This is a genomic window from Kitasatospora sp. NPDC087314 (assembly GCF_044744365.1).
Taxonomy (GTDB): Bacteria; Actinomycetota; Actinomycetes; order Streptomycetales; family Streptomycetaceae; genus Kitasatospora.
In genome coordinates this window covers 394,856-449,479 of sequence record NZ_JBIUYE010000004.1, presented here as the reverse complement: position 1 = coordinate 449,479, position 54,624 = coordinate 394,856, and the positions used below count along the sequence as shown (strand labels likewise).

Annotated in this window: 53 protein-coding genes and 2 pseudogenes (2 of these 55 only partly in view); 25 read left to right on the top strand and 30 right to left on the bottom strand. The window is 74.6% G+C overall.

Features of this window, described 5'->3' with window-relative positions:
* The 3 genes from ACIO5E_RS11255 to ACIO5E_RS11245 all read left to right on the top strand — a co-directional run.
* A protein-coding gene (locus tag ACIO5E_RS11255; RefSeq protein WP_400666029.1) for a hypothetical protein crosses the window boundary here: on the top strand, positions 1 to 277 show its 3' portion. It extends 89 nt beyond the left edge of the window; the window shows 277 of its 366 coding nt (coding positions 90-366); its start codon lies off the left edge, out of view; its stop codon occupies positions 275 to 277.
* A gap of 39 nt (positions 278 to 316) precedes the next feature.
* On the top strand, positions 317 to 571 hold the full coding sequence (locus ACIO5E_RS11250; RefSeq protein WP_400666027.1) for a hypothetical protein: 255 nt from the start codon (positions 317 to 319) through the stop codon (positions 569 to 571).
* 209 nt (positions 572 to 780) lie between these two features.
* Complete coding sequence (locus ACIO5E_RS11245) at positions 781 to 2,250, top strand: lytic transglycosylase domain-containing protein (RefSeq protein ID WP_400666026.1); 1,470 nt, start codon at positions 781 to 783, stop codon at positions 2,248 to 2,250.
* A 64-nt stretch (positions 2,251 to 2,314) separates the two neighbouring features.
* Here the strand turns inward: ACIO5E_RS11245 and ACIO5E_RS11240 are convergent, their stop codons facing one another.
* Entirely contained in the window at positions 2,315 to 2,875 is a 561-nt protein-coding gene (locus ACIO5E_RS11240) for a GbsR/MarR family transcriptional regulator (RefSeq protein WP_400666024.1), read from the bottom strand.
* Between the two features lie 99 nt (positions 2,876 to 2,974).
* Between ACIO5E_RS11240 and ACIO5E_RS11235 the strand changes: the two genes are divergently transcribed.
* The gene (locus ACIO5E_RS11235) at positions 2,975 to 3,901 is read left to right on the top strand and encodes an ABC transporter ATP-binding protein (protein ID WP_400666022.1); all 927 of its coding nucleotides are present in this window, start codon (positions 2,975 to 2,977) and stop codon (positions 3,899 to 3,901) included.
* Positions 3,898 to 5,562, top strand: coding sequence for an ABC transporter permease (locus ACIO5E_RS11230; RefSeq protein WP_400666020.1), 1,665 nt, complete (start codon positions 3,898 to 3,900; stop codon positions 5,560 to 5,562). Before ACIO5E_RS11235 ends, ACIO5E_RS11230 begins: the two co-directional genes overlap by 4 nt.
* 89 nt (positions 5,563 to 5,651) lie before the next feature.
* On the opposite strand, the gene ACIO5E_RS11225 is transcribed toward ACIO5E_RS11230, so the two are convergent.
* Positions 5,652 to 6,239, bottom strand: coding sequence for a TerD family protein (locus ACIO5E_RS11225; RefSeq protein WP_400666018.1), 588 nt, complete (start codon positions 6,237 to 6,239; stop codon positions 5,652 to 5,654).
* A 372-nt stretch (positions 6,240 to 6,611) separates the two neighbouring features.
* Between ACIO5E_RS11225 and ACIO5E_RS11220 the strand changes: the two genes are divergently transcribed.
* Positions 6,612 to 8,819, top strand: a complete 2,208-nt coding sequence (locus ACIO5E_RS11220) for a hypothetical protein (protein ID WP_400666016.1) — start codon at positions 6,612 to 6,614, stop codon at positions 8,817 to 8,819.
* 25 nt (positions 8,820 to 8,844) lie between these two features.
* Here the strand turns inward: ACIO5E_RS11220 and ACIO5E_RS11215 are convergent, their stop codons facing one another.
* From ACIO5E_RS11215 to ACIO5E_RS11175, 9 genes are all read right to left on the bottom strand, one after another.
* Positions 8,845 to 9,906 carry a hypothetical protein gene (locus ACIO5E_RS11215; protein ID WP_400666015.1) on the bottom strand — a complete coding sequence of 354 codons (1,062 nt, stop codon included), beginning with the start codon at positions 9,904 to 9,906 and terminating at the stop codon, positions 8,845 to 8,847.
* A gap of 51 nt (positions 9,907 to 9,957) precedes the next feature.
* Positions 9,958 to 10,620, bottom strand: coding sequence for a hypothetical protein (locus ACIO5E_RS11210; protein WP_400666013.1), 663 nt, complete (start codon positions 10,618 to 10,620; stop codon positions 9,958 to 9,960).
* Entirely contained in the window at positions 10,617 to 11,252 is a 636-nt protein-coding gene (locus ACIO5E_RS11205) for a class I SAM-dependent methyltransferase (RefSeq protein ID WP_400666011.1), read from the bottom strand. The genes ACIO5E_RS11210 and ACIO5E_RS11205 overlap by 4 nt, the downstream gene beginning before the upstream one ends.
* A gap of 512 nt (positions 11,253 to 11,764) precedes the next feature.
* Entirely contained in the window at positions 11,765 to 12,535 is a 771-nt protein-coding gene (locus tag ACIO5E_RS11200; RefSeq protein WP_400666009.1) for a hypothetical protein, read from the bottom strand.
* Positions 12,536 to 12,719: 184 nt separating this feature from the next.
* The gene (locus ACIO5E_RS11195) at positions 12,720 to 12,917 is read right to left on the bottom strand and encodes a hypothetical protein (RefSeq protein ID WP_400666007.1); all 198 of its coding nucleotides are present in this window, start codon (positions 12,915 to 12,917) and stop codon (positions 12,720 to 12,722) included.
* Between the two features lie 1,058 nt (positions 12,918 to 13,975).
* Positions 13,976 to 15,385, bottom strand: a complete 1,410-nt coding sequence (locus tag ACIO5E_RS11190) for a family 2B encapsulin nanocompartment shell protein (protein ID WP_400666005.1) — start codon at positions 15,383 to 15,385, stop codon at positions 13,976 to 13,978.
* 447 nt (positions 15,386 to 15,832) lie between these two features.
* On the bottom strand, positions 15,833 to 16,345 hold the full coding sequence (locus ACIO5E_RS11185) for a hypothetical protein (RefSeq protein WP_400666003.1): 513 nt from the start codon (positions 16,343 to 16,345) through the stop codon (positions 15,833 to 15,835).
* Positions 16,346 to 16,565: 220 nt separating this feature from the next.
* Positions 16,566 to 18,020: a PLP-dependent aminotransferase family protein gene (locus tag ACIO5E_RS11180; protein WP_400666001.1), complete on the bottom strand. Its 1,455-nt coding sequence runs from the start codon at positions 18,018 to 18,020 to the stop codon at positions 16,566 to 16,568.
* A gap of 90 nt (positions 18,021 to 18,110) precedes the next feature.
* Positions 18,111 to 18,632, bottom strand: coding sequence for a universal stress protein (locus ACIO5E_RS11175; protein ID WP_400665999.1), 522 nt, complete (start codon positions 18,630 to 18,632; stop codon positions 18,111 to 18,113).
* A gap of 474 nt (positions 18,633 to 19,106) precedes the next feature.
* On the opposite strand from ACIO5E_RS11175, the gene ACIO5E_RS11170 reads away from it, so the two are divergent.
* Positions 19,107 to 19,502 carry a transglycosylase family protein gene (locus ACIO5E_RS11170; RefSeq protein WP_400665997.1) on the top strand — a complete coding sequence of 132 codons (396 nt, stop codon included), beginning with the start codon at positions 19,107 to 19,109 and terminating at the stop codon, positions 19,500 to 19,502.
* A gap of 188 nt (positions 19,503 to 19,690) precedes the next feature.
* Positions 19,691 to 20,314, top strand: a complete 624-nt coding sequence (locus tag ACIO5E_RS11165; RefSeq protein WP_400665995.1) for a DinB family protein — start codon at positions 19,691 to 19,693, stop codon at positions 20,312 to 20,314.
* Positions 20,315 to 20,321: 7 nt separating this feature from the next.
* Here the strand turns inward: ACIO5E_RS11165 and ACIO5E_RS11160 are convergent, their stop codons facing one another.
* Positions 20,322 to 20,918, bottom strand: coding sequence for a pyridoxamine 5'-phosphate oxidase family protein (locus ACIO5E_RS11160; protein ID WP_400665993.1), 597 nt, complete (start codon positions 20,916 to 20,918; stop codon positions 20,322 to 20,324).
* A 213-nt stretch (positions 20,919 to 21,131) separates the two neighbouring features.
* On the opposite strand from ACIO5E_RS11160, the pseudogene ACIO5E_RS11155 reads away from it, so the two are divergent.
* From ACIO5E_RS11155 to ACIO5E_RS11145, 3 genes and pseudogenes are all read left to right on the top strand, one after another.
* Positions 21,132 to 21,773, top strand: a pseudogene (locus ACIO5E_RS11155) (helix-turn-helix domain-containing protein); the annotation flags it as partial.
* A 222-nt stretch (positions 21,774 to 21,995) separates the two neighbouring features.
* Positions 21,996 to 22,874: pseudogene (gene ligD / locus ACIO5E_RS11150) on the top strand (non-homologous end-joining DNA ligase); the annotation flags it as partial.
* A 69-nt stretch (positions 22,875 to 22,943) separates the two neighbouring features.
* Positions 22,944 to 23,798, top strand: coding sequence for a DNA ligase (locus ACIO5E_RS11145; protein WP_400666264.1), 855 nt, complete (start codon positions 22,944 to 22,946; stop codon positions 23,796 to 23,798).
* A gap of 165 nt (positions 23,799 to 23,963) precedes the next feature.
* Here ACIO5E_RS11145 and ACIO5E_RS11140 read toward each other — a convergent pair whose 3' ends face one another.
* The 4 genes from ACIO5E_RS11140 to ACIO5E_RS11125 all read right to left on the bottom strand — a co-directional run bounded on the left by ACIO5E_RS11140 (position 23,964) and on the right by ACIO5E_RS11125 (position 25,802).
* Positions 23,964 to 24,545 (bottom strand): type 1 glutamine amidotransferase domain-containing protein, encoded by a 582-nt coding sequence (locus ACIO5E_RS11140; protein WP_400665991.1) that lies wholly within the window; start codon positions 24,543 to 24,545, stop codon positions 23,964 to 23,966.
* 3 nt (positions 24,546 to 24,548) lie between these two features.
* A complete protein-coding gene (locus tag ACIO5E_RS11135; protein ID WP_400665989.1) occupies positions 24,549 to 24,851 on the bottom strand; it encodes a PRC-barrel domain containing protein in 303 nt (100 codons plus the stop codon).
* A complete protein-coding gene (locus ACIO5E_RS11130) occupies positions 24,851 to 25,294 on the bottom strand; it encodes a hypothetical protein (RefSeq protein WP_400665988.1) in 444 nt (147 codons plus the stop codon). The genes ACIO5E_RS11135 and ACIO5E_RS11130 overlap by 1 nt, the downstream gene beginning before the upstream one ends.
* Before the next feature lie 73 nt (positions 25,295 to 25,367).
* Complete coding sequence (locus ACIO5E_RS11125) at positions 25,368 to 25,802, bottom strand: hypothetical protein (RefSeq protein ID WP_400665986.1); 435 nt, start codon at positions 25,800 to 25,802, stop codon at positions 25,368 to 25,370.
* 173 nt (positions 25,803 to 25,975) lie between these two features.
* Here ACIO5E_RS11125 and ACIO5E_RS11120 point away from each other — a divergent pair, with 173 nt between their 5' ends.
* Positions 25,976 to 26,236, top strand: a complete 261-nt coding sequence (locus ACIO5E_RS11120; protein WP_400665984.1) for a hypothetical protein — start codon at positions 25,976 to 25,978, stop codon at positions 26,234 to 26,236.
* 2 nt (positions 26,237 to 26,238) lie between these two features.
* On the opposite strand, the gene ACIO5E_RS11115 is transcribed toward ACIO5E_RS11120, so the two are convergent.
* Positions 26,239 to 27,456: a glycosyltransferase gene (locus ACIO5E_RS11115; protein ID WP_400665983.1), complete on the bottom strand. Its 1,218-nt coding sequence runs from the start codon at positions 27,454 to 27,456 to the stop codon at positions 26,239 to 26,241.
* Between the two features lie 102 nt (positions 27,457 to 27,558).
* Here ACIO5E_RS11115 and ACIO5E_RS11110 point away from each other — a divergent pair, with 102 nt between their 5' ends.
* Positions 27,559 to 28,533 (top strand): MerR family transcriptional regulator, encoded by a 975-nt coding sequence (locus ACIO5E_RS11110; RefSeq protein WP_400665981.1) that lies wholly within the window; start codon positions 27,559 to 27,561, stop codon positions 28,531 to 28,533.
* Between the two features lie 193 nt (positions 28,534 to 28,726).
* Complete coding sequence (locus ACIO5E_RS11105) at positions 28,727 to 29,587, top strand: class I SAM-dependent methyltransferase (protein ID WP_400665979.1); 861 nt, start codon at positions 28,727 to 28,729, stop codon at positions 29,585 to 29,587.
* Positions 29,588 to 29,783: 196 nt separating this feature from the next.
* Here ACIO5E_RS11105 and ACIO5E_RS11100 read toward each other — a convergent pair whose 3' ends face one another.
* From ACIO5E_RS11100 to ACIO5E_RS11075, 6 genes are all read right to left on the bottom strand, one after another.
* Positions 29,784 to 30,383, bottom strand: coding sequence for a GNAT family N-acetyltransferase (locus ACIO5E_RS11100; RefSeq protein ID WP_400665977.1), 600 nt, complete (start codon positions 30,381 to 30,383; stop codon positions 29,784 to 29,786).
* Positions 30,384 to 30,473: 90 nt separating this feature from the next.
* Positions 30,474 to 31,796, bottom strand: coding sequence for a geranylgeranyl reductase family protein (locus ACIO5E_RS11095; RefSeq protein WP_400665975.1), 1,323 nt, complete (start codon positions 31,794 to 31,796; stop codon positions 30,474 to 30,476).
* Between the two features lie 229 nt (positions 31,797 to 32,025).
* Entirely contained in the window at positions 32,026 to 32,970 is a 945-nt protein-coding gene (locus tag ACIO5E_RS11090) for an ABC transporter substrate-binding protein (protein WP_400665973.1), read from the bottom strand.
* 328 nt (positions 32,971 to 33,298) lie between these two features.
* Positions 33,299 to 34,399, bottom strand: a complete 1,101-nt coding sequence (locus ACIO5E_RS11085; RefSeq protein ID WP_400665971.1) for a calcium:proton antiporter — start codon at positions 34,397 to 34,399, stop codon at positions 33,299 to 33,301.
* Between the two features lie 91 nt (positions 34,400 to 34,490).
* Positions 34,491 to 36,062, bottom strand: coding sequence for a serine/threonine-protein kinase (locus ACIO5E_RS11080; RefSeq protein WP_400665969.1), 1,572 nt, complete (start codon positions 36,060 to 36,062; stop codon positions 34,491 to 34,493).
* Positions 36,059 to 36,820, bottom strand: coding sequence for a serine/threonine protein kinase (locus tag ACIO5E_RS11075; protein WP_400665967.1), 762 nt, complete (start codon positions 36,818 to 36,820; stop codon positions 36,059 to 36,061). Before ACIO5E_RS11075 ends, ACIO5E_RS11080 begins: the two co-directional genes overlap by 4 nt.
* A gap of 324 nt (positions 36,821 to 37,144) precedes the next feature.
* Here ACIO5E_RS11075 and ACIO5E_RS11070 point away from each other — a divergent pair, with 324 nt between their 5' ends.
* Both ACIO5E_RS11070 and ACIO5E_RS11065 read left to right on the top strand, forming a co-directional pair.
* On the top strand, positions 37,145 to 37,552 hold the full coding sequence (locus ACIO5E_RS11070) for a hypothetical protein (protein WP_400665965.1): 408 nt from the start codon (positions 37,145 to 37,147) through the stop codon (positions 37,550 to 37,552).
* Between the two features lie 344 nt (positions 37,553 to 37,896).
* The gene (locus tag ACIO5E_RS11065) at positions 37,897 to 38,679 is read left to right on the top strand and encodes a glucosamine-6-phosphate deaminase (RefSeq protein WP_400665963.1); all 783 of its coding nucleotides are present in this window, start codon (positions 37,897 to 37,899) and stop codon (positions 38,677 to 38,679) included.
* A gap of 74 nt (positions 38,680 to 38,753) precedes the next feature.
* On the opposite strand, the gene ACIO5E_RS11060 is transcribed toward ACIO5E_RS11065, so the two are convergent.
* From ACIO5E_RS11060 to ACIO5E_RS11050, 3 genes are all read right to left on the bottom strand, one after another.
* Positions 38,754 to 39,884, bottom strand: a complete 1,131-nt coding sequence (locus ACIO5E_RS11060; protein WP_400665961.1) for an aminotransferase class I/II-fold pyridoxal phosphate-dependent enzyme — start codon at positions 39,882 to 39,884, stop codon at positions 38,754 to 38,756.
* Positions 39,881 to 40,546 (bottom strand): transcriptional regulator, encoded by a 666-nt coding sequence (locus ACIO5E_RS11055; RefSeq protein WP_400665960.1) that lies wholly within the window; start codon positions 40,544 to 40,546, stop codon positions 39,881 to 39,883. Before ACIO5E_RS11055 ends, ACIO5E_RS11060 begins: the two co-directional genes overlap by 4 nt.
* 120 nt (positions 40,547 to 40,666) lie before the next feature.
* Entirely contained in the window at positions 40,667 to 42,316 is a 1,650-nt protein-coding gene (locus ACIO5E_RS11050) for a beta-propeller fold lactonase family protein (RefSeq protein WP_400665959.1), read from the bottom strand.
* Between the two features lie 299 nt (positions 42,317 to 42,615).
* On the opposite strand from ACIO5E_RS11050, the gene ACIO5E_RS11045 reads away from it, so the two are divergent.
* From ACIO5E_RS11045 to ACIO5E_RS11025, 5 genes are all read left to right on the top strand, one after another.
* Complete coding sequence (locus ACIO5E_RS11045; RefSeq protein WP_400665957.1) at positions 42,616 to 43,071, top strand: RrF2 family transcriptional regulator; 456 nt, start codon at positions 42,616 to 42,618, stop codon at positions 43,069 to 43,071.
* A gap of 91 nt (positions 43,072 to 43,162) precedes the next feature.
* Positions 43,163 to 44,341 (top strand): globin domain-containing protein, encoded by a 1,179-nt coding sequence (locus tag ACIO5E_RS11040; protein ID WP_400665955.1) that lies wholly within the window; start codon positions 43,163 to 43,165, stop codon positions 44,339 to 44,341.
* Positions 44,342 to 44,438: 97 nt separating this feature from the next.
* Positions 44,439 to 45,200 carry a (Fe-S)-binding protein gene (locus tag ACIO5E_RS11035; protein ID WP_400665953.1) on the top strand — a complete coding sequence of 254 codons (762 nt, stop codon included), beginning with the start codon at positions 44,439 to 44,441 and terminating at the stop codon, positions 45,198 to 45,200.
* Entirely contained in the window at positions 45,197 to 46,627 is a 1,431-nt protein-coding gene (locus ACIO5E_RS11030; protein WP_400665951.1) for a lactate utilization protein B, read from the top strand. The genes ACIO5E_RS11035 and ACIO5E_RS11030 overlap by 4 nt, the downstream gene beginning before the upstream one ends.
* Positions 46,624 to 47,259, top strand: coding sequence for a lactate utilization protein C (locus ACIO5E_RS11025; protein ID WP_400665949.1), 636 nt, complete (start codon positions 46,624 to 46,626; stop codon positions 47,257 to 47,259). Before ACIO5E_RS11030 ends, ACIO5E_RS11025 begins: the two co-directional genes overlap by 4 nt.
* 45 nt (positions 47,260 to 47,304) lie before the next feature.
* On the opposite strand, the gene ddaH is transcribed toward ACIO5E_RS11025, so the two are convergent.
* Entirely contained in the window at positions 47,305 to 48,132 is an 828-nt protein-coding gene (gene ddaH, locus ACIO5E_RS11020; RefSeq protein ID WP_400665948.1) for a dimethylargininase, read from the bottom strand.
* Between the two features lie 151 nt (positions 48,133 to 48,283).
* On the bottom strand, positions 48,284 to 49,177 hold the full coding sequence (locus ACIO5E_RS11015) for an MBL fold metallo-hydrolase (protein WP_400665946.1): 894 nt from the start codon (positions 49,175 to 49,177) through the stop codon (positions 48,284 to 48,286).
* Between the two features lie 209 nt (positions 49,178 to 49,386).
* Here ACIO5E_RS11015 and ACIO5E_RS11010 point away from each other — a divergent pair, with 209 nt between their 5' ends.
* Positions 49,387 to 50,169, top strand: coding sequence for an SGNH/GDSL hydrolase family protein (locus ACIO5E_RS11010; protein WP_400665944.1), 783 nt, complete (start codon positions 49,387 to 49,389; stop codon positions 50,167 to 50,169).
* 7 nt (positions 50,170 to 50,176) lie between these two features.
* Here the strand turns inward: ACIO5E_RS11010 and ACIO5E_RS11005 are convergent, their stop codons facing one another.
* Positions 50,177 to 50,644 (bottom strand): DUF2809 domain-containing protein, encoded by a 468-nt coding sequence (locus ACIO5E_RS11005; RefSeq protein ID WP_400666262.1) that lies wholly within the window; start codon positions 50,642 to 50,644, stop codon positions 50,177 to 50,179.
* Positions 50,645 to 50,777: 133 nt separating this feature from the next.
* Between ACIO5E_RS11005 and ACIO5E_RS11000 the strand changes: the two genes are divergently transcribed.
* The 3 genes from ACIO5E_RS11000 to ACIO5E_RS10990 all read left to right on the top strand — a co-directional run bounded on the left by ACIO5E_RS11000 (position 50,778) and on the right by ACIO5E_RS10990 (position 54,417).
* Complete coding sequence (locus ACIO5E_RS11000) at positions 50,778 to 51,791, top strand: LysR family transcriptional regulator (RefSeq protein ID WP_400665942.1); 1,014 nt, start codon at positions 50,778 to 50,780, stop codon at positions 51,789 to 51,791.
* A gap of 69 nt (positions 51,792 to 51,860) precedes the next feature.
* Positions 51,861 to 52,619, top strand: a complete 759-nt coding sequence (locus ACIO5E_RS10995) for a DUF3592 domain-containing protein (protein WP_400665940.1) — start codon at positions 51,861 to 51,863, stop codon at positions 52,617 to 52,619.
* A gap of 319 nt (positions 52,620 to 52,938) precedes the next feature.
* The gene (locus ACIO5E_RS10990) at positions 52,939 to 54,417 is read left to right on the top strand and encodes a DUF2252 domain-containing protein (protein WP_400665938.1); all 1,479 of its coding nucleotides are present in this window, start codon (positions 52,939 to 52,941) and stop codon (positions 54,415 to 54,417) included.
* Between the two features lie 60 nt (positions 54,418 to 54,477).
* On the opposite strand, the gene ACIO5E_RS10985 is transcribed toward ACIO5E_RS10990, so the two are convergent.
* Positions 54,478 to 54,624, bottom strand: the end of a protein-coding gene (locus ACIO5E_RS10985) for an alpha/beta fold hydrolase (protein WP_400665936.1). Its footprint extends 540 nt past the window's final position; 147 of the gene's 687 nt are visible here — the last part of the coding sequence; its start codon lies off the right edge, out of view — the gene reads right to left on this strand; its stop codon occupies positions 54,478 to 54,480.

The following is a 54,624-nucleotide window of genomic DNA, read 5'->3' as shown; positions in this document are numbered from 1 at the left end:
GTCCTCCTCCCCGAAGAGCGACACCGCCGCAGCGCCCGCCACGGCCACCACCGCCGCCGCCACCACGACCGCGACCACCGGCACCCCGACGGCCTCGACGAGCGCCCCGACGGCCGCGTCGACGAGCGCCGCCGGCTCCGCCGGGAAGCGCCCCGACGACGCCTGCACCCTGCTGACCTCCCCGCAGGTCGTCCAGACCGTCGGCACCTCCGGCCCGTTCACCGGCACCCACCCCGACCCGGGCTCCGACGGCACCCGGCCGTGGGGCTGCACCTGAGGCTCCCGCGAGTCCTACGCCTCCATCCGGGAGATGCCGATGGCCAACCTCGCCAGGGTCAAGGCGGACCCGGAGCTGTCCGTCACCCCGCTCCCGGTGGTCGGCCAGGAGGCCGTGCTGACGACCCGGAAGGGCACCGGCGCCCGGCCGTTCGTCTACTTCGTGGCGGACGGGCGCCTCTACCTGGTCGAGGTGGCCAAGAGCCGCGCACCGGGCGATGAGGTGAACGCCCCGCTGGAAGGCGTCGCGGAGACCGCCCTGGCCGGGGTGTTCGCGAAGCGGCTGGGGGCCTGACGCCCAACGATCTGAGGCGGTCTCACCCCCGCTGAACTGCGGTGTCAACCGACCGGTGGGGCCCGGGCCCCCCGCCGGACACCCCGGCCCGGTCAGAGGGTCGTGATACTAATCGTCCCGGCGGTGGGAGCCGTCAAGCAACGGCAGGCACGATGACGAGGGCTCATCCGTTCCGGGAAGGTCCGGACGGCGACGGGGAGGGGCACGGCATGACGGAGCGGTTCGGCAAGGCCCGGGGCGGGCGCGGGTTGCGACTCGGCAAGCGGGTCACGGGGACGGCGGCGGCCTTCACGGCACTCGCCGCGCTGACCGGCTCTCAGATGACGGGCCTCGGGCTCGCACCGGTCGCGGCCGCCGACGTCGCGACGGCGCCGGACGCCACCTCTGCCCAGGCCGGCTCACCCGTCGGCGGCGGCCCGACCGCCGGTGTCGGCAGCACCTTCGGCACCGGCATCCCGGCCGACGGCGGCGGCACCGTCCAACTGCCGCAGCCCCCGGGCGCCGTACCCGGCGTGCCCGGCCTGCCCGGTTCGCCCGACGCCGGCCCGTTCGCCGCCACCGGGGCGGCCCTGCCCGCGACCGTGTTCGCCGCCTACCGCCAGGCCGAGGCCTCGACCGCGCAGCGCTCGCCCGGCTGCCACCTGCCGTGGCAGCTGCTGGCCGCGATCGGCCAGGTCGAGTCCGGCCAGGCCAACGGCGGCCAGGTGGACGCGGCGGGCACGACCTTCACCCCGATCCTCGGCCCGGCGCTGGACGGCAACGGCTTCGCCGCGATACCCGACACCGACGGCGGGCGCTACGACGGCGACGCGCGCTGGGACCGCGCCGTCGGGCCGATGCAGTTCATCCCCTCCACCTGGGCGGTCTGGGGCGCGGACGCCAACGGCGACGGCAAGGCCGACCCGAACAACGTCTTCGACGCCGCCGAGACCGCCGCCCGCTACCTGTGCGCGGGCGGGCGCGACCTCACCGACCCGGCGCAGCTCGACCGGGCGGTCCTCAGCTACAACAACTCGGGCGAGTACCTGCGGACGGTCCGCAACTGGATGGCCCACTACGGCAGCGGCGCCGTCACCGCCGTGCCGAACCGGCCGGCGTCCTCGATCCCGCCGGGGTCCTCGCCCTCCCCGCTCCTCCCGTCGACCGGGACGACGCCGGGCGCCACGGCCGGTACGCCGAGCACGCCCGCGACCACCCCGACGCCGTCCTCGCCGAGCACGCAGCCGAGCACCCAGCCGACGGCGCCGACCCCGGGCCAGTCCCCGTCCGCATCCGAGCAGCCGACGCCCGGTCCGAGCACCACGCCCACGGACACGCCGAGCACCGCGCCGCCCGTGACCCCGACGACCACGCCGTCGGGCACCCCCTCCGGCAACCCGTCCCCGACGGCCACCCCGACCGGAACTCCGACGGCCACCCCGACCGCGACGCCCACCGGGACGCCCACCGGGACGCCCACCACCTGCCCGAGCCCGACGGCCACCACGACCGCCACCCCGACGGGCACCCCGTCGCCGACGGCCACGCCGACCGCGTCCCCGACCGGCACCCCCACCGCTCCCGAGTGCGCCACGGCGACGCCCACCGCCACGCCCACCCCGGGCGGCACCCCCTCCAGCGCCGCGAGCCCGACCCCCAGCGCGTCGCTCTCCCCCTCCGCCGCGCCGCCGGCCCGCTGAGACTCCTTCACCGCTGACGGCCCGCACCCCCGGTGCGGGCCGTCGGCGTTCCCCGTGCCACCTGCTACCGGCCTGAGCCCGGCCCCGACCCTGGCTCCGGCTCCGGCCCCGACCCTGAGTCAGACTCCGCCCCCGCCGCCAGGGTCGCGCGGTGAACGCGCCACCGCGCGAGCATGCCGTGCACCTCGTCGATCATGAACGTGAAGAAGGCCGCGCTCTCTCCCAGCCGGTCCCCCGCGACGGTGCCCGCGCCGACGGTGGCCTCGCCGTCCTCGAGCACCCGGATCCAGCGCATCAGGATCTCGTCGCGCCGGGTCATCGACTCGAACCAGACGTCGTTCAGCACCCGGTAGCGGTCCCGCCGCGAGCCCGGCTCGCGCTCCTTGGAGACCAGGCCGACCTGGACGAGGTAGCCCATCGCGCCGGACACCGCGGCCGGGCTGATCCGCAGCCGTTCGGAGAGCTCGGCGGAGGTCAGCACGCCGCTCTCCTCGGCCATCAGGCAGGAGAAGACCCGGGCCGGCATCCGGCTCATGCCCGCGACCACCAGCTCGGCCGCGAACCGCTCGACGAAGTCCGACACCGCCTGCTCGTCGCGGCCCTTCTCCGGCTCCCGCTCCACCACGTGCGCCGTCTCCTTTCCCGAAGATCATCGCGTTCTCGACCGAACTTTAACGCCTTCCCAATATTCACGTTTTTCTGAAACTACGGTAGCTTCAGCAGCATGACGAAGGCAATCACCCTGTCCGGCCTCCGCAAGACCTTCGGCCGGACCACCGCGCTGGACGGCCTCGACCTCACCGTCGAGACCGGCGAGGTGCACGGATTCCTGGGGCCCAACGGCGCCGGGAAGTCCACCGCCATCCGGGTGCTCCTCGGCCTGCTGCGCGCCGACGGCGGCAGCGCCCGGCTGCTCGGCAAGGACCCGTGGCACGACGCCGTCGAGCTGCACCGCCGCCTCGCCTACGTCCCGGGCGACGTCGAACTGTGGCCCAACCTCACCGGCGGCGAGGCCATCGACCTGCTCTCCCGGCTGCGCGGCCGGCTCGACCGCCGCCGCCGGGACGAGCTGATCGAGCGCTTCGACCTCGACCCCACCAAGAAGGGCCGCAGCTACTCCAAGGGCAACCGGCAGAAGGTCGCCATCGTCGCCGCGCTCGCCTCCGACGCCGAACTGCTGCTGCTCGACGAACCGACCTCCGGCCTCGACCCGCTGATGGAGGTGGTCTTCCAGGACGTCGTCCGGCAGGCCCGGGAGCAGGGGCGCACCGTCCTGCTGTCCAGCCACATCCTGGACGAGGTGGAGAAGCTGGGCGACCGGGTCAGCATCATCCGCCACGGCCGGGTGGTGCAGACCGGCAGCCTCGGCGAGCTGCGCCACCTCACCCGCACCACGGTCGAGGCCGAGACCCACCGCCCGGTCACCGGGCTGGAGACACTGGAGGGCGTGCACGGCGTCCGCACCGAAGGCGTCCGGGTGCGCTTCGCCGTGGACGGCGCCCACCTGGACGCCGCCGTCCGCCGCCTCGGCGAGGCCGGGCTGCGCAGCCTCGTCAGCCACCCGCCCACATTGGAGGAGCTGATGCTGCGCCACTACGGCGACGAGCTGGCCGCCAACGGGCACCCGGTCGACGGCGAGGCCGCCCGATGACCGCCACCACGACCGTGACCGGCACGCCCACCGCGGCCCCGGGCCGACCGCGGCGCTCGTCCGCCACCCTGGCCGGCACCGCCGCCCTGCTCCGCTTCGACCTGCGCCGCGACCGCGTCCGCATCCCCGCCTGGGTGCTCGGCCTCGGCCTGCTCACCCTCGCCAGCGCCAACAGCGTGCACGCCGTCTACCCGACCGTCGCCGACCGGGCCTCGATCGCCCACGCCTCCGCCGACCCGGCCGTGCTCGCCATGACCGGCCCGGGGCACTACCTGACGGACTACACCTGGGGTGCCATGCTGGGCCACCGGCTGCTCGGCCTGCTGGCGGTGCTGGCCGGGCTGATGAGCGTCCTGATCGTCAGCCGGCACACCCGGTCCGAGGAGGAGAGCGGGAGGGCCGAACTGGTCCGCTCCGCCGCCGTCGGCCGGCACGCCCAGCTCGCGGCCGCCCTGGCCACCACCGCCGTCGCCGACCTCGCGCTCGGCCTGCTGATCGCCGCCGGGTTGCCCGGCCTCGGCGTCCCCGGGCTCGACACCGGCGGCGCGCTGCTGTTCGGCGCCGCGACCGCCACCGCCGGGCTGCTGTTCGCGGCGGTGGCCGCCGTCGCCGTCCAGGTCACCGCGCACGCCCGGACGGCCTCCGGGCTGGCCCTCGCCGTGCTCGGCGCCGCCTACGCGCTGCGCGCGGCCGGGGACGCCGGCTCGAACGGGCTCGCCTGGGCCTCCCCGATCGGCTGGCTGCAGCGCACCTACCCCTTCCTCGACGACCGCTGGTGGCCGCTGCTGCCCGCGCTCGCCCTGGCCGCCGCCACCGGCGCGGCCGGCTTCGCGCTGAGCACCCGCCGGGACGTGGGCGCCGGTCTGCGCGCCACCCGCCCGGGACCGCCCACCGCCCGCCCCTTCCTCGGCACCCCGCTCGGCCTCGCCCTGCGCCTGCACCGCGGCCTGCTGGGCGGCTTCGCGGTCGCGCTGCTGCTGCTCGGCGCGATGTACGGGTCGCTGCTGGGCAACGCCGACTCGATGCTCAAGGACGTCGACCAGCTGAAGGAGGCGCTCGCCCGGCTCGGCGGCCGCACCCTCGCCGACTCCTTCGCCGCGATGACCCTGCTGGTGGTGGCCGTGGTCGGCGCGGTCTACGCGGTACTGGCGACGCTGCGCCCGCGCGCCGAGGAGACCGCCGGGCGGGCCGAACCGGTGCTGGCCACCGGGGTGTCCCGGTCCGGCTGGCTGGGCGGGCACCTCGTGGCGGCACTGCTGGGCTCGACCGCGGTGCTGCTCGCGGCGGGGGTGGGATTCGGCCTGGCGGGGGCGCTGTCCACCGGTGACGGCGGCGCGTTCCCGCGACTGGTCGGCGCGGCCCTGGCGTTCGCGCCCGCCCAGTGGGTGACGGTGGGTTTCGCCGCCGCCGTGTACGGCTGGCTGCCCCGGGCGACGCCGCTGGCCTGGCTCGTCCCGGCGTACGCGTTCGTGATCGGGTACCTGGGCCCGCTGTTGAAGCTGCCGTCGGGCCTGGAACGGCTCTCGCCGTTCGGGCAGGTGCCCCGGCTCCCGGCGGCCGCCATGGACTGGACGCCGCTCGCGGCGCTCACCCTGGTCGCGGCCGCGCTGATCGCCCTGGCGCTGGCCGGGTTCCGGCGCCGCGACCTGGACCTGCGCTGACGCCCGAGCGTCGTTCCGAGCCGCGTCGGGACCCGGAACGGCGCGCGGACCGGACGGGGCCGGCCGCGATCTGCCGGCCCCGGGCCGGGTCACAGGTGCTTGACCAGCTCCGGCATCAGGTCCTGGAAGGTCCGCCCGCTGGCCGGCTGCCCGATCGCGGTCATCTGCCAACCGCCGGGCGTGCGCTGCACCTTGGCCATGATCTGCGCGGTGTACGGGCCGCCGCCGGTCAGCGTGTACCGGGCCAGCTCGGCGCCGGTCTGCTCGTCGACCAGTCGGCAGAAGGCCGCCTCGACCTCCTGGAAGGTCTGGCCGGTGAAGGAGTTGACGGTGAAGACGATCTGGTCGACCTCGGCGGCCATCCGGGTCAGGTCGACGGTGATCGACTCGTCGTCGGTCGCGTCGCCCGCGCCGCCCACCAGGTTGTCGCCGCTGTGCCGCACCGAGCCGTCGTTGCTGTTGAGGTGCTGGAAGAAGACCACGTCCACCGGCCGCCCCTGGGAGAACAGCACCGCCGAGGCGTCCAGGTCGATCTCCCGGCCGGCGGCCAGCAGCTTGGCGAAGAAGCCCTTGGGCTGTGCGGCCTTCCAGCCCAGGCCCATCCGGACCACACTCAGCTGTCCGCCGCCCGGCTTCGCCAGGCCGATCTTCTGCCCCTTGGCCAGCGAAACGCTCATCGTGCCCTCCTCGTCCCTGCCGCCGTTCCGTGCCGTGAATCTACAGCACTGTCGAATATCTATGATCATCCGACCAGCGGGCTCCGAAGACCCCTACCCCGCACTCCCCCCGCCGTCACCACCGGCGTTGGTCTGCACACTGTCAAGCGCCCCGGGGAGGAGCTTGCCAGCCCCGGACGCGCGGTCCGGCTCGGTCATCCGGGGAGGCGGCGATCCGACGTCTGACGTAGCCGCAGACAGCGGCCGAACAGGCGGGCGACCCGCGGTCTAGGGTCGGCTCGAAGGCGCCGCCGACCGGGAGAACGGCCGCCTCCGCACCGAGCGTTCCGCGCACGTTCCCGGGATCCGCCAACCCACCCTGGGGGGACCACCATGCCCGAGACCGAAGGAACACCGCCCGCACCCGCCACCGCCGCCACCACCTCGCGCCTCGGCCGCCGCCGCCTGCTGCGGGCCGGCCTGGGCACCGGCGGCGCGCTGGCCACCGCCCACCTGCTGCCCGGCGGCCGGGCCTGGGCCGCCGCACCGGGGCCCGCGCCGGAACCCCTGCCCGCACCCGGCCCCGTCTCCGCGGGCACCGGCACCGGCACCGCGCAGCCCTGGCCGGACTGGGCCCGCTTCGCGCGCATCGCCGACGGCACCTTCAACGAGCCCGCCGACATGCAGAGCGCCGTCGACGCCCTCAAGGCGCAGAACGTCAGCGTCATCGAGCTCGACACCCTGCTCTCCAACTGGCTCACCGACGCCGAGTTCGCCGCCCACATGGCCGAGGTGAAGACCTTCACCGGCCTGGCGCACGCCGCCGGCCTGAAGGTCGTCATGTACTACCCCTCCCTGGAGCTGATCTCCCCCGGCGGCGAGAAGGGCCGCTCGTTCTACAAGAACGACAAGGGCGGCGCCTGGGTGCAGCGCGACCTCGGCGGCAAGCCCAACGTGTTCTACGGCAGCGTGGTGGTGTGGGTCGACCCGGGCGACGAGAGCGTCTGGCTCAGCCCCAACTCGCCCTGGCGGGACTACTACCTCAAGCGGATCAAGGGAGTGGCCGCGACCGGCGTGGACGGCATCTGGCCGGACGTCCCGATCTACTTCGACGGCGTGCTCTCCTGGTGCGACGCCTCCGCCTGGGGCGCGGCCGCCTTCAAGGCCGACACCGGCCTGGCCCTGCCCAAGGTCGCCGACTTCACCGACCCGGTGTTCCGCCGCTACGTCGAGTGGCGCCACCGCAACCTGCTCCAGTTCCAGCTCGACATCGCCGCCGCCGGCCGCTCGGTCAACCCCGATCTGGTCACCTTCGTCGAGACCGTCTCGATGGACTACCGCTACGCCACCTCCATCGGCCTGGACGGCGGCTACCTGCGCCAGGCCGAGGGCGCCGTCAGCCAGGTCTGGGAGGTGGACATCCTCGGCAACTACGACGGCATGCGGCACGCCACCGCCGCCGACTGGGTCTGCCTGATCTCGATGTACAAGTACGCGCGCGGCGCCAGCGGCGCCAAGCCCGCCTGGGCGTTCTCCTACGGCTGGCAGCCGGACGACGCCTCGCTGGTGATGTCCCAGCTGATCGCCGCCGGCTGCAACCCGTACGAGGTGAAGACGCCGTACAAGAACGACACCGTGGACGCGGCGATGCGCGCCCGGATGTACCGCTTCGTCCAGGCCCACCAGGAGCGGCTCTACAACGCGGCCCCGGCCGCCCAGGTCGGCGTCTACCACTCCAGCCCGTCCCGGGACTACGTCGCCCCGGGCGCGGGCATCGGGATGTACGTCACCACCACCACCCCGGCCGGAGTCACCGACTGGTGGGGCGGCGACGATCCGGAGCAGAGCTGCGCCTCCGTCCCCTGGCTGGGCGAGTTCCGGGGCGTGGTGAAGGCCCTGGTGTACGCGCACATCCCGTTCGACACGGTGCCCAGCCCCGGCCTGGCCGCCGCCGACCTGGCCCGCTTCAAGGTGCTGCTGCTGCCCGACCTCCAGGCGGTCTCGGACGCCGAGGCGGCCGTGCTGCGGGGCTTCGTCGCGGCCGGCGGGACGATCGTGATCACCGGCCCCGCGCCCACCGCGCTCGACGAACTGGGCGGCCAGCGCGCCGAGTTCGCTCTCTCCGACGTGCTCGGCCTGCGCCGGGCCGACCCCCTGCCCGCCGCCAAGCAGAACGCCTTCGGTAGCGGCACCTGCTGGTACGTCCGCAACCGGGCCGGACTCAGCTACCTCACCAAGACCGACCAGGCCTCCGCCGACCAACTGCTCGCCCCGGTCCGCCGGTCCGCACCGCCCGCCGTCACCCTGGCCGGGGACCGGCGGATCTTCCTGGACGCGCGGCGGCTCGGCAACGACACCGTCGTCCACCTGGTGAACTTCACCAACTTCGGCGACACCCCGGCGGCCTTCCTCACCACACCCGCCAACTGCACGCTCTCCTACGCCCTTCCGGCCGGCGCCACCGTCGCCGCCGTCACCGTCGCCACACCGGACGGCACCGACCCGGCGCCCAAGCCCGTCCCGTACACCGTCACCGGGACGACGGTCAGCGTGCCGCTGACCGTCGTGCAGTACTCGGTGGTCACCGTGACCGTGGGTTAGGGCCTGTCCGGCCGATCTTGTCGGATCAGCCGGACAGGCCCTTGAGGTCGGGCGCGGGGATCCGCCAGAGGGCGGCGGGGTCGGCCTCGCCGCCCGGGGAGGACTCGAAGGCGATCCACTTCCCGTCCGGGGACCAGCTCGGCGCGCCGTCGTAGGCCGCGGCCTCGCCGGTCACCCGGACGGGGCGGCCGCCGTCGGCCGCGACCACGAAGACCTGGGCGTTCGGCAGGTCGCCGAGGTTGGAGGAGAACACCAGGTACGTCCCGTCCGGCGACCAGGCCGGGTCGGTGTGCTCACCGGGCGCGTCGGTGACCTGACGCAGGCCGGTGCCGTCCGGGTGCACCGTCCACAGCGCCCAGCCCTCGCCCCCGGCGGTGCGCCGCTGGAAGACGATCCGGTCGCCCCTCGGGGACCAGTTCGGCTGGCGGTTGTCGGTGCCGGTGCCCCGGCCATCGACCAGCCGGACCGGGTCGCCGCCGTCGCGGCGGACCTTCCACAGCGAGTCCTGCTCGGCGGAGTCCCCCGTCCCGGCGGCGTGCTCCGGTTCCCAGCTCTGCTGGAAGACGATCCACGCGCCGTCCGGGGAGAAGCTCGGCTCGCTGTACCCGCTGCCGTCCTCGTGCCTGGTCACCCGCTCGGGGGTGCCGCCGGGCGTCATCAGCCAGAGCTCGTCGTGCCCGGACTCCCGGTCGGAGGCGAAGGCGAAGGCCCCTGCGGCGGCGTTCCAGCTGGTGCCGGGGAGGTTGACGGCGACCTTGTCGGGATCCTCCAGGACCTTCTGCGGCGTACGGCCGCCGTCCAGCGGCAGCACGCCGAGGGCGGCGGCACCCTTGTTGTAGCCCTCGCTGAACTCGGTCAGCAGCATCGAACGGCCGTCCGGGGCGAAGGCCGGGTTCTGCGCGCTGTGCCCGCCACCGGCCCGGTAGAGCAGTTCGGCACCGTCGGCGCGGCGCTCGCCGCCGGTCGGCACCGCGCCGGTGGCCCTGGTCGGCCGGGGCTGCGGCCCGCCCTCGGAGCCGGCGCCGCCACAGCCGGAGAGCAGCAGCACCGCGACGGCCGCAGCGCCGAAGAACGCGCGAATCCTCATGCCTGCCACGCTAATTGACGGAACATCGGCGCGCGTACGCCCACGGGTGGATCAGGCGTCGCCGTCCAGCAGGTGCTGACGGACCTCGCGGAAGGTCCAGGCGCCGCCGGCCGGGCGGGCGAACACCCAGACCAGGTCGAAGCGGTCCGGCCAGGTGGCGGGGGCGCCGCTGCCGGCGGCGCCGAGCGCCTCGACGATCCGCGGGATCCGCGAGTGCTCCCAGCAGATCAGGACCGGCTGGGAGCCGGCCAGTGCGGCGCCGGCCAGCGCGGTCTCCTGGGACTCGGCGAAGGCGGTGTCGACGGTCAGCCCGAGCTTGGCGGCGAGCGGGGTGACGGTCTGCCGCATCCGGTGTGCTCCGGCCAGCGGGCCCTGGTCGGCGGCGGCGAGGATCCGGGCGGGCGTGCGCAGGCCGGCGGCAGGCGGCTCGAACAGGGCGGGCAGTGCCCGGGCGCGGGCCCAGCCGCGCTCGGTCAGGGACTTGCCGTCGTGGCCGCCCTGCTCGTCCAGCCCCGGGTGGCCGCCATCCGGCTTCTCGCCGTGCCGGATGATCATCACGAAGGCCTCGCCACCGGCGTCGCTCGCCCGCGCCGCCGAGGCGTTCCCACCGGGTTTGCCGGACCTGCCGGAGGAACCCGAGCAGCCCGCCAACAGCGCCGGGACGGCGGCCGCCAGGCCGGTGAGCAGCGTCCGCCGGGCCGGTCGCGCCGTCACTCGGCACCCCGCTCCAGCCGCACCAGCGCGTCCACCGCGACGCCGCCGCCCTCGCCCCTGTGCCCGGGCTCCGCGCCGACCGTCCGGTACACCCGCTCGGCGCGGACGGTGCGCAGGCCCTGGTCGGCGAGGTCGGCGAGGACGTCCTGCGGGGTGAACAGCACGGCCGGGTCCTGCGGGCCGCCCACGCCCTCGGTGAGGTTGCTGAGGTCGTGTCCGACCACCAGCAGAGTGCCGCCGGGAGCGAGTGCGGCGGCCGCGCGGCGCAGCACGGCCCGGCGGTCCTCGGCGGGGACCTGGAGGTAGGCGACCAGGACCAGGTCGTAGCCGGCGGCCGGGGCCTCATGGCTGCGGGCGTCGCCGTGCCGCCAGGTGAGCCGGTCGGCGACCTCGTCGGGCAGGTCGGCGGTGAGCCGCTCGGCCCGTTCCAGGGCGACGGCGGAGTAGTCCAGCCCGGTGACCTCCCAGCCCTGGGTGGCCAGCCAGATGGCGTTGCGGCCTTCCCCGGTGGCCAGGTCGAGGGCGTGGCCGGGGGTGCGGCCGGTCAGTTCGCGGACCACCCAGCGGTTGGGTTCGACGCCCCACACCAGCTCGCTCGCGGCGTAGCGGTCGTCCCAGTCCTGGCTGTCCATGGCGAGTCCTCCGTTCGGCGGGCCTGCTCCGTAGCGGTCAACCTACCGGGCCCGGGCGGGGGCGGCCGGGAGCGGTCCGGCGGGCGGACACCCTCGACGGCGAATATTGGTCCAGTCCAATCTGTGATGTCGTGACGCGAGCAGGCCGGTCGGCCCGCCGCGCCCTGCGGCAGCCGCACCGTCAGCGTGATCTTCGAAGGCGCCCCGGCTGCCCGCGGCGCGGCGCGGGGGCACTGTGGCGCCACTTGGTGGACCAGACGTGGAACCCGGGCACCGAGAGCAAAGGACTCCATCGAAAGCCAGAAACGGCCCACCTGACCGTCTCCACGGAGACCCGGAGACCTCCGACGCTTCGCGCCTCCACGCCAGGGATCGCCTTCCCACCCGGCCTGAAGGCCGGGATTCCCTGCAAGGATCAAGGGATGGACGGCAGCCTGCGCTGACTCCCGGCACGACGGCGCAGGGCCCGCGCGGGAGATCCGCGCGGGCCCTGCGCCGCCCAGCGGTCCTGCTCAGCCCTTGAGCCCGAGGGAGGGGAAGAGGTCGACGAACGGCTGGGTGGTCACCGAGACGCTCCGACCGAACGGGTCGTCGAAGTCCCAGATCATGAAGAGCAGGAACGCGATCAACGCGCTGAAGCAGCCCGCCAGGATCAACTCCCTTGGCGTACGCCGGATCTGCAGGGCGAACAGCATGCCGACGGTCACCACGGCGCCGGTGATCAGGCCGAACCAGACCACCCCGGGCATGGTCGGGCCGGCGTTCTGCCCGCGTGAGTTGCGGGCGTCGTCGACCTGGCCGATCCGGTCCATGATCGGCTGGTAGGACTGCGACTCCAGCTCGGAGGCCGGCGGCCGGGTGGCGACGTCCGACCGCAGCTTGTCCAGCAGTTCGGTCCCCTTCTCGGAGATCTCGCCGTGCTCGCGCATGTAGTCCCACTCGACGTTCACCACGTACGAGACGTAGGCGTCCACGTCGGCCCGGACCTTGTCGCGGAAGTCGGCCGGGTAGACCACCGCCCGGTCGCTCACCTCCTGGATCGACTGCGCCTCGCGGAACACGTCGTCCTGGGCGGCGCCGCGCGCCTCCCAGACTCCCGCGATGGCGAGACCGAGGACGATCGCGTAGACCACGCCGATCATCATCGTGATGTACTCGATGACGTCCGGGGTCTCGCCGACGTTCTTCTCGGCGCCCACCCTGCGGTGCCGCAGCAGCACCACCGCCACCACGACGGCACAGGCCGCCGCCATGGCGATGGTCAATGCCAGCCACTCGGACATGGGAACTCCCTTCTCTGGCTTGGCTCGTGACGGAACAGGAATGTCGGGTTCGGCCCCGGGCCTCGGCCCGGCCCGACCGGCCTGGCTCAGCCCGGCTCCGGGGCCGACCCCGCGGCCGGGTCGGCGGTCGGTTCGGTGGACGGGTCGGCTGTCACGCCGGGCCGGGCCGCTGACGGCCGGGTGCTCAGGACCGCCCGGAGCGGCCGCGTCCACGGCCCGGGCGCAGGGCTGCCGCCGCCAGGACGGCGGGCACGGTGACCAGCAGCATGGTGGTGGTCACCGGGGTGTTGTGGTGGTGCTGCGGCAGGGCCAGCGGCTTCGCCGCCCGCACGTGGTAGACCGGCGGCACCGCCGGGATCGGGCGCGCCGATTCGGACACCACCGGGGCCGGCACGGGTGCGGGCGGGGGTGGTTGGGGCGCGGGCGCCGCCGGGGCCGGGGGTAGGGGCGCGGGCGGCTTCGGCGCGGGGTGCGCGGGGGGTGGCGCGGCCGGCGCCGGTGCGGGCGGCGGTGGCGGAGGTGCGGGCGACGCCGGCGGCGGGGGTACGGGCGCGGGCGTCGGACTGGCCGGCGGCGAGCTCGGTGTCGGGGTCGGCGTGGGGGTCCGCGACGGGATGGGGGTCGGAGTCGGCGTGGGGGTCGGGGTGGGGGTCGGGGTGGTCGGGCAGGGGCGCGGGTGGTGATGGTGGTGATGCCACCAGTCCCCGTCGTCGTCCCCGTGTCCGTCGTGGCCCGCATGCCCGCCGTGCTCGTCGTCCGGGCGGCCGGGCTGGTGGCGGAGCCCCGCGGCGGCCGACGGAGACGGCGACGCCGGACCGGGCGCGGCCCTCGGTGTGTGGCACGGGTGGTGCCGGTGCGGGGGCTTCGGCCCCTTTTGCCGACCGTCGGCCGTCGGGGCGACGGTGACGCCGACCTGAACCTCCACGCCCACGCCCACGTTCACGTCCCCGCCCGGGCCGACCTGCACCGACACGTCCGTCCCGGTGCAGACGCAGGAGTCGACGGCAGGAATGGACGGGTGCTCCCAGCCGTGGCGTTCGGCACCGAACGCCGCGGCACCGCTGACCAGGGCGCAGATCGCGACCACGCCGACCGCGGCGCCGATCACCCGGGTCCGCCGCCCGGAGGCCGCGCCCCCACCGCCGTCCTGCGATATCCGTCGGGACTGCCGGCGCTGCGGCATGGGCTCCACTCACCTCTCGGGTCGCCAGGGGACGGAACAAGGGCAGAACAGGGACGGAACACGGTCGAAACGGGGTCGGACGGAATCGGAGCAGGGTCTGACCAGAGCCGGAACACGGCGAAGTCGACCGTCCCGCAGTCGGATTCAGTCAGGCACGATCAGCCGGACGGCCCGCCTTCGAGGGGCGGGCCGTCCGTCATCAGGTCAAACGATCTTCGGGCCGACCGGTTACGGCCCGGGCCCGGCGGAGGCCGTCGTCAGTGGCGGCGGTGCGCGATCTCGACGTTCTCCAGGACGCCGACCGCGTCCGGCACCAGGATCGCGGCCGAGTAGTAGGCGCTGACCAGGTAGGAGATGATCGCCTTCTCGTCGATCCCCATGAAGCGGACCGACAGCGACGGCTGGTACTCGTCCGGGATGCCGGTGTGGTGCAGGCCGATGACGCCCTGGTTGTCCTCACCGGTACGGATCACCAGGATCGAGCTGGTGTTCTCCTTGGTGATCGGAATCTTGCTGCAGGGCAGGATCGGCACCCCGCGCCAGGCCGGCACCTGCTGCCCGCCGAGGTCGACATGGTGGGGGTACAGGCCACGGGCGTTGAACTCGCGGCCGATCGCCGCGATGGTCCGCGGGTGGGCGAGCAGGTAGTCGGGGTCACGGCGGCGGTTGAGCAGCTCGTCCAGGTCGTCCGGGGTGGGCGGGCCGGAGTGGGTCTGGATCCGCTGGTCGAAGTCGGCGTTGTTGAGCAGGCCGAACTCGGGGTTGTTGACCAGCTCGTGCTCCTGGCGCTCGCGCAGCGCCTCGATGGTCAGCCGGAGCTGGTGCTCGGTCTGGTTCATCGGCTCGTTGTAGAGGTCGGCGACGCGGGTGTGGACCTTGAGGATGGTCTGCGCGACGCTCAGCTCGTACTCGCGGGGCTTGAGCTCGTAGTCCACGAAGGCGCCGGGGAGCTCGTGCTCGCCGTGGTGGCCTGCCGACATGGCGATCGCGGCCTCGCCGCGCTCGTTCTGGGCCTGCTGCGGCAGGGCCAGGAACGACAGCAGGTGCTCCTGGAGGCTCGGCGAGTTGTCCCGGATGGCGGCGAAGGCGCTGCGGGTCAGGGTGAGGGCGACACCGGCGGTGGCGGTCGTCGCGGTGTACTCCCAGACGGCGTCCGGGTTCAGCAGCGCGTCGTCGCCGAAACGGTCGCCGTCGCCGGCCACGCCGACCACGGTGTCGTCACCGTACTTGCCGGTGCCGATCTTGTTGATCTTGCCGTGTGCGATCAGGAAGATCCGGTCGGCCGCCTCGCCCTGGGTGGTGAGCACCTCGCCGGGGCCGAAGTCGCGCTGCTCGCAGCGGTCGGCGAGGGCGGCGAGCACCTCCTCGTCCTCGAAGCCCCGCAGCAGGGCGAGTTCGCCCAGCTCGGCGGGGATCACGCGGACCTGGGAACCGGTCTTGATGAACTCGACCACACCGTTGCCGACGGTGTAGGTGAGCCGCCGGTTGACGCGGTAGGCGCCACCTGCGGCCTGCACCCAGGGCAGCACCTTGAGCAGCCAGCGGGAGGTGATCTCCTGCATCTGCGGCGCGGACTTGGTCGTGGTGGCAAGGTTGCGGGCAGCGGCCGTCGTGAGGCTGGACTGCTGCGTGACCTGCTGTGTCTCCGGGCTCGCGTCCACGGGCATCGGCAGGATCTCCATTCGTCTGGTCGGATCACGCGGTCAGGGCCGTACGGCGTCGGAGTCGTACCGGTCCACCCTGGCTGATGTCATGACGTAGCATCAGATGCGCGTATTGGTGGGGGTGTTGGCGATGTCATCGCGATCACGGGCCCCGTCTCCCGGCGGCCCATGCGGAACCCTAGATCACCAGGACCCGGCCAGGCCCATACGGAGGCCGACTACCCCCCGATAGGGTGAATCCGGAGCAGTCCGACCCCGGTCGGCCCCAGAGCGCGAGAACATCCGTTCGCCCTTGCACCTGCGCCTCCGACACCCGCCGTCCGCGCCCGCACACGCCAATGGCCCGCCAGGTGCCGGTACGGGGGCGGCCGGCACCTGACGGGGGAACGGGGAGATGCGCAGTGGGGGTGCGACGGGGGATGTGACGGGGAGGGAGTGCCGAGCGGTACGTCAGGCGCAGGCGATCTGACTGCCGGGGATCCCGACGATGCCCGAGTTCTTCGCCTCGCCCCCCTGGTACTCGTAGTACAGGTACGAATAGAAGTCGATCCGGGTCTGGGCACCGCAGGCCGAGTCCGGCGCGACGGTGTAGGTGACCGTGAAGCTGCTCGTGGCGCCCGGGGCCAGCGGCACGTTGTACCGGGCGATGCCGCCGTGGACGTTGTCGCTGCACCCGTTGGTCTGGGTGCCGCAGGCCGTGGCGGTGAACTTGAGACCGTTCTCCAGACTGGTCTGGTAGGTCGGCTGGACGCTCTGGTACACGAACTGGATCGGCGTGTCGTACGGGTTGCTGAGCGTCAGGGTGAGGGTGAACTCGCCGCCCCGGACGGTTGTTGGCCGGTCGGAGACGGCCGTGAACGGCAGCGGGGTGTCGGCCTGGGCGGGCGTGGCGGAGAGGAGCAGACCGACGGCGAGGGCCGGACACGCGGCGAGGGCGGCACGGCTCAAATGTGTTCTGCGCATGACCAAGGAGCGTAGGGGGCGGTACCGGTTCCGATGCCCCGCTCCGCCCGGATCCGTACCGACGCACGAGCCGGGGGCGGACACCGCGGACCGTCCCGGACGCGTTCCGCCCCCACTGTCCCGCCCGGGGCCCTATCCTTCGCCGGCCATCTGAGCCCTGCTGCCCGCATGCTGCTGCCCGAACCCGGCCACCCGAGCCCTGCTGCCCGACCCGACCGGTTCAGGCGAGCGGCGGCAGGATGTCGCAGAGCGCGGCGAGCGCCGCCGGGTAGGCGTGGTCGGGCGGCGTGGCGTAGCCCACGACCAGGCCGTCCGCGGCCGGCATGGCCTCCGGCCCGATCCCCGGGTGCCGGTAGTCGGCGAGCCCGTCGAGGGCCAGGCCCCGGTAGGAGGCGGCCTGGAGCACCGAGCGCTCGGTGCCGGGCTCCAGCCGCAGGACGGCGTGCAGCCCGGCCGCGATGCCGGAGACCCCGATGTGCGGGGCGCTCGCCGCCAGGGCGGCCACCAGGTGGTCGCGGCGCTCCCGATAGCGGCGGCGCATCCGCCGCACGTGCCGGTCGTAGCCGCCGGAGTCGATCAGCTCGGCCAGGGTCAGCTGGTCCAACGCGCTGGCCCAGCCCTCGCGTTCACCCTTGGCGGCGAGCACCCGGTCGACCAGGTGGTCCGGCAGCACCATCCAGCCGAGCCGGATCGCGGGCGACAGGCTCTTGCTGACGGAGCCGAGGTAGACCACCCGCTCGGGGTCGAGCCCCTGGACGGCGCCGACCGGCTGGCGGTCGTAGCGGAACTCGCCGTCGTAGTCGTCCTCCAGGATCAGTCCGCCGCGCCCGCGCGCCCAGTCGACCACGGCGGCGCGTCGGGCCGCATGCAGCGGCCCGCCGGTCGGGAACTGGTGGGCGGGGGTGAGCAGGACCGTCCGGACGTCCTGGTGGTGCGCCAACTCGTCGACGTGGGCGCCGTGATCGTCGATCGGCAGCGGCACGGTGGCGACCCCGGCGGTGGCCAGCAGCCCTCGGTGGAACCCCAGCCCGTACGCCTCGACGGCCAGCCGCCCGTTCGTCTCGGGCGGCAGGACGGGCGCCCCGCCGTCGAACAGCAGCCGCAGTGCGTGGGCGAAGCCGGAGCAGACCACGATCCGGTCCGGGTCGGCGCGCACCCCGCGGGCGCGGGCCAGGTAGTCGGCGAGGACGGTGCGCAGCTCGCGCCGCCCCTGCGGATCGCCGGGCCCGAAGGCCTCGTGCGGCGCCGTGGTGAGGGCCCGGCGGGCGGCGGCCAGCCAGGCGGTACGCGGGAAGGACGCGGCGTCCGGCTGGCCCTGGCGCAGGTCGTGCACGGGCCCGGGCCGTACCGAGGGCCGGCGGGCCCGGGTCGGCGGGACGGGCTCGGCGCGCTCGGCCACGGCGGTGCCGGAGCCCTGACGAGCGGTCAGCCAACCCTCCGCGACGAGTTCGGCGTACGCCTCGGCGGCGGTGTTGCGGGCCAGGCCGAGGTCGGCGGCGAGCGCGCGGTACGGCGGCAGCCGGGTTCCGGGGGCGAGCCGGCCGCTGCGGATCGCCTCGCGCAGGGCCGCCATCAGCGCGGCGCGGCGGCCGCCACCGGCGGGAAGGTCGAGGTGCAGGTCGCTGCCGGTCGGGTGGGCGGGCCCGGTGGGGTGCGCGCCCGGCGTTTCCGTCATGGTCACGCACCCTACCCGCCGCCACCCGGCCGCCCGCCGGGCGGCCCGGACCGGCCCACGCCCCACCCCTCCGATCGCGCCGATCGCGCCCTACGGCACGACGGTGACCGGCCAGCGGCCCGACTTCACCAGCCGCACGGCCACCGAGCCGATCACCCGGTGTCCGGCCTGCTCGGAGGCGCCGACCACGACGGCGTCGGCCCGCAGCTCGTCCGCGAGCTTGGCCAGCCCCGCATAGGGGTCGCCACGCACGGTGAGGAAGCGCCATTCCACCCGCCACACCTCCCGCACCCGGTGCTCGGCCTCGCGCAGCGCGACCAGCAGTTCGTCGGCGATCTCCTGGGTGGTCTCCTCCACTGCGACCCCGGCCAGGGCGGTGGCGGCGGCGAGGACGGGCTGGACGTACGCGACCGCGAGGGCGGCGCCCTGCCTGCGGGCCAGTCCGGCGGCGTACGCGATGGCGCGCCAGGAGGAGTCGGAGCCGTCCAGCCCCGCCAGGATCACCTTGGGCCCGTCGGTCCCCAGCTCGAAGCCCGCGGGGGCGACCGCCGCCCCGGGTTCGTCGGCGCCGCCGACGGCCTCCACATCCTCTGCATCGCTCTCGTTGCTCATGGCCCTGAGGCTATGCCCGCCACTGCGAGTGGGTGGCGGGGGCACTCCCGGTGAGGGCTGTGGCGCGCGCCACCCGGAGCGCCGACCGGCGCGGCGATTTCGGCACCGAAGGCGGGCAGTTCGTCACGCGCTGTCGACCATGTGGGCGGCCTCACACGGCTCTCCACGTGACGGGGGCCACTCCGCCAGGAGGTTTGATCTTGAAAATATGGTCAAATCGGGCGAAATAGGGACATTTTCTTGATTCTTACGACCGGTAACGGCCTCCCGACGTGCTTAAACCTTCGATTCCTTGAAACCCCCGCAATCGCCCCCGTACCTTCGAACTCGTTGCACCGAGCTACCAGCTCCCACCGGGTCTCACCGCCCAGGAGCGGGACCGGTGCCGGACCACGCGAGCGACGTGTCCCCGAAACCAACAGCCTTCCGAGGGCCTGGTTCCGCATGCTCGCAAACCCCTCCGAGAGGATCCCCATGACCTTCCGCAACGAGACCGCCGCTGTCACCGCCACCGCCACCCCGAAGCGCCGCAGCCGCGCCCGGATGGCGCTGATGGCCGGGGCGATCACCGCCCTGCCGGTGGCCGGCCTCGTCGCGGCGACCAGCGCCTCCGCCGCGCCGGCCACGGTCTGGGACAAGGTCGCCGCGTGCGAGGCGACCGGTAACTGGGCCGTCGACTCCGGCAACGGCTTCTACGGCGGCCTGCAGTTCACCTCCAGCACCTGGGCCGCCTTCGGCGGCACCGCGTACGCCCCGCAGGCCCACCAGGCCACCAAGGACCAGCAGATCGCCGTCGGCGAGAAGGTGCTCGCCGCCCAGGGCCCCGGCGCCTGGCCGATCTGCTCCGTCAAGGCCGGCCTGGGCAAGTAAGACCGACCGGCACCCCGACGCCGCCGTACCCCTGAACAGGGGTGCGGCGGCGCCGTCGTGTCCGCGGACCGGCCCCGCCCGCACCCTGCCGCCGGAAAACCGGTCGCGGCCGCGCGGCCGGGTGTGGCAGCGTGCGCCGGGTCCTGCCCACCGTCCGTACGCCCGTACCCGCGCCCAGGAGCCGCCCGATGACGCTGCCGCCCCGACTCGTCCCCCTGCTGTCGGAGTTCGACTTCGCCCGGACCCGCCTCACCGAACGGCTGGCCGGTCCGACCCTGGACAGCGGCAACGGCACCCGGGTGGCCGTCACGCCACTCACGGACGAGGAGTACCGGTGGGAACCGGTGCCCGGCTGCTGGTCGGTGCGGCGGCACGCGGACGGGCCCGGCGAGGGCGCCACGCAGCTGGTCGGCGGCGGCGAGTGGGGACGGGACGGCGCGGGCTACCCGCCCCCGGAGCCCGCCCGGTTCACCACCCTGGCGTGGCGGCTGAGCCACCTCACCGAGATGTTGCTGCTGCGCGCCGACCACGCGGGCGGCAGTCGCTCGCTCACCAGGGACGACTACCGGGCGAGCGGCGACGCGCGGTCCGCGATCGCCGCCTTCGACGCTGCGGCCACCGCCTGGCGGGCGGCCGTGCTGGCCGCGGACGACGCCACGTTGGACACCGTCGGGCACTGCGGCTACCCGTACGGCGGCGACGCGGAGGAGCCGTTCTGGGAGATCGTCTGGTGGGTCAACCAGGAACTGCTGCACCACGGCGCCGAGATCGCCCTGCTGCGCGACCTCTACCGCTGGTCGCCGGAACTCTGACCGTCGGTCAGCTTTCGACGGGGCGGGGTGGCAGCGGCAGCGGCAGCGGCAGCGCGGGCAGGCCGTCGATGCTGGTGCCGACGTACTGCTTGCCCTCGCAGTAGGCGCTGAACTCCTCCTCGCCCTTGCGGTCGAAGAACTGCGCGTGCAGGTCGCGGTCGGCCCGGTAGTCCATCAGCGGGACGGCGAACCCGCAGGAGTCGCTGACCCGTTCGGCCTTCACCAGCACGATCGCGCGCAGCCCCGACCCGTCGGCGTCCGGCGCGAAGCGGCCCAGCAGTCCGGCGAAGCGCGGGTCGTCGCGGAACACCGGCTCGCCCCGGCCGTGCACCCGCACCACGGTCGGCGGGCCGTCGAAGGCGCACCACATCAGCGTGATCCGGCCGTTCTCCCGGAGGTGGGCGATGGTCTCGGCGGTGGATCCGCCGAAGTCGAGGTAGGCGAGGGTGAGTTCGTCGATCACCACGAGCGTGCCGGAGCGGCCCTTGGGCGAGACGTTGACGTGCCCGTCGGCGGCGAGGGGCGCGGTCGCGACGAAGTAGACGGGCTGCCGTTCGATGAATGCGCGCAGCCGGCCGTCGATGCTCTCGTACTGCTTTCCCATGTCCGCCAGTGTGCCCCCATCTCGCCTGGCAAGAAAGGATGATCCACCTGCCGAGACGAGGATCGACCCATCCGGGCGCCCGCAGGATGGCTCGCGCACAGGCCACCTGCCCATCCTGCCAGGGGAGTCGAGACAGCTCAGGACGTCCTCGCCGCGACCGCCGCGGAACGGCGAAACCCTCCGGCAGACGCGCCTGGCGTCGATACTGGGAACGTGACGACGGAAGCCCCCGACGCGGCCGATGCCGCTGCCGGCCCGGTCGACGAAGCCGTCCGCGCCCGGCCCGCGACGGCGCTGCGCCCGTACGTGGCCTGGTACTCCGGGTACCGCCAGCGCGGCATCCCGCCCGCCGTGCACCGCGGCCTGCCGTCCCCGTACCTGACCTTCATCCTCACCCTGGACGAGCCGCTGGTCATCGCCGGGATCGACGTCCCGGCGGAGGAGGTACTGGGACGGCTCGTCCCGCGCCTGCAGGAGCAACTGCAGTCCGCGCGCACCTGGTCCGAGCGGTTCGCCGCGCTGGACGGGGTCCTGCTGCGGGCCGCCCGCCCGTCCGGGCAGGTGCCGCCGGAGGTCGGCTGGGCCTGGCGGGCGCTGCGGCGCAGCGGCGGCGCCCTGCCGGTGGCAGCACTGGCCCGGGAGACCGGTTGGAGCACCCGGCACCTGCAGGATCGGTTCCGCCGGGAGATCGGCCTGACCCCGAAGGCCGCCGCCCGGGTGATCCGCTTCGACCGGGCCCGCCATCTGCTGGCCACCACGCCTCCGCCCCGGCTCACGGACCTGGCCGTCCGCTGCGGGTACTTCGACCAGGCGCACCTGGCCCGCGAGTTCCGCGCACTGGCCGGGGCCGCGCCGAGCGCGTGGCTGGCGGCGGAGGGGCCCGGATCACCAGCGCGCTGCACGAGACGGACTACGGCTCGCGCGACTTCGCCGCCGCCGACCCGGAGGGCAACCACTGGTACTTCGGCACCTACCCGGGCGCGCCCCGGCCCGCCGCCCCCGTACAGGGGTGAGCGGGCGCCCCCGCCGTCGCCCGGGCAGACTGGCTGCGGGGGCCGCAGGCTTCGGAGAGGGCTCATGCCGCAGCTCACGGTGGACGGGCGCACCCTCGCGCTCTCCCACCTCGACAAGGTGTACTACCCGCGCACCGGCACCCTCAAGGGCGAGGTGCTGCGCTACTACGCCGCCGTGCACGACGCCCTCCTCCCCCACCTGCGCGACCGCCCGGTGTCCTTCCTGCGCTGCCCCGACGGCGTCGAGGGCGAGGTGTTCATCGCCAAGAACCCGCCCGCCGGCACCCCGAGCTGGGTACGCACCGTCGAGGTGCCGAGCAGCGTCGGCGACCTGCGCCAGGTGGTCCTCGACGACGGCGCCGCCCTGCTCTGGGCCGCCAACCTGGGCTGTCTGGAGCTGCACGTCCCGCAGTGGCACGCGGCCGCGCCCGGGCTCGCCGACCGCCTCGTCCTGGACCTCGACCCCGGCGAGGGCGCGTCCGTCCTCACCTGCCGCACCGTCGCGGTACTGCTGCGCGAGCGGCTCGCGGCGGACGGCCTGACGGCCTGGGTGAAGACCTCCGGCGCCAAGGGCCTGCATCTGCTGGCCCCGATCGAGCCCACGCCCAGCGCCCGGGTCAGCGCCTACGCGAAGGCGCTCGCCGCCGCGCTGGAGGCCGACCACCCGGACCTGGTCGTGCACACCATGGCGAAGGCCCGGCGGGCCGGCCGGGTGCTGGTCGACTGGTCGCAGAACCACGCCAGGAAGACCACCGCCGCGCCGTACACCCTCCGGGCCCGGCCGTTGCCGACGGTCTCCACCCCGCTCTCCTGGGCCGAGCTGGAGCGCGCCCGCGCCGTGGACGACCTGGTCCTCACCCTCTCCGAGGTACCGGACCGGCTGGCCGCCCACGGTGACCTGTTCGCCCCGCTGCTGGACCCGGAGCAGGCCCGGCCGCTCCCGGCCGGGCCTGCCGCCTCGGCGAAACCGCCGGAGCGGCCCCGCCAGGTGCTCCGCCCGCCGGTCGAGGTGATGCGCCCGGCCGCCGTCACCGCCGTCCCGCCGTCCGACGGCCTGGGCGGCGCAGGCGTGCAGTACGAGCTGAAGCTGGACGGCTTCCGCTGCGTGGCCTTCGCCCGTGGCGACCGCCCGCCCTTCCTCCAGTCCCGCACCGGCCGCGACCTCGCCCCCGAGTTCCCGCCGATCGCCGCCGCCGTCGCCCGGCTGCCCGAGGGGCTGGTGCTGGACGCCGAACTCGTCGCCTGGCGGGCCGGCCGGTTCGCCTTCGGGGAGCTCCTGCGCACCCGCCGGGCCCGGGGCGCCGCCCCGGACGTCGCCCTCGGTCTGATCGCCTTCGACCTGCTCGCCCTGCCCGGCCGAGACGTGCGCGGGCTGCCGCTCGCCGACCGCCGCCGCCTGCTGCTCGCCGCCCTCGCCGACGTCCCGCCGCCGATCCAGCCGGTACTGGCCACCACCGACCGGGCGGAGGCGCTGGAGTGGATGGCGGGCCTCGCCGACACCGGCGTCGAGGGCCTGGTCTGCAAGGCCGCCGGCTCCCCTTACCGCCCGCGCGGCACCGGGCACCCCTGGGTCAAGTACCGGCGCGGCGACACCCTCGACGCCGCCGTCCGTGCCCTCACCGGCCCGGCCGCCCACCCGCACGCCCTCGTCCTCGAACTCGACGACGGCCGGGTGTTCCTGACCACCCCCCGGCTCACCCCGGTCCAGGCCCGCGAGGTCGCCGAGGCCGCCGGCACCCTCCTCGGCCCGCCCGCCACCGACCCCGACCACGGCCCGGTCCACCCCCTCACCACCCCCCTGCGCGCCGAACTCACCCTCACCGGCCGCCCGCCCACCGCCACCTTCGTCCGCCTCCGCGGCGACTGAGCACCCCCGGCTGACCGCCCTTGGCGGGCACACGCGGTGGTCACGCGCGGCGGGCACACGCGGCGGGCCGGAGCGGCCGAGATCCGCGCGGCGCCGGAGCCCCCGGGGGTCGGCCCGCTGCCGCCGCCCGCCTCAACTCCGGGACCGGGTAACGGGGTAGCCGGGTCACCGCTTCCGCTTGGCGGCGTGGGCGAAGACGGTGACCAGGGTGTCGTTGAAGAACGGGAGGTCGGCGGGTTTGCGGCTGGAGACGAGGGGACCCGGGCCGTCACGGCAGGTGTGGACCTCCTCGTCGACCCAGTTCGCTCCCGCGTTGCGCAGGTCGGTGCGCAGGCTGGGCCAGGAGGTGAGGGTGCGGCCGCGGACGGCGTCGGCCTCGATCAGGGTCCAGGCGGCGTGGCAGATCGCGGCGACCGGGCGGCCGGAGGCGCACCAGGCCCGGACGAAGGCGACCGCGGCCTCGTCCAACCGGAGGCGGTCGGGGTTCGCGACGCCGCCGGGCAGGATCAGACCGTCGAAGGAGGCGGCGTCCGCCTCGGCCACGACGGCGTCGACGGCGAACGTGTCGCCCGGGGTGTGTCCCCGGACGGCCTGGACGCGCCCGGGCGCAGTGGACAGCAGCCGCGGGGTGCCACCGGACTCCTCCACCGCCTGCCACGGCGAGGTCAGCTCGACCTGCTCGGCCCCGTACGGCGCGACCAGGAAGGCGATCGTGCGGCCGGTGAGCGTGGTGGACGGCCAGCCCATGGCTCAGCGCGGGCGCGGGTGGCGGCCGGCCAGGTCGACGGCGACGGGCGGGGCGGGGCTGAGCCGGGCGCGCGGACAGTCCAGGTGGACGATCAGCTCCAGGTGGTCGACCCGCGACACCAGGCCGACCGGGACGGACACCCGGGCGCCCGGCACCCAGGGCCCGGCGTCGACCAGCAGGTGGTCCCCGGTGTCCTGTTCGACCCGCCCGAGCGGGCCGTCGGTCGCCTGCACCTCGTACCCGGTCAGGTTCAGTTCGGCGGCGTGGTGGGGGCCCGGGCGGTACTCCCACAGGTCGGTGCTCATCATGCCTCCGGCCGGTCCCAGGGGCGGCGTTCGCGGCGCTCGTCCCGATCGGAGGGCCCGAAACCGCGTTCGTCTCCGTCCCGCCCTGCGTCTCCCTCGTCTCCCCGGCCCTCGCCCCGTCCCGCGCCCCGGCGGCGCAGCAGGGCCGAGGTGGCGACCGCGACCGCCACCGAGGCCGCCCAGACCACCCCGAGGCCGGTCAGCACCCCGGTGGTCGGGGTCCGCGCGCCGACACTGAGGCAGATCGCCGCCATCACCAGCGCGGTCACCACCACCCCGGCGGACACCCGCCGCCCCACGCCCCGCAGCACGCCTCGGACCCGGCTCGGCCGCTTGGCACCCATCGTGCTCAACTTCCGGTCGAGGCGCGTGTCCTGGCGCAGATCTGACTCGATCTCCGCAAGGAGCCGCCGCTCCCATCCGCTCAACGCGGGTCCGTCCATCTCGGTCACCTCCGACACTTCCGGTGACGTGCTCGCACCCGGCGGTTGCCCGGTACGGGCCGGCGCCAACCGCTCAGGGGCCGCCGGTTCCGGCGCCCACGGGGCCGAAGGCCCGGGGCCGGGCCAGCAGGCTGTCGTCCAGGACCCGCATCAGGGCGTCGACGTCGCGGTGGACCTCGACCGCGCCCGCCGCCCACAGCTCCGGACCGGCCTCCGCACCGGCCGCCACGGCGACGCACGGTACCCCGACCCGCCGCGCCGCCAGCACCTCACGCACACTCCCGGCCACCGCCACGGCGTGCGACGGCGTGCCGCCGACCAGCTCCAGCGCGGCCCGCAGCGGGTCGCTCCCGGGGGCGGCCACGGTCAGGGCGGGCGCCCCGCCCGGCCCCGGGCCGGTCAGGACGACCGTCCAGCCCCGGGCGGCGCACTCGCGCAGCAACTCGGCGGAACCGGTCGACGCAGACCGCCAATCGACACCGAAGAGAGCTGCCGAGACCACCGTCATGGCCCACCGCTTTCGTTCCCAGGCCACGCGCCGTACGCGCCCTTCCAGGTTAGGCCGCTCCCCCGCCCCGCGCGCAGCCTGCCGCCCAGGAACCTCCCGGGGCTCGGAAAACCCGCTTGGCCCCCGTCGGCGGGCCGCGATACTCCGACTGTCCGCGATCAGGGGGAGCACGTATGGCGGTGTTCGCGTGTGCGGGGTGCGGCGCCGTGGCCGTACCGCTGGACGCCGAGGTGTGGACGTACCTGGCCTTCCCCGAGCCGACGCAGGCCGTCCGCCTGCCCGAGGGGGTCGAACGCGACGACCCGCTGCCGCTGCGGCCGCCGTCGCTGTTCGAACCCGACCGGGCACTGCTCCGCCACCGGCTGGCCCGCCTGCCGGCCGTCCTACAGCCGTGGCTGCGCGCGATCCACGACCGGCTCGGGGGCTACGGCTAGCCTCACCCGTCGTGTGCGACGCCGATGCGACCGAGCACCGCGGCGGCGCCGTCCTCCGCGGCGATGTGGTGCGCGAGTTCGACCGCTCGCCGTCGGTGGCCCGGCTCGGCCGTGCAGGCGGTGATCGCCGTACCGAGGGCTTCGGCGGTGAGTTCGTGGAACGGCAGCGGTCGCGGGGCGACTCCGAGGCGGTGCAACCGGTCCGCCCAGTACGGCTGGTCCGCCATGACGGGTACCGCCACGGCGGGTACCCCGGCGCGCAGTCCGGCCGCGGTGGTGCCCGCCCCGGCGTGGTGGACGACGGCGCTCGTCCGCGGGAACAGCCAGTCGTGGGGGAGGTCACCGATGGCCAGGACGTCGTCGCCGACCGCGCTCAGTCCTGCCCACCCCGCCTGTACCACCGCGCGCACCTTCGCCCGGGCGGCCGCCGCCACCACCAGCTCGGCCAGTCGTTCCCCCTGACCCGGTGCCATGCTGCCGAACCCGATGAACACGGGGGCCGGGCCGGCCTGGAGGAAGTCGACCAGCTCGGCCGGTGGCCGCCAACCGTGCGGGCGGGCGGGCCACCAGTAGCCCGTCACCTCGACCTCGGACGGCCAGTCCGCCGGGCGCGGTACCACCAGCGGACTGAAGCCGTGGAAGACCGGCCGGATCTCCCCTGCCCGTGCCTGCGACGCGGCGGTGGGCAGCCCGAGCCGGGCGCGCAGCCGCGTCAGGAGCCCGTCCTGGAGCGCTCCGGCCCGGGCCAGCAGCGCCCGGCCCGCGGCGACGTTGCCCTCCGGTCCCAGGTCGTCGCCGTCCGGCATGCCGGGCAGCGGGAACTCCCGCGTGGCGAAGGCCGGTGCGAGGTAGGTACCGATGACGGGGACGCCGACGGCCTCGCCGGCCGCCTGGCTGAACGATGCGGGGCCGAACGCGGTGAGCACCAGGTCGGTGCCGTCCGCCACGGCCGCCACCACGCCGTCGGCGAGCTGGCCCAGGAACTCCGTCGTCGCCGCGCGCACCTCCTCCGGCGACGACGCCCGGGTCCTGGCGCGGATCAGTTCGTACGGGTCGCCCGGCAGTGACCGATGGTCGAGGCCACACCCACCGACGAGCGAGGCGAAGGGCGGGTGCGTGGCCACGGTGACTCGGTGGCCGACGTCCAGCAGGCGGCGTCCCAGGCCGGTGAAGGGTGCGACGTCCCCTCGCGAACCGGCGGTGACGATCAGAATCCGCATGTGATGATCCTCCTCGGCGAGTGCCGCCCCGAAGCGCACTGGAGGGCGGCGGTCGCCGTGGACGCTAACGGCTCCTGCGCGGGGGAGGTTCAACCGGCTGTGATGCACGACACGCAAGCGCACGGCACACAGGGCGGGGACACGGTGGGCATCGGCGAGCTGGCCGCACGCACCGGGCTGCCCGTGAAGACCATCCGCTACTACTCCGACATCGGGCTGCTGCCCGAGAGCGGACGCAGTCCCGGCGGCCACCGCAGGTACGGCACGGACGCGCTGTCGCGGCTCCGGCTGATCCAGCGCCTCCGCGCACTCGACACCCCGATCGCCGCGATCGCCGCGGTGATGACGGGGGAGCACGCCCTGGCCGACCTCGTCACCCGCGAACTGGACACCGTTCGGGTGCAGTTGCGAGGGCTGACGTGGCGCCAGGGAGCGCTGCGGGCCCTGGACGACTGCCCCGAGCCGGAACGGCTGCGCCGCCTGGCCCTGCTCGCCGAGGTGGGCAGCCCGGACGAGACCCACGACCGCCTGGTCCGTTACTGGCACTGGGCACTCCCGGCCGGCCTGCCGCGCCGCCTGGCCCAGGCCGTCATCGAAGGCGCGGTGCCCGAACCACCGGCCAGCCCGACGAGCACCACCGTCCTCGCCTACGCCGAACTCCACGCCCTGGCCACCGGAGACGGCCGACGCCGCCAACCGCAGAGCCGACAGGTCGGCGATGTCGCGTCGTTCTACGCCGGCATCATGGACGCCTGCGCACTGGCCGCCGAGGACCTGGCCTCCGGCAGCCCGGCCGGGGGCGCCGAGGCGCTCGGCCACTTCGTGCGCACGTACGCCCGCATCGGCGGACACGAGGACAACCCGGCGTTCCGCACCCACCTCCGCACCCGGTTCCGCGACTCCGCGCATCCCGGCTCGTTTCCGCTGCGCTACTGGCGGCACGCCCTCACCGTCACCGGCGAGGCCCCGCCGCAATCCATCGCCACCGGCCCCGGACGCTTCGCCGCTCCCCTCGCGGCCCTGCACCAGCAGGTCACCGGCCTCCCCCTGGCTGCGGACCACCCGCCTGGGCCGTGAACCGTGATCCCCCTGCCGGCCCCCGAGAGCTCAGTCCATGGCCGATCGTCAGTCATGCGCCGGGCCCCCGGCGACCGGCATTCGGACCTCACCCCGCCGAGGACGTCGTCGCCACCAGGTTGGAGCTGGCCCCCGGAGCGCTGTTTCCCACCGCGCCGGTGTGACGCCCCGGCGGCCTGGCTAGGCTGAACGCATGACTGACGCAGCGGGACGGGTCGAGCCGTCCGGGGTGTGGGCCACAGCCGTGGGCGTGGCCCGGGTGCGGGCCATGGAGACGGCACGCGAGCAGCCGCTGTTCCGGGACCCGCTGGCGCTGGCCTTCGCCACGGCCGGCGGGAGAGGCCCCGGGACGCCGCCGCCCCCGCGCACGGACGAGGCGGCGCGGCGCCGCTGGCTCGGTGTGGCCTTCTCGATCGTCATCCGGACGAAGTTCCTGGACGACCTGTTGGACCGGGCGGTCGCGTCCGGCGTCCGGCAGGTCGTGCTGCTCGGAGCCGGGATGGACAGCAGGGCCTTCCGGATGGACTGGCCTACGGGGACCCGGCTGTTCGAGGTCGACACGGCCGAACCGCTGGACTTCAAGGCCTCGGTGCTGTGTCAGGAGCGGGCCGTTCCGCGCTGCGAGCGGATCACCGTCCCGGTCGACCTGCGCGAGGACTGGCCCGGCGCCCTGGCCGCGGCCGGGCACGATCCGGCGCAGCCGACGGTGTGGATCGCCGAGGGACTGCTGATCTACCTGCCCGAGGACGCGGTGCAGTCGCTGCTCGAACGGGTCGGCGCGCTGTCCGCGGCAAGCAGCAGGATGGGCCTGACCCTGGGCTCGCGCGGTGTGGTCGAACGCTTCCGCGGGGACGCCGCTCCGGGATCGGCAGCGTCGATGTGGGTCTGGGAGATACCGGACGACCCGGTCGGCTGGCTGGACGGCCTCGGCTGGGAGGCGGAGACCTTCACCCTGCGTGAGCGCGCCGAGGCCTACGGGCGTCCGGTGCCCACCCCGCCGCAGCAGGACGAGGGCCCCGGCGGACTGGTCTCGGCGGTGCGCGCCGCGCACTGAGCACGACGAAGGCCGGTCCCCGCGCGTGGCGACGGCCTTGTCCGGTTCAGGGCGCCGGGTGGCGCGGGTGGAGATCCTCTCGGAGAAGTCGCTCGTATTCCGGTCCTCCCCCTCCACCGCGCCGCTCCGCAGCAGAGCGAACGGCCCACCGGGGCCCGGCAGGATCCGCCGGACAGGCCCGAGGGTCTGTCCGGTACTAACCCTCGTCCGGGTCGGTGGCGAGGCGGGCGTGGAGGTGTTCGTCGACGTAGTCGCCGTCGACGTAGCGGTAGGAGGCCCGCAGGGTGCCCTCGTACGGGAAGCCGCTACGGACGGCGACCCGGCAGGAGGCGTCGTTGTCGACGTCGTGGCAGAGCTCGATGCGGCGGACGTCGGCGGTGGTGACGCCCCAGCGGGTGACGGCGATGGTGGCGCGGGTGGCGATGCCCCGGCCCCGGGCGGTGGGGAGCAGCCAGTAGCCGACCATGGCGAGGCCGTCCGCCTGGTTGGTCCAGAGCAGGGCGACGTTGCCGAGGAGGGTTCCGTCGGCGGCGTCGGTGATCGCGAAGGCCGCCGTGGTCCCGTCGGCCCAGCCGGTGTCGCAGCGGTCGAGGTAGGCCTCGGCGGCGGCGGGGTCGGCGGCGCGCAAGGGGTTCCAGCGGGCGATCTCCCGGTCCGCCGAGGCCGCCGTCAGGGCGGGGACGGTGCCGCCGGGCAGGTCGAGGGCCCTCCCCCAGGGGCGCAGCAGGACGTCGTCCAGGTCGAGGGTGGCTGGGTGGAAGACCCGCCGGTCGGTGGAGGTCTCGGTAGCACTCATCCGGCCTTCGTACCCCGCCCGCTCCGGCGCCCGCCAGCGAATTTCCCCGCGCGGGAGGACCCCGACCCGAGCGGACCGCCCCCGACACCGTCACCGCCCCGGCGCGACCCGCCCGACCAGGTGGAGCAGCCGGTCCAGGGCGTCCTTGGAGTTGGGTTCGGTGAGGTTGACCATCAGCCGGAACGCCACCTTCAGCAGCGCCGGGTGCCCGAGCCCCGCGGCGCCGGCGGCGCCGAGCAGTCGGGGCCGGCCGAGCAGGTCGGCGGCGAGGCGGCCGAGCGCGAAGTAGCCGGCGTAGGCGGAGCGCAGGGCCTGCGGGTAGGCGCGCAGGGCGAGTTCGCGACCCCGGTCGGTCCGGCGGGCGAGGGCTTGGACGATGGTCTCGGCGGCGTAGCGGCCGGACTCCATGGCGTAGGCGATGCCCTCGCCGGTACCCGGGCTGACCGTGCCGCCGGCGTCGCCGATGAGCAACAGGCCGTCGGCGTAGTGGGGTCGGCGGTTGAGGCCCATGGGCAGGGCGGAGCCGCGGACGGGTTCGGTGACGGCGTCGGGGCTGTAGCCGTACCCCGGCGGCAGGCCCTCGCACCAGCGGCGGAGCAGGTCCCGCCAGTCGAGGTCGATGTCGGCGGTGTCGAGGACGCCGAGGCCGACGTTGGCGGTGCCGTCGCCCATGCCGAACACCCAGGCGTAGCCGGGCAGCAGGCGCCGGGCGGGGTCGGTCGGGTCGCGCAGGTCGAGCCAGGCCTCCAGGTAGCGGTCCTCGTGCCGGGGGGTGGTGAAGTAGGTGCGGTAGGCGACGCCCATGGCGCGGTCGGTGCGGCGGTAGCGCTTCATCGCGACGGAGAGGCGGGTGGAGTTGCCGTCGGCGGCGACGACGACCGGGGCCCGGTAGCTGACGGGTCGGCGCTCGTCGCCGAGTTTCGCGGTGACGCCGGTGATCCGGCCGGTCCGCTCGTCCACCAACGGGCCTGCCACGTTGGCCCGTTCGACCAGTCGGGCACCGGCCGAGGCGGCCCGGCGGGCGAGCAGTTCGTCGAAGTCGGCGCGCCGCCGGACGAGTCCGTAGCCGGGGAAGGCCGACAGCTCGGGCCAGTCGAACTCCAGCGCGCGCCGGCCGGCGATCAGCCGCAGCCCCTGGTTGTGCAGCCAGCCGGCCTGTTCGGAGACGTCGATGCCGAGGTCGGTCAACTGCTTGACGGCGCGCGGGGTGAGGCCGTCCCCGCAGACCTTCTCGCGCGGGAACGCGGACTTCTCCAGCAGCAGGACGTCCAGGCCGGTGCGGGCGAGGTGGTAGGCGGCGGTGGAGCCGGCCGGACCGGCGCCGACCACGATGACGTCGGCGCTCTCCTCGGGCCGGGCGGGCCGGGGGCCCCGGTCGCCGTCTGCGGGCACCTGCTGCTCTGGGCCGGGCATCACGCACTCCCACGGGTCGGATCGGCTGCGAGCCCGCCGGAGCCGGGAGGGCCCGGAGGGACTCGAACTGACACGGACTGACACGGACGGGTTCCTGCGGACCCGCCGAACTGGGCCGTCCGAGACGGACGATAGAGAACCACGGCGCCCGCCCGCCGCCCCGACACGCGGGCCCGTCCCGATGACCGGTCAATACCGGCCACCGGGGCGGGCGCCGGGCGCCGCCGGGTCAGAGCCCGCCGTTGACCACCGCGCTGGAGACGGCGCCCGGGCCGACGTTCCACTTGGCGAGGATCTTGTCGTACGTACCGCCGCGGATCACCTGGTCGAGGGCCTTGGAGATCACGTCCCGCAGTTCGGGTGCGTCCTTGGCGACGGTGATGCCGTACGGCCCGGACTGCAGGAAGCGGGTGTTGGCGAGCTGGAACCGGCCGGCCCGCTCCGGGGTGGTGGTGTCGCACTGCGCGACCGGGTAGTCGTTCAGGTCGGCGATCGCGGTGCCGTCGGCCACCTCGGCGAGCGCCTGGTCGTCGGTGTCGAAGCGGTGGACCTGGAGTTCCTTGCCGGTGCGCGGGCAGGCGCCCTGCTGCCGGGTGGCGAACTCGTCCTGCAGGGTGCCGCGCTGGACGGCGACGGTGCGGCCGCAGAGGCTCTCGACGGTGGTGAGCGGCACCTGGTTGCCGGCCTTGACGACCATCGACGTGCCGGTGGTGAAGTAGTCGACGAAGTCGACACCGGGGTCGACCTGGTGACCGTCGTCGGCGGCACCGAGCTGGCGCTGCTTGGTGTCGATGACGGCGGACATCGCCAGGTCGACCCGCTTGGCCCGGACGGCCGGGATGAGCTGGTCGAAGGGCAGGTCGGTGAACTGGACGCGCAGGCCGAGGTAGTCGCCGACGGCGGCGGCGATCTCGGGGTCGAGGCCGGCGGGCTTGGCGTCGCTGTCCCGGAAGTCGACCGGCGGGTAGTGGAGGTACGAGCCGATCTTCAGCGCGCCGGCCGCCCTGATCGCGCCGGGGACGCGGGCGCGCAGGTCGGCCTGGCTGTCGGAGGTGTCGGTCGCGGCCCCGCCGCAGCCGGTCAGCAGCAGTGCGCCGACGCCGAGCAGCGCGGGGGCGCGCAGCCCGAACGCGGGGGCGGGGGCCGGGTGGGCAGGGTTGAGGGTGCGGTGCATCGCGATGCGTCTTCTTCGCAGTGAGAGTGCGGGCAGGGAGACGCCGCGCCGGAGTGGCTGCCGGGGTACGCAGCGCGGACCTCGTCGCCGTGTGCCCGGATCGGGCCGCCCAGGGGTACGGGGGCGGCCGGTCGGCGGAGGTCCGCCGTCGGGGGCGGTCGGGGGACATCCTCGCACCCCGCGCCGCGCGGCCGGTCGGCGGGCCGTGCGTCGACGCGTGGCCACCGGGAACCGCTCCGGGAAGCACCGAGCCCCGGTCCTCGACGGCACCGTCGAGGACCGGGGCTCCCTCAGCCTGCTACGGCCGGAACGCCGTCGCCGGTTCACCTCAGGGGTTCACCGCCAGCACCACGTACGCGGCCAGGACCGCGAGGTGCACCGCGCCCTGCAGCGGGGTGGCCCGGCGCGGGATGACCGTCAGGGTGCCGAGCACGATGGTCAGGGTCAGCAGCACCATGTGCGCCGGGTCGAGGCCGAGGGAGAGCGGGCCGGAGAGCCAGGTGGAGGCGATGGCGACGGCCGGAATGGTCAGGCCGATGCTGGCGAGCGCCGAGCCGAGGGCCAGGTTGAGGCTGGTCTGCACCCGGTTACGCAGGGCCGCACGCAGCGCCGCGATGGTCTCCGGCAGCAGGACGAGCATGGCGATCACCACGCCGACGACGGAGGCCGGCAGTCCGGCCTCGTCCACCGCGGACTCGATGGTCGGCGAGACGCCCTTGGCGAGGCCGACCACCGAGACCAGGGCCACGCCGAGCAGCAGCAGGCTGAGCCAGGCGGCCTTGGCGGTCGGTGGCTCGGCGTGCTCCTCCTCGATGAGCCCTCGGCCCTCGACGGTGACCGACAGGAAGTAGTCCCGGTGCCGGAAGGTCAGGGTGGCCACGAACAGCCCGTACAGCACGAGCGAGGCGGTGGCCGCGAAGACGAGCTGGGTGGTGGAGAACTGCGGGCCCGGGGAGCTGGTGGTGAAGGTCGGCAGCACCAGGCTGAGGGTGGCGAGGGTGCCGATGCAGGCGAGCGCGGCGCCGGTGCCCTCGGCGTTGAAGTCGGCCGTCCGGTACTTGATCGCGGTGACGAGGATGGACAGGCCGAGGATGCCGTTGCAGGTGATCATCACGGCGGCGAACACCGTGTCCCGGGCGAGGGTCGCGGACTTGCTGCCGCCGTCGATCATCAGCGTCACGATCAGGGCGACCTCGATCACCGTGACCGCCACCGCGAGCACGAGCGATCCGAAGGGCTCCCCGACGCGGTGCGCGATCACCTCGGCGTGGTGCACGGCGGCGAGCACGGCTCCGGCCAGGAAGCAGGCGACGATGCCCACCACCCACCCCGGCAGGTCCCGGTGCCAGGTCAGGGCGAGGACGACGAACGACACCACCGGAACGACGACGGTCCATTGCGCGGTGGCCGCGCGGAGCTTCGTGATCATGCGGCCGAGCATCCCAGACCGGGGCCCGTCCACCCGGCTGCCCGCGCCGGGGTATGGACTGATGTGGCACAACTCATCCCGATATGGACGTTCACCCACCGTAGTCGGCAAGGTACCGAAGCACCTTGTCGACATGCGGGCGGACCCGCTCCGGGACGCCGCCGGTGTCCGCCACCGTCTTGTCACTGGTCCGGTAGGCGGCGGTGACCAGGGCCGGCAGATCGTGGCCGAAACCGCGGTGCTTGAGCTGCTGGTCAAGCCAGCAGACGTAGTTGCCCATCGCGGCGATCGCGTCGCCCGGGTCCAGGTAGGACGTGGGACCGTCGTGAGCGGCGGCCTTCGCCCAGGCCTCGAAGACGGCGGGCGTCCACATGGCGATGCCGTACTCGCCGGTGTCGGGATTGGCCGCGTTCGGGTCGAAGCCGCTCTCCGCCTTCAGCATGGCGGCCAGCAGCACCGGGGTGATCTCCGGCTCGGGGCAGCGCCGGGCGGCGGTCTCGATCATGCCCCGGTAGGCCACCGGGACGTCCGAGCCGGCCGGGATCGCACCGGGCGGCGGGGGCGCGGCCGGGTGGGCGGTCGGCCCGACCGCACCCGGGCCCGCGCCGTCCGGCTCGGGGGCACCGCTCAGGGCGAGGACGGTGGCGGTGCAGGCCAGCAGACAGGCGCCGGCCCGCAGCGCCGCGCGCCGGCGGCCGGGCGCACCGGCGGCGGCCCGGGCGACCAGTGCGGCGAGGTCGGTGCGGGCCCGCTCCTCCCGGCCGGGGGTCAGGCAGGCGGCGACCACGACCCGCCAGGGCCCGGGCAGCGTCTCGTCCAGCCGCAGCGGCGCCGCGCCGCGCGCGTAGGCCTGGGCGGCCAGCGAGCGGGCCCGGGCGGTGGCACCGAGGAACGGGTGCAGACCGCCGGTGAGCAGTTGGTGGGCGATCACTCCGAAGGCCCAGATGTCGGCGCTGGGCCGCAGGGCGACGCCGCGCGCCCCGGTGCGCTGGGACCACCACTCGGGCGGGACGTGGTCGGGCGAGCCGAGCGGCGGCGCGTAGGCGTGGGTGCCCTCCAGCTCGGCGGTGAGGCCGAAGTCCGCGATCTTGGCGGTGCCGTCGGGCATCAGCAGGATGTTGGCCGGTTTGAGATCCCCGTGCACCCAGCCGACCCGGTGCATGTGGGTGAGCCCGGCGCAGACCTCGGCGAGCACGCGTTCGGCGCCGGGCACCGGGGCGCCGGGGCGGGCGGCGGCGAGCACGTCCTGGAGGCTGCGGGCGGCGCGTTCCATCACCAGGGCGACGGCGCCGTCCAGGCCGGGGGCGGCCGGATCGTCGACGACCGTCACCGCGAGGGTGCGGATCAGGTGGGGGTGGTCGGCGCGGCGGCTGAAGCGCATCTCGCTGCGGGCGATCTGGGTCATGGTCCGGCGCTGGCCGGGGCTGAGCCGGGCGGGGCCGAGCAGCTTGACGGCGGCCGGGGTGCCGTCGGGGCCTTCGGCCGCGTACACGCTGCCCCAGGCGCCCGCGCCGAGGAAGGCGCCGGTGCGGTAGCCCGCCAGCGAGTAGCCGGGCGGGACCTCGAACGGCTTCTCCGGCGGCTGGTCAAAGGGCTGAGCGGGCCCCGGCGGGGGCCGGTCCGGATCCGGTGGCCGGTCGTGCTCCGGGTCGGCGGGCCTCACGTCCGGGCGACCGGGCGCCGGGGCGGGAGCAGGACCAGGTGCTCCTCCCGGACGAGGTCGAACCTCAGTGCCAGGGCGACGAGTTCCTCGCGCTTGCCGCCGCCCGGGCCGTCCTCGTACGGCTCGCGCAGCCGCAGTTTCGTCCACACCAGGTAGTCGATGTGGTAGTTGACCGCCGAGCGGGTCAAGCCGCGGCAGGAGGGCAGGGCGCGCAGCCGGGCCAGCACGTCGGTGACGCCGGGGACGGCGGCGGCGGAGGGCGAGCGCAGCCGGGGCTCGCAGAGCGCGAGCAGCACCAGGAAGTACTTGGCGGTCGGGTCGAGGGCGAACGGGCTGACGGTGCGTTCGCCCTCGGCGCCGCCGGACCGGCCCTCCAGGTAGGCGTGTTGCGGGGCGAAGACCTTGAACGAGGCGGGTTCGCCGAGGGCCGGCAGCAGCACCCGGGAGAACTCGAACGGGACGGGCGCGCCAAGCCGGCCGGGTGCCACCTTGACGTGCTCGCCCGCACCCTCCAGGTTCTCCACCACGTAGGTGGCGGAGGTGCTGAAGTTGGAGAGCCGCCAGTAGTCCTCGGCGGCGGTGACCTCCCCCGCGCGGCGGGACACGCCCTGGTCGGGCAGCGGGATGGGGACCGGCCGGCCCGGCTCGCCGCGTCCGAACACCGCGGCCTCGCCGGGACCCATCCGCAGCAGGCCGGGCGGTTCGCCGGACGCCACCACAGGCCTCCGGTCGGGCAGTTGCACGATGACCGTGTCCACGCAGACACCTCCGTGGTTCGGGGTCGATGCTATCCGCCCGATTCGCCCCGACGGCAGGTCGCCACCCGGACGAGTGAAGGAACGCGGCCGATCCGGCACGGGCCTCGCGGAGTTGCCGACCGCCGGACCGATCATCCGTCAGGCGCCCGCCCGACGTCCGCCAGACGGGCGCCGACGGGCGCCGAGCAACCGGAGCGGACGGTTGCACTACGTAACTGAACGATCACCATGAGTGTGACGCAACACACACTCGACATGTCCACGTTCTATGCAAGACTCATCTCAAGGAGTGAGATCCCCTTAATTTCCAAGGAGGTTCATATCATGCGCGCTCGGATCGCAGCTGTGATGATGGCGGTGGCAGGGATCGCAGGCCTGACGGCCGGACCGGCCGCGGCGGCCGCGGCGACGACCGAGAACGACACGGCGACCTGCGCCGCGGTGGTCAACACGCCGTGCATCTCCCACCAGCACGACGGCGAGGGCGTCTTCGGCGTCGCCCAGGTCTCGGCCGACCCGGGCCAGTTGACGGTGGTCCGGGTCGAGGTCCGGACACAGAAGGCCTGGGGCAGCCCGTGGGGGACGGTCGCCTCCGCCACCACCGTGCGACTCGGCTCCGCGAAGGCGGTCACCCCGCGCGTCGTCACCACCGACCTGCGGATGATCTGCGCCACCGCCGGCCCGGCGCTGGAGGCGACCCAGCAGGTCACCACCTGTACCAACCCGTTCTGACCGACTGGGTTCCGCGACGAGCACCGGGTCGTCAACGGCCACCCGGTCACCAACGGCCACCGGCTCGACAACGACCACCGGGCCGTCGCGGAACCTCACGGACCGGGTGAACCGGGGCGCCCGCGCCCCCGCTCCAGGGCCGGCCGCCACCGCACGGGGCGGCCGGCCCGTCGGCGTCCGAGCCCCCGCCGATCGGTGCCGGATCGGCGCCGGGCGGGCCGCCCGGAAGCCGGCCGGACGGCGCTGACCAGGCCCGGGTGGACCTGGGGCACCCGTTCACGGCAAACTGGTCTAGACCTCAAAGGAGGTCTAGACCAGAAATCCGGCTAGAACGGTGGACCAGTATGGAAATCGTGATCGTCCCTGACGCCTCAGCGGCCGGCGAACTCATCGCCGCGGCGATCACCGATCTGCTGTCCGGCAAGCCCGAGGCCCTGCTCGGCGTGGCGACCGGCTCGACCCCGCTGCCGATCTACCAGGCCCTCGCCGAGCGGGTCCGCGACGGCCGGCTCGACGCCTCCCGGGCGCGCATCTGCCAGCTCGACGAGTACGTCGGCCTGCCCGCCGGCCACCCCGAGTCCTACCGCTCGGTGGTGCTGCGCGAGGTCGTCGAGCCGCTCGGCCTGACCGAGGACTCCTTCCTGGGCCCCGACGGAAACGCGACGGACATCGCCGCGGCGGCCGCCGCCTACGACCGCGCGCTGGCCGCGGCCGGCGGCGTCGACCTCCAGCTGCTCGGCATCGGCACCGACGGCCACATCGGCTTCAACGAGCCCTGCTCCTCGCTGGCCTCCCGCACCCGGATCAAGACGCTCACCCGGCAGACCCGCGAGGACAACGCCCGGTTCTTCGACAGCCTCGACGAGGTCCCGCACCACGTCATCACCCAGGGCATCGGGACCATCCTGGAGGCGCGGCACCTGGTGCTGCTCGCCACCGGCGAGGCCAAGGCCGAGGCCGTCGCCCTCGCCGTCGAGGGGCCGCTGTCCGCCGCCGTCCCCGCCTCGGCGCTGCAGCTCCACCCGCACGCCACCGTGGTGGTCGACGAGGCCGCCGCCGCCGGCCTCGAGCTCGCCGACTACTTCCGCGACACCTACGCCGCCAAGCCGGCCTGGCAGGGTCTCTGAGGTCCCCCGGGCCGGTACCGGAAGCGGTCGCCTCCGGTACCGGCCCGGATGACGTCCCGGCCCCACCCCGACGGTCAGCGCCTGCGGAGCCAGTCGGCGAAGTCCGCCAGGGCGGGGCCGGGGTCACGACGGCCGACGCCGATCCGGAAGCGGTCGGCGGGGGTGGGCGTCAGCTCGGAGCGGTACATGCTCGCGGGCAGCAGCAGGACGCCCGCCTGCTCGACCAGCGCGGTGCAGAAGTCCTCCACCCCGTCCGCCCCGAGGTAGCGCGGGTAGGCGACGCAGCCGCCGTCCGGGGCGCGCCACTCGAAGAGGTCGGCGAACTCGGCGAAGAACGCGTCGAACTGCGGCAGGTTCTCCGCGATGATCGCGCGGTTGCGCGCCAGGATCCGCTCGCGGGCGTTGATCGCGATCCGGGCCAGCACCTCGCTCGGCGCCGAGTTGCAGATCGTGGTGTAGTGCTTGGCCCGCTCCAGCCGGGAGCGCAACTCCCGGTCGCGGCAGGCGATCCAGCCGATCCGCAGGCCGGGCAGGCCGAGCGACTTCGAGGTGACGTTGAGCGAGAGGGCACGCTCGGAGAGGTCGGCGGCCTGCGGCAGGGCGCGGGCCGGATCGCGCTCCAGGCCGCGGTAGACCTCGTCCGAGAAGAGCCGGATGCCGCGTTCCTCGCACAGCTCCACCAGGCGCCTGAAGTCGGCGGCGTCGATCACCTTACCGGTCGGGTTGTTGGGGAAGTTCACCGACAGCACCCGGGTGTTCGGGCGCAGCGCGGCCGTCACCGCGTCGAGGTCGAGCGCCCAGTCGTCCCGCTCGTCCAGGGCGACGCCGGTGACCTCGCAGAGCGAGAGCGGGATGGTCTCGGCGGACTGGTAGTTGGGGGTCACCACCACGGCGTGGTCACCCCGGTCGAGGAGCACCTGCATGGCGAGGTTGAGCCCCTCCTGGGCGCCGCCGAAGCAGATCACGTCGTCGGCGTCGACCTCCTGGTACATCCCCGCGATGGCGCGGCGCAGCGCCGGGTCCCCGTAGCTCTCGGTGTAGCCGAGCGCGAGCCCGTCCCAGGCCTGCCGGTCCTCGGGGCCGGCCAGGGCGAGGAGTTCGGCCATCGTCATGGTCTGGGCGTCGGAGGCGGTGAGGTGGTGTCGGGCGGTGAACTCCCAGCGCGAGAAGTAGGTTTCGAGCCGGAAGTCGGGGAGCATGGTCATTTCTCGTCCTCGTTCTGGTGCGCGTTCCGGCGGGCGGGGGCCTGCTTGAGCTCGGCGAGCAGGGTGTAGACGGTCGAGCGGGAGATCCGCAGCGCGGTGGCGACGGCGGGAGCGGCGCGGCGGACGGCGAACACCCCGGCCTGGTCGAGTTCGCGCAGCACGGCGAGCCGGTCCTCGCGGCCGAAGCGTTCGAGCGGGCGGCCGTGCGCGCGGACGTAGCCGCCGATCACGTCGTTCATCCGCTCGGTCCAGTCGCGCTCGAAGAGCGGTTCGGGGCGGGGCGCGGTGGGCGCGGCGAAGCCCGCCAGCAGGGCGGCGGCCTGCTCCAGCGGGCCGCGGTCGAGGTTGACGCACAGCACCGCCGAGGGCCGTCCGGCGTCGTCGCGCAGCACGGCGCTGACGGAGGAGAGCCGGCGCCCGTCGGGCAGCAGCTTCTCGTAGGGGCCGTAGACGCCGGGGGCGGAGGGGTCGAGGGCGTCGAGTTCGCCGAGCATCGACGGGTCGCCGGGGGCCCGGGGGGTCATCGGGTTCCAGACGGCCAGCACCCGGTCGGCGGCGGCGTCGTGCAGCACCACCTCGGCGTACGGCCCGAGCAGCAGGGCCACGGCGCGGCAGGCCGGTCCCCAGGTCCGGACCCGCGGGTCGGGGGTTTCGGTGGTCATGACTGGACTGTACGTCCAGTCCGGACTATTCGTCCAGACGCTGGACCGGCGAAGGCCCCGCCGGCTCCTTGAGTTCCTGGGTTCCATGGGCCGGGCGGGGCCTTCGGTGCGCGGGGGCGATCAGTGGCAGGTGATCAGCATGCCGAGGACGGCGGTGCAGCTGCGGGTGTCCCGGCTGGTGGCCGGGGACGGGTCGGCGGGCGCACCGGCGGTGCGGGCCACGGTGACGTCGAAGCTGCGGATCAGGCTGAGCAGGCCGACCGAGATCGAGAAGTGCCGGGTGGTGCTCGCGCCCTTGGCCAGCGGCGCGGCGAGCGTGCAGGTGAGCTTGCCGCCCGCGATCGCGCAGTCACCGGAGGTCGCCGCCAGCCCGGCCGGGAGGTCGGCGGAGACGGTGGCCGCGGTCACCGTCTCGAGGCCCTGGCCGGTCAGCGTGACGGTGTAGTCGACCCGGCCGCTCAGCAGGTTGCTCACCGGCATGGCGGTGAGGGCGACGCCGAGGTGGGCGCTGGGGGCCGTGTAGGTGAAGCGGTCGGCGGCGACGGCGGCACTGGTGCCGCCGGGCGTGGTGACCTGGACGTCCACCGGCCCGGTCACCGTGGTGGCGGGGGCCGTGGCGGTGCAGCTGGTCTTCGTGCAGCTGAACGCCGTGGCGACCCCGGCCGCGCCGAAGGTCACGGCGGTGGCGCCGTTCAGGTCGGTGCCGGTGACGGTCACCGTGGTGCCGCCGGTCCCGGAGCCGCCGGACGGGCTGATCGCGGCGACGGCCGGGACGGGCAGCGGGAACTTCAGTACGTCGACGGCGTTGCCGGTGAAGTCGGCGAGGTAGCCGCGCCGGCCGTCGCCGGTGACCGCCAGGGTGTACGGGCTGGCGCCGACCGGGACGGTCGCGGTGACCGTCCTACTGGCGGTGTCCACCACGCTGACCGTGTTGTCGGCGTAGTTGGAGACGTACGCGGCGCTGCCGTCCGGGGCGAGCGCGACGGCGTACGGTCCGGAGCCGACGGCGACGGTGCCGACCAGCGTGTTGCCGGTGGTGTCGACGACGCTGGCGGTGCCGTCGTCGGCGTCGGCCGCCCAGAGCCGGGTGCCGTCCGGGCTGAGCGCGAGGCCGAAGACGCTGTGGCCGACGGGAACGGTGGCGCTCACCGTGCTGCTCACGGTGTCGACGACGCTCACCGCCTTGGCACCGGTGGCCGCGACGTAGAGCCGCTTGCCGTCCGCCGAGAGGGCCAGCCCGTGCGGCTCGACACCGACCGGGACGGTGGCGGTCACGGTGTTGGTGGCGGTGTCCAGCACGCTCACGGTGTCGGCCCCGGCGTTGCCGACGTAAGCGCGCGAACCGTCCGCGGAGAGCGCGAGGCCCCACGGCTGGGCGCCGACCGGGACGGTGGCGGTCACGGTGTTGCTCGCGGTGTCGACGACGCTGACGGCGCCGTCGAGGTGGTGGGTCAGGTAGGCACGGTGCCCGTCGGGCGAGAGGGCGACCGCGTAGGAGCCGGTGCCGGCGGTGAAGGTGGCGGCCACCGTGTTGCTCGTGGTGTCCAGCACGCTCACCGCGCCGCTGCTCTGGCTGGTCACGTAGGCCCGGGTGCCGTCCGGCGTGAGCGCCAGGCCCGCCGGGTAGGGCGCCACCGGCACGTGGGCCGTGACGGTCGGCGGCGGGGTGACGGCCTCGGCGGTGGCGGGCTGGGACAGCAGTGCGGCCGTGGCCGCGGCTATCGCGGTCACGGCCGTCCAGGTGCGCCCAGGTGCACGACGTGTTCTCACGGGTCTCTCCAGGATGGTCGGTCAAGGGATGCAACGCCGGTCGCTCCGACCCCCTGCGGATCCGGAGCCGCACGAAGCGTAGAAGCCGGTATGACCTTCCGTCAGGAGCTGATCGGTAATGTCGTCAACTGTTCAGATTCGACCGGGATTCGGCCGTGGCGACCCCCGGTCGCCCCGTCCGTCCCGGCGCCCGCCGCCGGCCGTGAGCGCCCGGGAGCCTGCCGAGGGGGCACCCGGGGGCCTCCGGGGTGCGTGCAGATAATTGGAGTTGTGGAGTCGTATTCGATAGCGTTTCGAACGTGAGGCTGACCAAGAGCACCGACATCGCCCTGCGGATCGCCATGCGGCTGGCCGTACTGGGCGAGGACGCCAACCCGACCACCCGCGAGGTGGCCGAGGCGGTCGGTGTGCCCTACACCCACGCGGCGAAGGTGGTCAGCCGGCTGCAGCACCTCGGGGTGGTGGAGGCCCGGCGCGGGCGCGGCGGCGGACTGCTGCTCACCTTCGCCGGTCGGACCGGCTCGCTCGGACTGCTCCTGCGCGAGCTGGAGGGGGTCGGCGACGTGGTCGGCTGCGAGGACGACCCGCCGTGCCCGCTGCGGGCCGCGTGCCGCCTGCGCGGTGCGCTGCGGACCGCCCAGGAGGCCTTCTTCGCCGCGCTCGACCCGCTCAGCATCGACGACCTGGTGGCCTCCCCCACCGGGCCGGTGCTGCTCGGCCTCACCATCCGCCCCGCGAACCGCTCCACCGGCTGAACCCCGCCCACCCCATCGGCCGACCCCGGCCGGGCCGCGCCTCCGCACGGCCTTTAATACGAATCTTATATACCAGTTAGGAGCCTGACTGATGCTGTCCGCCAAGTCCGCCGAGGTCGTCGAGGCCACCCTGCCCGTCGTGGGCGCCGCCATCGGGGACATCACCGCGCACTTCTACGACCGCCTGTTCGCCGCGCACCCGGAGCTGCTGCGCGACCTGTTCAACCGGGGCAACCAGGCCAACGGCGCCCAGCGGCAGGCGCTCGCCGGGTCGATAGCCGCCTTCGCGAGTGCGCTGATCGCCCACCCCGACCAGCGGCCCGACGCGATGCTCGCCCGGATCGCGCACAAGCACGTCTCCGTCGGCATCACCAACGACCAGTACCGGATCGTCCACGAGCACCTCTTCGCCGCCATCGTCGAGGTGCTCGGCGAGGCCGTCACCCCCGAGGTCGCGGCCGCCTGGGACGAGGTGTACTGGCTGCTGGCCAACGCGCTCGTCGCCATCGAGGACCGGCTGCGCGCCGAGGCCGCCGCCGGCGGCGACCCGGCCGACCTCTGGCGCCCCTACACCGTCGTCGCCCGCTACCAGGAGACGGACGGCGTCACCACCTTCCTGGTCCGCCCGGCCGACGGCGGCCCCGCCCCGGCCTCCCGCCCCGGCCAGTACGTCTCGGTGCGCACCCGCCTGGCCGACGGCGCCCGGCAGATCCGCCAGTACAGCCTCTCCGGCAGTGCCGACGGCGCGCTGCGCTTCACCGTCAAGCGCGAGCCCGGCGGCGAGGTCTCCGCCCACCTGCACGACCACCTGCACACCGGCGACACCGTCGAACTCGCGCCCCCGCTCGGCGACATCGCCCTCGCCGACGGCGACGGGCCGGTGCTGCTCGCCTCGGCCGGCATCGGCAACACCCCGATGACCGCGATGCTCGACCACCTCGCCGCCTCCGGCTCCCTCCGGACCGTCGTCTCGGTGCACGGCGACCGCGACCAGCTCACCCACGCCTTCCGCGCCGACCTCGCCCAGCTCACCGCCAAACTGCCGAACGCCACCGCCCATGTCTTCTACGAGCGGCCGCTCGGCGACTGGCCCGCCGAGCGCACCGGGCTGGTGGACCTGTCCACCGTCGACGTCCCGGCCGGCACCACCGCCTACCTGTGCGGGCCGCTGCCCTTCCTGCGTGCCGTCCGCGAGCAGCTCCTCACGGCGGGCGTCCCGGCGGCGGACATCCACTACGAGGTGTTCGGCCCGGACCTCTGGCTCGCCTGAGCTCCCACGCGGGCTCACCCGAGATCCCGCGCCCGCCGCGGCCCGCTCGGTACGATCGCCAGCGGGCCGACGGCGGCGTCGGACGAAGGGAGGGCCGATGCGGGTCGCGCTGTTCGCCACCTGCGTCAACGACGCGCTGTTCCCCGCCACGGCGGTCGCGACCGTCCGGCTGCTGGAACGCCTCGGCGTGGACGTGGACTTCCCCGCCGGGCAGACCTGCTGCGGGCAGCCGCAGTACAACACCGGCTACCGGCAGGCCTGCGAACCGCTGGTCCGGCGCACCGCGCGGGCCTTCGCCGGGTACGAGCACGTGGTGACGCCCTCCGGCTCCTGCGTCGCGATGGTCCGGGACAACTACCCCCGGATCGGCGCCCGGGCCGCCGCCGACGGCCGGGGCGCCGAACTCGCCGAGGCCGCCGACGCCTTGGCGCCCCGGGTCCACGAACTGACCGAATTCCTCACCGACGTGCTCGGCGTCGAGGACGTCGGCGCGTACTTCCCGCGCACCGTCACCTACCACCCGTCCTGCCACGGCCTGCGCGTGCTCGGCCTCGGCGAGCGGCCGCTGCGGCTGCTGCGCGCCGTCCGGGGGCTGGAGCTGGTCGAGCTGCCCGGCGCCGAGGAGTGCTGCGGCTTCGGCGGCACCTTCGCGGTCAAGAACGCGGCGGTCTCGGCGGCCATGGCCGAGGACAAGCTCGCCCACGCGCTCGGCACCGGCGCCGAAGTCCTGTGCGGCGCCGACAACTCCTGTCTGCTGCACCTCGGCACCACCCTGCACCGCCGGGGCGAGGCGCTGCGCCCGCTGCACCTCGCGGAGATCCTCGCCAGCACCGAGCAGCACCCGTGGAGGCCCTCGTGACCGGCACCTTCCTCGGCCTGCCCGCCTTCCCGCAGGCCGCCGCGGCCGCCGTCCGGGACGGGCGGCTGCGCGCCAACCTGCGGCACGCCACCCACACCATCCGGGACAAACGGGCCCGCGCCGTCGCCGAACTCGACGACTGGGCCGAGCTGCGCGCCGCCGGCAAGGCGATCAAGGACCACACCCTGCGCCATCTCGACCGCTACCTCGTCCAGTTGGAGGAGGCGGTCGCCTCCGCCGGCGGCGCCGTGCACTGGGCGGCCGACGCCGAGGAGGCCAACCGGATCGTCGCCGACCTGGTCCACGCCACCGGCGAGACGGAGGTCGTCAAGGTCAAGTCGATGGCCACCCAGGAGATCGGGCTCAACGAGGCACTCGCCGCCGAGGGGATCACCGCCTACGAGACCGATCTCGCCGAGCTGATCGTCCAGTTGGGCGACGACCGGCCCTCGCACATCCTGGTGCCCGCGATCCACCGCAACCGCGCCGAGATCCGGGAGATCTTCGCCGAGCGGATGGCCGCCTGGGGCCGCCCCGCGCCCGGGGACCTCACCGACTCCCCCGCCGAGCTCGCCGAGGCCGCCCGGCTGCACCTGCGGGAGAAGTTCCTGCGCGCCCGGGTCGCCGTCTCCGGCGCCAACTTCATGGTCGCCGAGACCGGCACCCTGGTGGTCGTCGAGTCCGAGGGCAACGGCCGGATGTGCCTCACCCTGCCGCGCACCCTGATCTCCGTGGTCGGGATCGAGAAGGTCGTGCCCACCTGGCGGGACCTGGAGGTCTTCCTGCAACTGCTCCCCCGCTCCTCCACCGCCGAGCGGATGAACCCGTACACCTCGCTGTGGACGGGGCCGGGGCCGTCGAAGGGGGCCGACGGTGACGGCCCGTCCGCGTTCCACCTCGTGCTGCTCGACAACGGGCGCACCGCCGCGCTCGCCGACCAGGTCGGCCGCCAGGCGCTGCGCTGCATCCGCTGCTCGGCCTGCCTCAACGTGTGCCCGGTGTACGAGCGAGCCGGCGGCCACGCGTACGGCTCGGTCTACCCGGGCCCGATCGGCGCCATCCTGACGCCCCAACTGCGCGGCACCACAAGCCCGGTGGACGCCTCGCTGCCGTACGCCTCCTCGCTCTGCGGGGCCTGCTACGAGGTGTGCCCGGTGGCGATCGACATCCCCGAGGTGCTGGTGCACCTGCGCGAGCGGGTCGCCGAGCAGGGCGGGCACCCGCTGGAGCGGGCCGCGATCGCCGCCGCCGGGTACCTGTTCGACCACCCGGCGGCGCTCGCGGCCGCCGAACGGCTGGCCGGGCGTACCCGCGCCCTGCACCCGCGCCGGCTGCCCGGCCCCGGCCGGGCCTGGACCGGCACCCGGGACCTCCCGCAGGTGCCCGCCGAACCGTTCCGCGACTGGTGGCGGAGGAACCGCTCATGACCGCACGGGAGTCGATCCTCGCCCGGATCCGCGCCGCCCTCGCCGACCCCGCCCCGGCACCGGAACAGCCGATTCCCCGGGACTACCTGCGTACCCACAGCCCCGACGATCCGGCGGCGCTGCTCGATCTGCTGCACCACAACCTGGCCGACTACCGGGCCCGCGTCCACCGCTGCACCGAGGCCGAACTCCCCGGCGCCCTGGCCGGGTTGCTGACCGAACGCGGCAGCCGTACGGTCGCCGTGCCGCCCGGCCTGCCGCCCGCCTGGCTCGGCGCCGCCACCGTCACGGCCGTCCCGGACGACGGCACGCTCACCGCCGCCCGGCTCGACACCGTGGACAGCGTCGTCACCGGCTGCGCGCTCGCGATCGCCGAGACCGGGACGATCGTGCTGGACGGCGGACCTGGCCAGGGGCGGCGGCTGCTCAGCCTCGTCCCGGACCACCACCTGTGCGTCGTCCGGGCCCCCGGGCAGGTCGTCGCCTCCGTGCCGCTCGCCCTGCCCCGGCTCGACCCGGCCCGCCCGCAGACCTGGATCTCCGGGCCCTCCGCGACCAGCGACATCGAACTCGACCGGGTCGAGGGCGTGCACGGCCCGCGCACCCTGGAGGTCCTGCTGGTCGAGGGCTGACCGGCGGCCGCCGTGGCGTCACCGGACCGGACGCGCGCGAACGGCTCACCGCGGGCGCAGCTCCAGCGTGCAGCACTTGGCCCCGCCGCCGCCCTTCAGCAGTTCCGAGACGTCCACCGGGACGGGCTCGTAGCCGTGCTCGGCGAGCCGCCCGGCCAGGTTCTTCGCCGCCTCGGGCAGCAGCACCCGGCGGCCGTCCGAGACCGCGTTGAGGCCGAAGACCTCGGCGTCGGCCCGGTCGGCGAGGATCGCGTCCGGGTACAGGGTGCGCAGCACGGCCCGGCTGTCGGCGTCGAAGGCCTCCGGGTAGTACATGACGTGGTCGTCGGCGAGCACCGCCAGCGCCGTGTCCAGGTGGTAGAAGCGCGGGTCGACCAGGGTCAGGGTCACCACCGGGACGCCGAACACCTCGCCCGCCTCGGCGTGCGCGGCCCGGGAGGTGCGGAAGCCCGTCCCGGCGAGCACCCGGCGGCCGGCCACCAGGTGGTCGCCCTCGCCCTCGTTGACGTGCCCGGCGCGGCGCACCTCCCGGTAGCCGTGCGCCCGGAACCAGGCCTGGTAGGCCTCGGATTCGGCGGCCCGCTCCGGGTAGCGGAAGGTGGCGACCAGCGCCCGGCCGTCCAGCACGGTCGCGCCGTTGGCGGCGTACACCATGTCGGGCAGGCCGGGCACCGGGTCGATCAGCTCGACGGTGTGGCCGAGGCGGCGGTAGAGCCAGTACAGCCGCTCCCACTGGCGGACGGCGAGCGCGGTGTCGGTGGGCTGCGCCGGGTCCATCCACGGGTTGATCGCGTAGTCCACGGTGAAGTGGGTCGGTCGGCACATCAGGTAGCGCCGCGGCCGGGCGGTGCGCTCCGGGGTCTGCGTGGGCATTGCTCAACCGTCCTCGGTTGCGGGGGAGTTCAGGGGTTCCGTTCCACTTCGGCTGCCCCGTCGATGCCGTTCGCACACCCGCGCGGGCGCCCCCGGCGGGCGCAGGCCCCCGCGCACCCGGCGCGGGCACCGGCGCACGCGTGCCCGGGTGTCACCAGCGGACCGCGCCGAAGTCCACCGACGCGGGCCGCCGACCCCGGCAGCGGTCGGCGAGCGCCCGCAGCCGTACCGCCGCCTCCCCGGCGGGCATCCGGCGCCGCTCGCCGTGGCCGGGGAGCAGCCACTCGAAGCACAGCGTGCCCAGGCTGCGGTCCAGCGAGGCGGAGAGTTCCTCGATCGAGTACCAGGTGACGGTGTCGTACACCTCCAGGTCCCCGGTGGTGCGGGACCAGTACAGGGTGTCGCCGGTGAAGCAGTAGCGCTCGTCGGCCAGGTACAGCACGCTGCCACGGGTGTGGCCGGGGAAGGGGTGGGCGGTGACGCCCGGGGCGATCTCCACCGGGTCGACGCCGCGCAGCACCCGGTCGGCGTCGGGCGCGGCCTCCAGGTCGCCCTCGTGGATCCAGAGCCGGGCGCCGAACCGCTCGGCGTACGCCCGGCCGTGCGCGGCGTGGTCACGGTGCGTCAGCAGGACGTCGGTGACCGGGCCGAGCGCCTCGTAGCGGGCGGCCAGCGGCTCGGCGTAGCGGGGCGTGTCGACCATCAACCAGCCCGTGGCGCGGCGCAGCAGGTAGGAGTTGGCCCCCGCGGTGTGGCGGGAGTTGTGGCCGAGCAGCAGCAGGCCGTCGTCGAGGGCGAGCGGGAAGGGGTCGGTGGCCGGGTCGAGCGGGCCGGTGCCCGGGCGGATGGAGCGGGTGGGGCAGGCGTGGGCGGCGGCGAGCAGGCTGCGGTGCTCGGCCTCGTCACGCGGCTGGCGGACCAGCTCGGAGCGGCCGGCGTGCTCGCGGATCAGCCCGGGCGCGAGCTGCCGGGCCACGTCGCAGTTGGTGCAGCGGTCGTCGACGGACCACTGTCCGGGCATGCCGGAGGTCGGGTTCATAGCCATGGATGTCTTCCCCCTGGAAGGACGGCGGCCGCGTCGGCCGCACCCTTCGAGGATCGTCCGGGCGGGCCCAAAAGCGGAAGGGGGCGGGGATCTTGTGGTTTCCGGGGCCCGGCGCTCTACGCGTCGGGCGGGGCACGTGGCCCATCTCACGTGCCCCCGAGGGCACCTACGGTGGCGTAGGTCACTTGAATAGGTGAACTATCTCCTTCATGCCGAACCTCCAGGAGACCCTTGACCTCAGTTCGTATGCCGCCCTCGGCGACAGCTTCACCGAGGGTCTGAACGACCCCGGCGCCGACGGCGCCTTCGCCGGCTGGGCCGACCGCCTGGCCGGACTGCTCGCCGACGGACGACCGCCGGGCGGGTTCCGCTACGCCAACCTCGCGGTGCGCGGCCGGCTGCTGGACCAGATCGCGGCCGAGCAGGTGCCGCAGGTCCGCCGGCTCCAGCCCGACCTGGTCACCTTCTGTGCCGGCGGGAACGACATCCTGCGGCCCGGCAGCGACCCGGACGAGGTCGCCGAGCGCTTCGAGGCCGCGATCGTCCAACTCACCGAGTCCACCGGGACGGTGCTGATCTGCACCGGCTTCGACACCCGCGACGTGCCGCTGTTCAAGCACCTGCGCGGCAAGATCGCCACCTACAACGGGCACATGCGGGCGGTCGCCGACCGCAACGGCTGCAAGGTCGCCGACCTCTGGTCGCTGCGCGCCGTCCAGGACCGCCGAGCCTGGAGCGAGGACCGGCTGCACCTGTCCCCCGAAGGCCACCAGCGGGTCGCCCTGCTGGCCGCCCGCTCGCTGGGGCTGCGCACCGAGCAGGACCCGGAGGCGCCCTGGCCGGCCACTCCGGAGCTGTCCGCCGCCGACCAGCGGCGCGAGAACCTCCAGTGGGCCCGCGAGTACCTGCTGCCCTGGGTCGGCCGACGGCTGCGCGGGGAGTCCTCGGGCGACCACGTCGAGGCCAAGCGCCCCGACCTGATGCCGCTCTGACGATTCGTCAGACCTCCTCGGGTGCTGCGATCCGGGTGATCCGTGTGGTCCGCACGGCCCACGCGGTCCGCAGCGCCCGGTGCACCAGCGCGGCGAACGCGGCGCCGACCAGGTACCAGAGCAGGTCCGGCGGATTGAACGTCGACCCGAGCACCAGCCGGACCAGCCCGCTGCGCCGCCCCAACGCGTCGGGCACCCCGGTGAGTTGGAACAGCTCCACCACCCAGCTCAGTCCCGCCGCCACCACGGCCGCCCGCACCGGCCGCACCCCGGGCGCGACCGACACCACCAACGCGTACACCAGCACCGTGTAGAGCGCGTCCCCGGCGTACTTCGCGACGTCCCCGCCCAGCACGGCCCGTGCCCCCAGCCCGGCCGCCACCGTCACCCCGGCCGCCGCCAGTGCCACCACCCGCCACCGCAGGCTCCCCCGAAGATCATCCACACGCCCCACCCTACGGGCCGGCCGGCGCATTCCGGACACGTCCTCCCCGCCTCACCCGGCGACCCGGCGGCGGTGACGGGGCCCCGACCGAGCTGCCCTCCGCCGCGGGCTCTGTCAGGATGGGCGTCTGCCACCTCGGGCGGCGCGAAAGGACGGCGGTGCGGTGGAGCTCGACCCGAAGAGACTGCTGATCCTGCGCCAGATCGCCGACGCCGGCAGCGTGGCGGGCGCCTCGCGCGCGCTGGGCCACACCCCGTCCGCGATCTCCCAGCAGCTGGGCCGCCTGGAACGCGAGGTCGGCGTCCCGCTGGTGGACCGCACCGGCGGGCGGGCCGAACTCACCGCCGCCGGGCGCCTGCTGGCCGGCCACGGCGACCGGATCGGCCAAGCGCTCCAGGATGCCGCCCGCGACCTGCGCGCGCTCGGCGGCGCCGCCGCCGGCCCGGTCGCCATCGGCCTGCCGCCGCCCGCCATCACCTTCTTCGCCACGACCGCCGTCCACGTCCTCGCCCGCACCCACCCCGACCTCGCCCCCCGCCTGGTGGAGAGCGGCCGCCAGGACGGACTGCGCGCGCTGCGGCTGGGCGAACTGGACCTGCTGGTCATCGAGGACGACCAGCAGGAACCGACCCCGCTGCCGAACGGCGTGGAGGCGAGCGTCATGGTCGAGGACGCCTACCGCCTGGTCGTCCCGCACGACTGGCCCGCGCCCACCGACGCCGCCCAGCTGTCCGCGCGCCCCTGGATCGGCGCCCCGGCCGGCTCGCCCCGGCAGCTGGCCTTCCAGCGCCTGGCCGCCGAGCACGGCATCGTGCCCTCGGTCGAGCACACCGCCCGCTACCGCTTCGCCGTCTACAGCATGCTCGCCGCCCGCCTGGGCGCCGCGATCCTGCCCGCCCACGCGGCCGCCCTGATCGGCCCGGGCGCCGGCACCGTCACCACCCTGCCGGTGCCCGGCACCTACCTGGTGCGCCTGCTGCGCCGCACCGGTCCGTGGGGGGCGCCCCCGGCGGTGCGGGCGGCGGCCGAGGCGCTGCAGAGCGCGCTGCTGATGACGAGTGAGCGGCTGGCGGCCCAGGGGCTGACCGAGGGCGAGCCACGCGTGAACGGGCACCTGGTCGACCCCAGCGAGCAGGCCGCACCCGACGGGCAGGGCCCGCCCACCGCGACGCCGTAAGCGTTGCTGAACGCCGGGAGTGAGCTGTGCTTTCTGGTGCCTCGCGCAGCCCTCTGCCAGCGTGACCGGGTGACCACGATCGCGGACGCGCCGCCTCCTGTCCCCGAGGACCGCAGGCCCTCCACCGTTCCTGAGGACCACCGGCCCTCCAGTGCCCCCGGCGGCACCCCCGCCGTCGCCCCGGCCGCTGGAGCGGGCCGGGCCGAGCGGCTGCGCGAGCGGGCGCGCCGCGCCACGCGCCCGCTCCAATGCGTGGCCTGGGCCGCCGTCCTGGTCGGCGCGGCGACCACGGCCTTCGCGCCATGGGGATCGACCACCTGGTACGACGGCTGGATCGGCGCGGCCGCCGCGGCCGCGCTCGCGGCACTGGCCGCACCGGCGCGCCTGCTTCTGCGCCGGCGCCCGCGCCCCGGCGCCGCACTCCTCGCCCTGTTCAGAGGCACCCTGCTCGCCCTGATGCTCTGCGTCTTCGCCGGCTGCTTCGCCTTCGCCCTCAGCGGCTGGTCCCACGAGCGCGACCTCGACCACGCCGCCACGCTGCGGGTGACGGCCACCGTCACCGGCTGTCGGTCCACCGGCGACTCCAGCACCGCGTGCACCTACCACTGGTCGGCGGGCGAGCGCGAGTACAGCACCAGCGAGGGCGCGGACGACCGGTGGCCCGACGGGCACCGGGTGAGCGTACGGATCGATCCCGCGCACCCGCAGCGGGCGCCCGTGGTCGGCGGCGCCTACTGGGCGCTGTGGATCGCGGTTGCCGTGGGCGGGCTCGGTACCCCGTGCGCGCTGTGCGTCTGGTGGCTCCTGGAAGCCCCCACGGACGACTGACCCCGGACGCCGCCCTAGGGCGTGTTTGCAAAGTCCCGCCTGGTCCGACGCGACTTTGCAAACACGCGCTATGCGCCCCCGGACACCCGGTCAGGTACCGCGCGCCCGGTCAGTGCCCGGTCGGCGTGGAGGCGGCCACGTCCGCGACGCTGTTCCGAGGCCATGAGACCCCCTCAGCGGGCACCGCCGTCCGCGCCGGCGGCCGCAGGAAGCACCCCGCGCCGCAGGAACCGACGTCAGGCGCCGGACGTCACTCCCCCTGCAGGCCGTTCGCGCAGGTCGTGGGCGGGTGGGAGCCGGAAGGGACGGGCGGGGAGCGGTGACACAGGTGATCGGCGCGGTGGACGGGGCCGTGGTGGACAGGGCCGTGACGGACGCGGACAGGGCGGACTCGAACGGGGTGGGGCCGCAGGGCCACCGGGCCTTCGCGGTGGCCGGGTTCGCCTCGGGGCAGGACGGACGCGCGCGGGAGCGTGGGAAGGCCTTGCGCCGGCGGGTGCCGCGGGAGCGGCATGCCGAGTTCGCACCCGCGGCGGGGCGGCCGACGGCCGTGGAGGCGATCGAGGCCTCCAACGCGGGCCGGATCGCCGAGCTGGTGCCGATCCGAGTGGGACGGATGGCCGCCACGCCGTTCGCGTTCCTGCGCGGTTCGGCCGGGCTGATGGCCGCCGATCTGATGGGCACACCGGACACCGGGGTGGGCGCCCAGCTGTGCGGGGACGCGCACGCCGCCAACTTCGGCCTGTACGGGGACGCCCGCGGCCGGCTGGTGATGGACATCAACGACTTCGACGAGACCGTGCCCGGCCCCTGGGAGTGGGACCTCAAGCGGCTGGCCGCGAGCCTGGTGCTGGCCGGCCGCGAGACCGGGGCCGACGAGGCCACCGTCCGGGAGGCCGCCGAGCACGCGGCCGGCTCCTACCGCCGGACCATGCGCACGCTCGCCAAGCTGCCCGCGCTGGACGCCTGGAACGCCGTCGCGGACGAGCAGTTGGTCTCCTTCACCGAGGCGCACGACCTGGCCGAGGTGCTGCAGAAGGTCGGCGCGAAGGCGCTGGGCAACACGAGCGCCAGGTTCGCCGCCCGCAGCACCGCCCGCACGGCGGACGGCGGCCTGCGGTTCACGGCCGCTCCCCCGGTGCTCACCGAGGTGACCGACGCGACCGCGCGGGCCGTCGCGGAGTCGCTCGGCCCGTACGTGGCGACGGTGCCCGCCGAGGTGCGCACCCTGCTGTCCCGCTACCGGGTGCAGGACGTGGCGTTCCGGGTGGTGGGCACGGGCAGCGTCGGCACCCGCTCGTACGTGGTGCTGCTCACCGACCACCGGGACCAGCCGCTGGTGCTCCAGGTGAAGGAGGCCCGCCCGTCGGCGCTGCTGCCCTACCTGGAGCGCGCCGGCCACCCGGTGGCCGGGCAGGACGGCCACGAGGGCCGCCGGGTGGTGCTCGGGCAGAAGCACATGCAGGTGGTCAGCGACACCCTGCTGGGTTGGACGACGGTGGACGGACTGCCCTACCAGGTACGGCAGTTCCGCAACCGCAAGGGCAGCGTCGACCCGGCCGCGCTGCTGCCGGGCCAACTGGACGACTACGCCCGGATCACCGGCGCCCTGCTGGCCCGGGCGCACGCGCACACCGTCGACCCCGGCCTGCTGGCCGGCTACTGCGGCAAGAGCGAGGAACTGGACGAGGCGGTCGCCGCCTTCGCGGTCGCGTACGCGGACCGGACCGAGGCCGACCACGCCGACCTGGTCGCGGCGGTGCGCGGCGGCCGCCTGCCGGCCGAGCACGGGGTCTGAGTCACACGGTCTGGACCACCGGGGTCCGCGCCGGCGAGGTCCGCATCAGCGCGGACTGCGTCAGCGCGCCAGGAACGGCGCCACCGCGGCGACGTACTCGGCGGGCCGGGCACTGTGCACCAGGTGCCCGGCCTCGATGGTGACCAGCTGGCAGTCCGGGATCAGCCGGGCGAGTTCGGCCAGCCGCTCCTGCGGGATGTGGCTGGC

What these genes read in the sequence shown, in the direction of transcription:
- ACIO5E_RS11250 (WP_400666027.1), top strand. Translation starts at nt 317, where the DNA reads ATGGCCAACCTCGCCAGGGTCAAGGCGGACCCGGAGCTGTCCGTCACC.
- ACIO5E_RS11245 (WP_400666026.1), top strand. Translation starts at nt 781, where the DNA reads ATGACGGAGCGGTTCGGCAAGGCCCGGGGCGGGCGCGGGTTGCGACTC.
- ACIO5E_RS11235 (WP_400666022.1), top strand. Translation starts at nt 2,975, where the DNA reads ATGACGAAGGCAATCACCCTGTCCGGCCTCCGCAAGACCTTCGGCCGG.
- ACIO5E_RS11230 (WP_400666020.1), top strand. Translation starts at nt 3,898, where the DNA reads ATGACCGCCACCACGACCGTGACCGGCACGCCCACCGCGGCCCCGGGC.
- ACIO5E_RS11225 (WP_400666018.1), bottom strand. Translation starts at nt 6,239, where the DNA reads ATGAGCGTTTCGCTGGCCAAGGGGCAGAAGATCGGCCTGGCGAAGCCG.
- ACIO5E_RS11220 (WP_400666016.1), top strand. Translation starts at nt 6,612, where the DNA reads ATGCCCGAGACCGAAGGAACACCGCCCGCACCCGCCACCGCCGCCACC.
- ACIO5E_RS11215 (WP_400666015.1), bottom strand. Translation starts at nt 9,906, where the DNA reads ATGAGGATTCGCGCGTTCTTCGGCGCTGCGGCCGTCGCGGTGCTGCTG.
- ACIO5E_RS11205 (WP_400666011.1), bottom strand. Translation starts at nt 11,252, where the DNA reads ATGGACAGCCAGGACTGGGACGACCGCTACGCCGCGAGCGAGCTGGTG.
- ACIO5E_RS11200 (WP_400666009.1), bottom strand. Translation starts at nt 12,535, where the DNA reads ATGTCCGAGTGGCTGGCATTGACCATCGCCATGGCGGCGGCCTGTGCC.
- ACIO5E_RS11190 (WP_400666005.1), bottom strand. Translation starts at nt 15,385, where the DNA reads ATGCCCGTGGACGCGAGCCCGGAGACACAGCAGGTCACGCAGCAGTCC.
- ACIO5E_RS11185 (WP_400666003.1), bottom strand. Translation starts at nt 16,345, where the DNA reads ATGCGCAGAACACATTTGAGCCGTGCCGCCCTCGCCGCGTGTCCGGCC.
- ACIO5E_RS11180 (WP_400666001.1), bottom strand. Translation starts at nt 18,020, where the DNA reads ATGACGGAAACGCCGGGCGCGCACCCCACCGGGCCCGCCCACCCGACC.
- ACIO5E_RS11175 (WP_400665999.1), bottom strand. Translation starts at nt 18,632, where the DNA reads ATGAGCAACGAGAGCGATGCAGAGGATGTGGAGGCCGTCGGCGGCGCC.
- ACIO5E_RS11170 (WP_400665997.1), top strand. Translation starts at nt 19,107, where the DNA reads ATGACCTTCCGCAACGAGACCGCCGCTGTCACCGCCACCGCCACCCCG.
- ACIO5E_RS11165 (WP_400665995.1), top strand. Translation starts at nt 19,691, where the DNA reads ATGACGCTGCCGCCCCGACTCGTCCCCCTGCTGTCGGAGTTCGACTTC.
- ACIO5E_RS11160 (WP_400665993.1), bottom strand. Translation starts at nt 20,918, where the DNA reads ATGGGAAAGCAGTACGAGAGCATCGACGGCCGGCTGCGCGCATTCATC.
- ACIO5E_RS11145 (WP_400666264.1), top strand. Translation starts at nt 22,944, where the DNA reads ATGCGCCCGGCCGCCGTCACCGCCGTCCCGCCGTCCGACGGCCTGGGC.
- ACIO5E_RS11140 (WP_400665991.1), bottom strand. Translation starts at nt 24,545, where the DNA reads ATGGGCTGGCCGTCCACCACGCTCACCGGCCGCACGATCGCCTTCCTG.
- ACIO5E_RS11135 (WP_400665989.1), bottom strand. Translation starts at nt 24,851, where the DNA reads ATGAGCACCGACCTGTGGGAGTACCGCCCGGGCCCCCACCACGCCGCC.
- ACIO5E_RS11130 (WP_400665988.1), bottom strand. Translation starts at nt 25,294, where the DNA reads ATGGACGGACCCGCGTTGAGCGGATGGGAGCGGCGGCTCCTTGCGGAG.
- ACIO5E_RS11125 (WP_400665986.1), bottom strand. Translation starts at nt 25,802, where the DNA reads ATGACGGTGGTCTCGGCAGCTCTCTTCGGTGTCGATTGGCGGTCTGCG.
- ACIO5E_RS11120 (WP_400665984.1), top strand. Translation starts at nt 25,976, where the DNA reads ATGGCGGTGTTCGCGTGTGCGGGGTGCGGCGCCGTGGCCGTACCGCTG.
- ACIO5E_RS11115 (WP_400665983.1), bottom strand. Translation starts at nt 27,456, where the DNA reads ATGCGGATTCTGATCGTCACCGCCGGTTCGCGAGGGGACGTCGCACCC.
- ACIO5E_RS11110 (WP_400665981.1), top strand. Translation starts at nt 27,559, where the DNA reads ATGCACGACACGCAAGCGCACGGCACACAGGGCGGGGACACGGTGGGC.
- ACIO5E_RS11105 (WP_400665979.1), top strand. Translation starts at nt 28,727, where the DNA reads ATGACTGACGCAGCGGGACGGGTCGAGCCGTCCGGGGTGTGGGCCACA.
- ACIO5E_RS11100 (WP_400665977.1), bottom strand. Translation starts at nt 30,383, where the DNA reads ATGAGTGCTACCGAGACCTCCACCGACCGGCGGGTCTTCCACCCAGCC.
- ACIO5E_RS11095 (WP_400665975.1), bottom strand. Translation starts at nt 31,796, where the DNA reads ATGCCCGGCCCAGAGCAGCAGGTGCCCGCAGACGGCGACCGGGGCCCC.
- ACIO5E_RS11090 (WP_400665973.1), bottom strand. Translation starts at nt 32,970, where the DNA reads ATGCACCGCACCCTCAACCCTGCCCACCCGGCCCCCGCCCCCGCGTTC.
- ACIO5E_RS11085 (WP_400665971.1), bottom strand. Translation starts at nt 34,399, where the DNA reads ATGATCACGAAGCTCCGCGCGGCCACCGCGCAATGGACCGTCGTCGTT.
- ACIO5E_RS11070 (WP_400665965.1), top strand. Translation starts at nt 37,145, where the DNA reads ATGCGCGCTCGGATCGCAGCTGTGATGATGGCGGTGGCAGGGATCGCA.
- ACIO5E_RS11065 (WP_400665963.1), top strand. Translation starts at nt 37,897, where the DNA reads ATGGAAATCGTGATCGTCCCTGACGCCTCAGCGGCCGGCGAACTCATC.
- ACIO5E_RS11060 (WP_400665961.1), bottom strand. Translation starts at nt 39,884, where the DNA reads ATGACCATGCTCCCCGACTTCCGGCTCGAAACCTACTTCTCGCGCTGG.
- ACIO5E_RS11055 (WP_400665960.1), bottom strand. Translation starts at nt 40,546, where the DNA reads ATGACCACCGAAACCCCCGACCCGCGGGTCCGGACCTGGGGACCGGCC.
- ACIO5E_RS11040 (WP_400665955.1), top strand. Translation starts at nt 43,163, where the DNA reads ATGCTGTCCGCCAAGTCCGCCGAGGTCGTCGAGGCCACCCTGCCCGTC.
- ACIO5E_RS11035 (WP_400665953.1), top strand. Translation starts at nt 44,439, where the DNA reads ATGCGGGTCGCGCTGTTCGCCACCTGCGTCAACGACGCGCTGTTCCCC.
- ACIO5E_RS11025 (WP_400665949.1), top strand. Translation starts at nt 46,624, where the DNA reads ATGACCGCACGGGAGTCGATCCTCGCCCGGATCCGCGCCGCCCTCGCC.
- ddaH (WP_400665948.1), bottom strand. Translation starts at nt 48,132, where the DNA reads ATGCCCACGCAGACCCCGGAGCGCACCGCCCGGCCGCGGCGCTACCTG.
- ACIO5E_RS11015 (WP_400665946.1), bottom strand. Translation starts at nt 49,177, where the DNA reads ATGGCTATGAACCCGACCTCCGGCATGCCCGGACAGTGGTCCGTCGAC.
- ACIO5E_RS11010 (WP_400665944.1), top strand. Translation starts at nt 49,387, where the DNA reads ATGCCGAACCTCCAGGAGACCCTTGACCTCAGTTCGTATGCCGCCCTC.
- ACIO5E_RS11005 (WP_400666262.1), bottom strand. Translation starts at nt 50,644, where the DNA reads ATGCGCCGGCCGGCCCGTAGGGTGGGGCGTGTGGATGATCTTCGGGGG.